Here is a 57,671-nt window from a genome sequence, read left to right on the forward strand (position 1 = left end):
CACTGAATGTGTCCATCCTCGCAGTATCCGGTTCTCAAGGTGCACGCCTTGCGGCTCATCCGGTCCCACCGGGCCGCGCGGCAAGGAGATATATTGCCAGACCGGAGGGGCCCCGGGGGCGGGAATCTGGGCCTCCACGGTTCCTACACAAATGAGGATGGGACCTTCTCTGTGAGAGACTAGAAAGAACAGGGCCGCGGCCCCCCTATTAGAGCGGCCCTTCGGTTTTCCAACGGTTAAGCTTCGGCCGCATTAATGGCTGTATACCCATTAGAAATGGGACATAGCAGCGTTAACGAGTTCAAAAACGATTAGTCCAATAAGAGCCGCTGCGGCAAACTTGATGGCATTCGCAAGCTGTGGATGCTCGTAAGCCCAGCCCGTCCTCGTCTCTTCGCTGTCCGCCTTCTTTCCGTCCAAGAAGTCGGATATCTCTTGATACGTCACCAAATCATTCTTCTTCTTGATATGTTCCGCTGCAAGCGCGCAGCACATTGCGCCAGCACCAAAGACGCCTGCCAACACCATCGTCGGAACGCACTGGACCATCCCCCACCCGTGGTTTTGTTGCCACATGAGCCAGGCCATAGAGACGGTAAACGCAAGAAGCCCAGCCAACATCCCCGCACCCAAGCGATAGAGCGTGCCCCTATCGCGTTCAACCCTTTCTCTAATTATTGAAATGTCGCCTTTAACAAGCTCGTCAATCGTTACATCCAGTTGTTCAGACAGCAGTAGGAGACTCTGGATGTCGGGGTACGTTTTACCGCGCTCCCAATTACTGATGGTCTGACGTGTTACAAAAATGCGCCTTGCAAGATCCTCCTGGGACAAACCAGCATCGAGTCGATACTGTTTAAGGTGTTTTGGCAGCTGCATGGCGTTCCCTTCGAATGCATCTCAACTCTTATTGGGCGGCTACACAACAGAAGCCGGCAAGCAAAGCGTAATCCCAAAATCAAACCCATACGGATGGCTGCGCGCAGATTAGAGTGTCAAAAATCTTTGACACATACGCTACCTGCTCTTTCTTGCAACTCGGACGCTATCGAATTGATCGGTTTGGCTACGTCCCAAATCGATCACATCCCTAATCAATCAAAAAGGGGCGCTTCCGGATTGGAAGCGCCCCTTTAAGATGCAAGAAGCAATTAAGCCTCGAGAGCCTTCTTGGCAATGGCAGCCAGCTCGTTGAAGGACTCGATGTCCTCGTAAGCCATCTGAGCCAGAACCTTGCGGTCGAGCTCGATGCCGGCAACCTTCAGGCCGTGCATGAACTGAGAGTAAGAGATGTCGTTCAGGCGAGCGGCAGCGTTGATGCGGGTGATCCAGAGAGAGCGGATTTCGCGCTTCTTGTTGCGGCGATCACGATACTGATACTGCAGGGAGTGCTGGACCTGCTCTTTAGCATGCTTGTAAGTACGCGAAGCGGCACCGTAGTAACCCTTCGCACGGTGCATAACGGTACGGCGCTTCTTCTTGGCGGCAACAGCGCGCTTAATACGTGCCATGTTCTATCAACTCCTAGACGGTAAAACGAAAAACGGGAACGCGAACTTAGGCGAGACGCGACTTGATGACCTTGCGGTCGGCAGCGGCGATCTCGGTCTCCTGACGGAAGCCGCGCTTACGCTTGGTGGACTTCTTGCTCAGGATGTGGCTCTTGAAAGCCTTGGCGCGCATAAGCTTGCCGGTGCCAGTCTTGCGGAAACGCTTCTTGGTGCCGCTGTGGGACTTCATCTTAGGCATGAAATACTCCTTAATCGGTTACAGAACACTAGTTACTTGGTATCGCTTGCCGCTTTATCCTCATCGAAGGCGCCCTTAATCGGGGCGAGCAGCATAAGCATGTTACGGCCTTCCATCTTAGGCTTGGACTCGACCGTAGCGTAAGGCTTGAGATCCTCGGCGAGACGCTCGAGAACGTTAAGACCCTGCTCCGGGTGAGCCATCTCACGGCCGCGGAACATGATGGTGATCTTAACGCGTGCGCCCTTCTTGAGGAAACGCAGAACGTGGCCCTTCTTGGTCTCGTAATCGCCAACGTCGATCTTGGGTCGGAACTTCATTTCCTTGACCTCGACCTTAGACTGGTTCTTACGAGCGGCCTTGGCCTTCATGGCCTGCTGGTACTTGAACTTACCGTAGTCCATGACCTTGCAGACCGGCGGCTCCGCGTTGGGAGCGATCTCGACCAGGTCGAGACCCTGATCGTCAGCGACGCGCTGGGCATCGCGGATGGCGAACAGGCCGAGCTGAGAGCCATCGACGCCAATCAAACGGCACGAAGATGCAGTGATCTCGTCGTTGATGCGGGTGTCATCAGACTTAGCTATTTTCCCTACCTCCATTCATAAAAAAATAACCCGGCGCTTCTTTGCAACCAGGTCGTACACATAGACATCCTCGATACGAGGAAGGGAATCTAAGTTGTATGACCAGTCAGCTGCTCATTGGCGCCAAAAGGTGGGAACCCTCGGGTTCCTCTTTAGGGCATTGCGGGAACAACGCCTTGCGAATAATAACACGTATAGTGCGCTATCACATTACGTACACGAAAAAGGGGGTCTTGACCCCCTTGAACGCTCAGTTGCATGTATGGTGCCCGAGGCGAGACTCGAACTCGCACGTTGTTGCCAACGGTGGATTTTGAGTCCACTGCGTCTGCCAATTCCGCCACTCGGGCACGTAATGCGTGAGTTAGTTTATCACAGCTTTCTGTTGATTAGTCCGAAAATGGAACTTCGAGCATTTCGATGAGTTCGACCGTGCGGAGCATCTCACGCTGACGGCATCCGCGACCGTCGACCGAAGCCTCACCCATCTGGTTATCGTAAGGGTCCTCGCGCATGCCGTCGAAAGAGGGCTCAAACTCTGCCTGGAATCGATTGTTGGCCACCATACGCCACGGGTCGAGATTGCCAAAGTAGTGATGGCGGCGCCACTCCTCCCCCATCCTGCGAGCAGAAGATCCAAATGACACGTCGGCGTTGAGCCAACCGGTCTGCGGCGTATAGAACTCTGCCCAGTCGTGCGGCCCCACCGAATCGGGCGCAACATACAGGCCGCTCTGCCAACGGGCAGGCACGCCCGCGATACGGCACATGGTGATGAACGTGAGCGCCATAACGCCGCAATCGCCACGGAGCGAATGCGCGCAGTCATCGGCAATAGATCCCAAAAGCAGGTACGGCGGCTGATAGCGATAGTCGATATGCTGCGTCAGGTAATCATAGATAGCACGGGCGCGATCGAGCGGATCCTCGAGTCCGTCAACAACACCGGCCGTCAGCTGCTGCAGATACGGCGTGAATGCAATGTGCGGACGGTCCTCGGAAATATCTTCGGGCAACGGCGCGTCCATACAGGGATGCGCTGGAAGTGCACCCCCATAGATATCGCGATAAGCGGCATCGATTTGATAGCGATAGGTCACCGAGAATGTGCGATCGGTCGAGGAGACCCACGAGGCAGTACGCGCCGAGGCGCTCGCAGGAGCAATGGCCCCCTCCGGCGTCATATCAAGTATCTCGACCTGGGACTGCTGGCGGCAGGCGGCGGCAACGGGAAGCCACGCGCGAACGGTCTCCCCCTCCAAAGCACCGGGGACAGACACGCATGCCTTAAGCGTAATGGTGCGAGACAGCCCGCCCTGCGACTCCATCTCCTCGAGCATCTGGTTGCGCAGCGCAATTCCATCCGCAGAATCGGGACGCAGACCCGGAACCTCCTTGGGATACACGCGCAAAGAATCAAGGAAGTTGTCAAGAACGAACAGCTCGCCATCGATAAAGCGCCAATCGATACGCTTGCGGTCAATCAGGTCGTCAAACTGCTCTTCGGTAAACTCAGGCCACTCCTCGCGGATCATCTCGATAGCCCGATCACGCGACACCGAAAAATGAAGCGGCGTCTCGATCATGCGATACCGCTCGGCGCGAACGCAGGCAGCCAGCGAAGGCTCAGGGTTCTGCTCCAAAAGGCGATCGCAGGCGGCAACAGCCTGCGTCAAATACCCGGCATCCTTAAGACGAAGAATCTCAGGCGGTAGCCCAATATCGAGATGGCGAAAATCATCACAGCAAACATCAACAGAGCAACCAACAGGACCCTCGTCAATAACCTTCCCATCCGAAGGCAGCACATCAATAACAGCCACACCAAACTCCAAGTCATTCGAACTCCTGGAGTCCATTGTAACGAGATAGAAAGAAAGCCCCAACAAGGGAGCCATCAACGCCGCTGAACGGTACCTATAAAAATGAATTCAGCCCAGTAACCCTGTAGCGAGTTAACAAAGGAGGCCCCGTTCACCCGGAGCTTTTCCCATTGCGCGACTTCTGGCGAAGCCAGTAGCCACCTTAATTCAGACTCGTAACCCTGCGGCGATAAACGAAGGAAGCCCCGTCCCCCGGAACTGTTTCCTTGGCGCGACTTCTGGCGAAGCCAGGTGAGCGCAAAGGAAACAGTGTAGGGGGACGGGGCTTCCGGCGGGAAGTTTAGCGACGCTTACGCCTTGTTGACGGAGCCAAACTCCTCCATGAGCTCCTTGGTGCGGGCAACGATGTTGTCGCGGCCAGGCTTGAGGAGCTTGCGGGGGTCAAAGCCCTTGCCCTGCTGATCCTTGCCAGCCTCGATGTACTCGCGAACGCCCTTGGCGAAGACGAGCTGCAGGTCGGTGTTGACGTTGATCTTGGAGATACCCAGGGAGATGGCCTTCTTGATCTGATCCTCGGGGATGCCGGTGCCACCGTGCAGGACGAGGGGCAGGTCGCCGGTCTGGGCCTTAATCTCGCCCAGACGCTCGAAGGAAAGGCCAGCCCAGTCGGCAGGGTACACGCCGTGGATGTTGCCGATACCGCAGGCGAGGAAGTCGACGCCCAGGTCAGCGATCTGCTTGCACTCAGCAGGATCAGCGAGCTCGCCGCTGGAGGTCACGCCGTCCTCGGTGCCGCCGATGCCGCCGACCTCGGCCTCGATGGACATGCCCTTGGAGTGGGCAAGCTCAACGAGCTCCTTGGTGCGGTCGAGGTTAAGCTGGAAGGTCTCCTCGTGAGAGCCGTCATACATGATGGACGTAAAGCCGGCCTCGATGCACTTGAAGCAGTCCTCGTAAGAACCGTGATCGAGGTGAAGGGCGACGGGAACGGTAACGCCCGTGGCCTCGACGGCAGCCTTGACCATGTCGGCGCAGACCTTGAAACCGCCCATCCACTTGGCGGCACCAGCGGTGCACTGAAGGATCAGCGGAGACTTGGCCTCCTCGGCGGCCTGGAGAATAGCCAGGGTCCACTCGAGGTTGTTGGTGTTGAAGGCACCGAGACCGTACTTGCCGGCCTCGGCCTTCTTGAGCATGTCTGCTGCGTTGACGAGCATAAAAGAAACCTCCTGTAAGGTTGCTCCGATAACGCCTGAGATTTTACCACGGCGCACCCGAGCATAAACGTTCGTTTGTTCACGAATATCGTCCAAACAGACTTTTTTTAACCGTTTGCCCTACGGAATCGACCCGTTGGGGAAAATAGCTTGACGTTTGGACGTTCCTCGTGCTTCGGAAGCTGACTATAAAGCTACACCTGCATGAAAGGGTTCTGCATGAGCTCGCGTGCCATGGTGGTCGAATCGCCATGACCGGTTAGGCAAACGGTATTGGGCGGGAGAAGCCGGGCGAGCTTGGAGAGCGAGCGCAGAATCGCCGCCTCGTCTCCTCCAGAAAGATCGGTACGGCCGTGCCCGCCGGGAAAGAGCGTGTCCCCCACGAAAGCAATATTTCCCTGCTCTGTTGCGGCGAATAGAACGATGCCCCCCGGCGTATGCCCAGGCACCTCGATAACCTGCAGACAAATGTCGCCTAGTTCAATGGTATCGCCCTCGGCAAGCAGCCGCGTCGGCTCGCCTGGATCGGGCGTCTCGATGCCCCACATCGCTCGCTGTTCCTCGATATTCGCATGCGGCACAGCTGCGTCCTTGCCGCACAGTTCGTACAGGGCGTCAGCGCCAACGGCGGCACGAACTCCAGCGACACCGCCAACATGGTCGGCATGACCATGCGTGCAGACGGAACCGAGCACTTGCACATCAGGGCGTTCGGCTCGGATATGCGCAACGAGGCTTTCGCCTTCCCAAGCGGGATCGATAATCAAGCATTCGCCACTCGAAATAACGGCGTAACTGTTGGTCTGGATGGGGCCGTTTACAAGCGCCTCAATCGAAGCCGTACCCCGAGGAGTTAAGTCCAAAGCCGCAGCGTCCATGCGTGCGCCCTCTTTCTATAAACGTCGAGGCACCAAACGATGCCTCGAACGTAGCCAATATCATTACTGTCGCGCGCTCGTTACGCCTATACGCGACGCTTGAGCTGAGCCCCACCCTCGCCAGGCATCAAACGGCGTGCGTCATAGACCGAGTCGACGCTGCTAATGGATGCCAGTAGCGGATCCAGGCCGCTCGCATCCGAAATCTCGACCATAAAGCGCAGGGTTGCAATACCCTCGCGGTTAGTCGAGGTGGCGGCGGAAAGAATATTGCCGCCTGCATCGCCAATGGCGATGGTGACGTCCTTGAGCAGGCCCATGCGGTCCAGGCACTCGACCACAATCTCGACCTGGAAAAGCGTATCGGCAGCACCATCCCACTCTACGTCAATCATGCGCTCGGGATGCTCCATGAGGCCCTTGACGTTGGGGCAGTTGGCGCGATGTACCGAGACGCCTCGGCCGCGCGTGATAAAGCCGACGATATCGTCGCCCGTTACCGGATTGCAGCAATGCGCTAGACGAACTAGCAGGCCGCTGTTGCTCTCGCCCTTGACGATAATGCCGTTACTTGCGCTCTTGCCACGCTTTTGCGGCTTGCGATTGGAGCCGCGGGCAGGCTGCTTGACGACCTCGGCGATGGCCTCGGCCTTGGTGAGCTGTTCCTCGGGTTTGGGGTCCAAGATTTGCTCGACTTTATTGCCCACGGCGCGTGGGGCGACTTTGCCCGCGCCAACGGCTGCGAACAGGTCCTCGAGCTGCTTGTAGTTAAACTGCTCCGCCACGGCATTGAGCGCACGCGTGGATCGCGGCGTAGAGATGCCGTACCCGCGCTTACGCAGGTCCTTGGCCAGTATATCGCGACCGGCCGCAGCGTCATCGTCTTTGGTCGCGGCGGCGAAGTAACGGCGAATCTTTGACTTGGCCGAAGGCGTCTTGACGATCTTGAGCCAATCGCGCGACGGCTTAGAACTCTTGTTGGTCAAAATCTCGACACGGTCACCCGTCTTGATTTCGTGCGTGAGCGGCGCCACCACACCGTTGATCTTGGCGCCGACGCAGTGGTTACCGACCTCGGTATGAACGGCGTAGGCAAAGTCGAGCGGTGTAGAGCCGGCACGAAGCGCCATGACCTCGCCCTTGGGCGTAAAGACAAAAATTTCCTGGTCGAACAAGTCGACCTTCAGCGAATGCAGGTATTCCTTGGCATCGGTGATCTCATCAGACGCAGCCCAATCGAGCGAATGTTTGAGCCAGTTAATCTGGTCGTCCAGACGCTGGGCATCATTGGTCTTAGACGCAGACGATCCGCCCGACTTCTTATAGAGCCAGTGGGCGGCAATGCCGTACTCTGCCTGCTCGTGCATCTCATAGGTTCGAATCTGAATCTCAAGCGGGCGGGCCGTGGGGCCGATAACCGTCGTATGGAGTGACTGGTAGTTATTGACCTTGGGCATGGCGATATAGTCTTTAAAGCGACCGGGCATGGGATGCCACAAGGTATGCACGGCACCAAGCGTGGAATAGCAATCGCGCACCGAATGAGTGATGACGCGCAGCGCCACCAGGTCGTAAATCTCGGAGAACTCCTTGCCCTTGCGCTTCATCTTTTGATAGATGGACCAATAGTGCTTGGAACGACCGTTGATCTGAAAGCCCTCAAGACCAATGCGATTGAGCTCATCAGTGAGCGTCTTGATGGTCTCGGCCAGATAACGCTCGCGAACCTCGCGCGACTCGGCCACCATGCGCGCGATGCGCTGGTAGGCATCGGGCTCCAAGTAGAAGAAGGACAGGTCCTCGAGCTCCCACTTGATTGAGCTCATGCCCAGGCGGTCGGCCAGAGGCGCGTATACGTCCATGGTCTCGCGCGCCTTAAACAGACGGCGGTCCTCGCGCAGGGCGGCAAGCGTGCGCATGTTATGCAGGCGGTCGGCGAGTTTGACGATGATGACGCGGATGTCCTTGGACATGGCGAGGAACATCTTACGCAGCGTGAGGGCCTGCTTCTCGTCCATGCTGTCTACTTCGATGTTGGTGAGCTTAGTCACGCCATCGACGAGCTCGGCCACCGTATCACCAAACAGGCCGGAAACATCGGTAAGCGAGGTCTCGGTATCCTCGACGGTATCGTGCAACAGCGCGGCGCACACCACATCGCAGTCCATCTTAAGATCGGCCAAAATGATGGCAACCTCGACGGGATGGTTAATGTACATCTCGCCCGAGCGCCGCTTTTGGTTGCAGTGCTTCTCGGCAGCAAAGCAGTAGGCCTGCTCCACCTTGGAGAAGTCGTCCTCGTTCATATATTTGAGGCACAGACGCTCCAGCTTGTCGTAGCTGTCCGCCATAATCTCGGGCGGCAGCTCATCGGCATGCTTATAGTGCTCCATCTCCGAAAACGGCTGGAGGGTGGAATCATGGGCGGTACGGGCTGCGGCATCCATCGAGGTCCCCTTCCCCTAGGCCCGCGGTACGATCGGGCGGTTAACTTTGGCTAGCATATCAGAAGCGCACGAATCGAGTGCCCAGCTCCGAAAAGCCGTGAACTCCATGCGCGAGCGCAAGCCCTCCAAATAGCGAATTGACCTGCTTAATTGCACGCGACCGGGGTTTTCCGCCATCGCGATGCGACGCGTATCGTCAAACCCCGAAACGCGGCAGAAACCGAGTTCTTCGAAGATTCCCAGGCCGCTTTCCACTGAGCGCTCGTCGACCGGCGTGCGGGCATCGATGGCAAGACACATCTGCGCAATGTCGATATCGCTCGCGCAGAATGAATCGTCCCCCGTCTTGCCACGGTTGGAGCGCCACATGGTCTGCAGCGCTCGATAGAGCGTGACAAGCTCATCGCGCTCGGGCGCGTAACAATCGAGCAGGCGCTCATTAATACGAGCGTCACGCGACGAATAGAGCAGGTGAATCATGGCGGGCTGTCCATCGCGGCCGGCACGACCACTCATCTGGTTAAACTCAATCGCACCAAACGGCATGTGGTAGAGCACGACATGACGGATATCGGGCAGGTTGACGCCCTCACCGAAGGCCGAAGTTGAAACGATGCAGCTGAGACTTCCGTCTCTAAAGGCTTCCTCGACACGGCGGCGATCGGAGCGCGCAAGCCCGGCGTTATAGAACGCAATATGAGTCGCGCAGTCGGGCACGCGTTTGCGCAACGTCTTGGCAAGCGCCACGGACTGGTCGCGCGAGTTCACGTAGATAACGGTCTTCTCCCCCGTCGCCACGATCGACACCAGGCGATTTTCGCGGCTCGCAAGGTCACGGTCGTCCTCGAGTTGTAGGTTCTCGCGAACGGTCTCGTCGACCACCGTCCTGGTAATCGGCAATACACGAGCAAGCTCCGCCACGACTGGGGCCGTCGCGGTAGCCGTTGCCGCCATGACAACGGGATCGCCCAGGGCTTTGAGAATATCGGGCATGTCGAGGTAGGCGCTCCGGTCGCCGCCTTTGGCAAGACCGGCATGGTGTGCCTCATCGATAACGACAAAGCCAATACGTCCAGAACGCGCAAAGCGATCGCGATGGATAGACAGGAACTCCGGCGTCGTGAGAACGATGCCGGTGCGGCCCGAAGCCAGGCCGGCAAACACGTCATCGCGCGCCGCCTCCACGGTCTCGCCGGTCAGCACGCCAACGCCAATGCCGAGCGCGGCCATCGTCGAGGAAAGGTGATAGGCCTGGTCGGCAACGAGTGCGCGCAGCGGATAGACAAAGATGCTCGCACGCCCGCGAAGGACTGCCTCGCGTGCGGCATGTACATGAAAAATCAGAGACTTGCCGCGACCCGTTCCCATAACGGCCAAAACGCTCTGGTGGTCGGCCAGGGCGTCAAGCGCCTCGACCTGTGCGCGGTGCGGCTGGTTCGATCCGATAAAGCTGTGAATGAGCGAGCGCGTGAGCTCGGTATAGGAAAGCTGAGCGAGCGTTTCGCGTTTACGCGACTCCAGGCGCAGGCCAGAATCCGCCGGTTGTACGCCGCGGCGAAGCTCACATGCCGGATCGTCAATATTGGGCGCCGTGGCATCGCGCACCAAGACATCTTTGATCATGAGTTTGGGCTTCACGCGCCCCTGCCAATGCTCGGCAACGGCCTCGAACACCAAGTCGACGGCGCTGTCGCAATTGATAAGCCTGTCGATCTGCGGCACACGAAACATGATGGCCGGCACACTTGCGGCGCCATCCGTCGCCACGAAACGCATATGCTCGCCGGTCTTACCCACCACGGCGCGGTCACACATCGTCACACCCTCGGCAGCCAGCAGCGGCACCTTATTACCCTGGCCAAACGGCTCAAGGCGGGAAATCTGCTCGATGGTCTCGATATTCAATTCGGAAAGGTCGACCGTGGCGGCAACCTCGTCGGTGTCCTCAAAGTCCTCGGCGGGAAGCTCGGACAACACGGCGGAAAGACGTCGACGAAACTCATCGAGCTTAGACGCCTCGATGGTCACGCCCACCGCACCGGCATGCCCGCCGCGGCGAATCAGCAGGTCGGAGCAGCGCTCGACGGCTTCGAACAGGTTGACTTTGCCCACCGAGCGGCCCGAGCCACGCGCTATACCGTCCTCGATAGAGAAAAGCAGCGCCGGCACGTGATATCGGTTGGTGAGGCGGCTCGCCACGATGCCCTTAACGCCCTCGTGCCAGCCTTCTCCGCCCACGACAATCGCGCGCCCGCCGTCATAGGTCTCCTCGACCTTTGCCATGGCATCGCGCGTGAGCTCCGCCTCGATCTCGCGACGCTGGCGGTTGATCTCCTCGAGCTCGGCCGCCAGCGCGCTTGCCTCGATAGGATCATGGGCAAGCAGCAGGTCGAGCGCCAGCTTGGGATCAGCCATGCGGCCGGCGGCGTTTAAGCGGGGAATGAGCGAGAACGACAGGCCGTCGGCCGTAATGGTAGAAAGGTCGGCCTTGGCGAGCGCTGCAAGCGCGATGTAGCCGGGACGAGCCGTCACGCGCATCTGCTGGATACCCTCGGCGACCAGAGCGCGATTCTCGGGCGTCAATGGCATCATGTCGGACACGGTGCCCAGCGCCGCGACCTCTATCAGCGAACGCCAATACGACGGCTTGCCCAAACGCTCGCCCAGGACCTGCACCAGCTTGAGCGCCACGCCAGCACCGGCGAGCTCGCGCGAGGGGCCCTTGTCCTCGAGTTTAGGGTCGGTCAGGGGCACGCCCTGCGGCACCTGATCGGAGGGCTCGTGATGGTCCGTGACCACCAAATCGATCCCCAGGCTCTCCAGATAGGAAACCTCTTCTTTGGCGGCAATGCCGTTATCGACGGTCACGATCAGCTGGGGACGAGCGAGCTCGTTAACGCGGTCGAGCGCCGCGCGCGAAAGACCATAACCCTCGTCAAAGCGGTGCGGGATAAACGGTGTGACATCGGCGCCAAACGTCCGCAGCGCCTCGGTCAACAGACAAGTCGACGTAATGCCGTCGACGTCAAAATCGCCGAAGACCGCAATGTGCTCGTTGTTGCGAATAGCACGCTCGACGCGGTCGGCAACGACCGACATGCCCGGGATAATGAGTGGGTCGGCCCAGTCGCGATCGAGCGAAGGCGTCAAAAATAGCTGTCCTTCCTCAATCGAGGCAATACCGTGCGCGACCATAATGCGCGCCACCAGTCCGGGAATACCCAGACCAGCCGAAAGCTCCTTTTCGAGCCCGGGGTTTTGCTGAGCGACCGCCCAGCGATGCGTCGTCTTAAGCGATGACATAGGCGCCCACCCCCGATAGGGGCAGGTCGCCGCGATACCTCTCACGGTTCATAGCGATGAGTCCTCTGTGTATGCCCGCTTCGGCAGGCAGATCTGTTGAACGGATTTATTATACCGTGCGGCACGGACGCAGAACCTCGCAGCGCGCCGCGGTTTCGGTAAACGATGACGGTAATAGCCTCGAAATAATCGAGCGTTTCAGCCGCACGGACGCATACGAGCGTCTAGCATATCCATACAAACGAGTTCGCGGATAAAGGGAGTCACGGGACATATGAAGCAATGGGCTGGACTGGGCAAGTTTCTCGCGGGGCATATGCAGATCATCGTTCCGATTTGCGTGGCGCTCGGCGTGCTCTTTCCCCAGCAGATCGGCGTGCTCAAGCCCATTGTTCCCGCCCTCTTCGCCTTTATGACGTTCCAAGGCGCGCTCAGTAACACCTTCCACCAGGTCGCTGAGGTGTTCCGCCGTCCCCTGCACCTGATTTTGGCACTGCTCGTCTCGGCGGTGCTCATTCCCATAGCAGCCTATGCCATAGGGTCACTCTTCTTTGGCTCCAACCCCAACCTTGTCTGCGGCATCGTGCTCGAGTACAGCGTACCCGTAGCAGTCACTGCCTTTATGTGGATTAGCATGTTCGGCGGCAACGGCCCGCTCGCGCTCACCATTATCCTGACGTCCTCGGTTATCTCGCCTGTGACGATTCCGCTCACGCTGAAGCTCTTGCTGGGTGCCACCGTCTCGATTGATGTGCCGAGCATGATGCAAGACATGGCCTTTATGATCGCCATCCCCGCCGTGCTCGGCATCGTCATTAACGAGCTCACGCGCGGATGGGGGCACGAAAAACTCTCCCCCGCGCTTTCGCCCGCCTGCAAGTTCATGATGATGGGTGTTATCGCGTCCAACTCCACCGCCATGAGCGAGTACGTGCTGCACATGAACGCAGTGCGCCTGGAAGTCGCCCTCTTTATTCTGGCGTTCGCCATCAGCGGCTTTGTCGTCGGTTTTCTGGTCGCCCGCGCGCTCCATCTGCCATATAACGAGACGACTACCATGTGCTTTACCTGCGGCATGCGTAACATCTCTTCGGGCGCCGTCATCGCCACGCAGTACTTTCCGAGCGAAGTCGTGTTTCCCGTCATGTGCGGAACGCTGTTTCAGCAGATACTCGCCTCGCTTATCGGACATCTCTTTGAGCGTCTGACCGGCGAGGAGCGCGCCGCCCAGCGCAAGCGGGTCGAGGCCGGCCGCGATGCCATGGCACGCTAGACTGTCCGCATTACGCGGGTGTTAGTCTTGCTATACGAGCGTTTCCAGATGCGCACGCAGGCGCTCAGCATCGATATCGAGCGTTGTCTCGGCATTGACCTGGGCCAAACGATAGCCGACAAAGTAGGGCGAAACCACCCAACGCGGCAGCGCCTTGGCAATGGTCCGACCGCCCAGGTGATAGAAGAACAAGTTGTACGACTCTGCGCGACCACCGTGGTGCTCGTTCAGGATATAGCGCAGAGCCACCTGGATCGCATCGGCGAAGAGATCTGCCTCGGCTTGGTCTCTTGTGTCATCGCTGGCGGCAATTCCCTGCGGGGCTGAAACGTTGACCTCAAAGAACCCCATGATCGGTTCGGTTGAGATGTTGGCCGCGATTCTCCCCTGTTGCCAGACATTGATGCCTTCGAAATTGGCGGAAGTCAACGAAGCATAGCCGTCTTCCTGCTCCAAACCCACAATCTGCATGTGCGGATGAACGAGACTACCGCCCGAGAGAGGACCCTTGTTCTTGTACATGAGCACGCTTCGATACTGCTGTGAATCGATCATCTGCTGCCAGCAATCCAGGGCAAACCTCATCACATGGTGGAGTTCATCTGGCTCATAGGTCGCCAGGTCGGCATCGTGATCGGCTGACTCGATCAGCACGGTTTGACGGGTGACGCGCAGGGTTTTGAACTTATTCTCGAGCCAGATGCAGTCGCCGTCGCGCCGGATGATATTGGCGAGTCCCTCGGTATCGCAAAAGGGGCACGCGGTGCCAGGGCGCCGGTTGTCGTCGGGCTTGCCGCTCGCCTGCTGAACGTCAAATACCAGCGCCACGGGTTACGCCTCCAGCGGCACGATCTTGGTGCCATGGAGCTCGGAGACGCCCAATGCCGCCGCCACGGTATCGCGGTTGGCCGTGGAAATGCCGCCGCCGGGAAGGATGGTCAGGCGGTCGCCCGCATACTCGACAAGACGCGATAGGTGCTCCAGATTGTCCTCGATCGGCGTTCCGGCAGCACCACCATGCGTCAGGATACGCGTGATGCCACAGTCGGCGAGCGTGTCGACAGCATCGATCTGAGTCTCGGGCGAGAGCTGGTCAAACGCCATGTGGAAGGTGATGTCAAGGGACTCGCGCTTGCACTCCTCGGTCGCGCAGCCCGCGGCCATCACGAGGGCGCCGAGTGTAAGTTCATCGAGCGCCCATCCGCCGGCACAAGGCTTGCAGCAGCCAAAGACCAAGCCGTCGGCGCCGGCGCTCACGGCAAGACCCAAGTCCATCTCCATCATGCGCAGCTCGTCCTGGTTGTAATGAAAGTCGCCACCACGCGGACGAATCATGCACATCACCTGTGCGTCATGCTCGTGAGCGTAGCTGACTGTAGCGCTGATAACGCCGGCGGAAGGCGTGGTGCCACCGACGGCGAGGTTGTCACACAGCTCAATGCGCCCCGCACCGGCCTCGATGGCCGCCGGCACTCGCTCAAAGTTCTCGGCACAAAACTCGTACAGCATAGATAGACCCCCAGATGACGCTTCTATTTCCACGCGGCATTGTCGCACGCCCCCATGAAGTTGCGGTGGAATAGGGACTGTTTTGGCCTCTGAGGCTCCCATTTAGTCCCTATTCCACCGCAACATAAAGGGGGCAGAACCAAAGTAACGCCGCAGGCAGAGGACGGACAGCGAGCGGGCACCAGAGCGAACAAATTGGCATGAAAAGAGGACGGCATAGACCTTCTGGTCATGCCGCCCTCTTTGAATGACAAGTTGTCGCTCTGGTGCCCGCGCAGCGTCGGCTGGTCCGCCGTTCGGCAGAACGGCGGAACCGCCTAACCGCCCAGATAGGCCTTACGCACGTTGTCGTCGTGCAGCAGCTCTTGGCCGGTGCCGGTCATGGTGATCTTGCCGGTCTCGAGCACGTAGCCGCGTGTGGCGATGGAAAGCGCCATCTGTGCGTTTTGCTCGACCAGGAGCACCGTGGTTCCGGCCTTATGCAGATCCTCGACGATCTGGAAGATCTGCTCAATCAGAATCGGTGCCAAGCCCATAGAGGGCTCATCGAGCATGAGCAGCTTAGGGTTACTCATAAGAGCGCGGCCCATGACGAGCATCTGCTGCTCGCCGCCCGAAAGGGTGCCGGCGACCTGGCGACGGCGCTCCTTCAGGCGCGGGAACTGCTCGTAGACGCGCTCAAGGCCCGGAGCAACCGTGGACTTTGGCTGCGTGTAGGCGCCCATCTCCAGGTTCTCCTCGACCGTCATCTGCAAGAAGGCGCGACGGCCCTCGGGGACCTGAGCCAAGCCCTTGCCCACCAGCTTGTCGGCAGGCGTATGGGTAATGTCCTCGCCCATAAACTTGATGGAGCCGGTCTTGGAACGCAGCAGGCCCGAGACGGTTTTAAGCGTCGTGGACTTGCCGGCACCGTTCGCACCGATCAGAGCCACGATCTCGCCCTCGTTGACGTTAAAGGAGATGTCCTTGATGGCGTGGATGGCGCCGTACCAGACATTGATGTTGTAGACGGAAAGCATCGGCTCTGCCATTTAGTTCTCCCCCTTATCCTGCTTGCCCAGATACGCCTCGATAACAGCGTCGTTGTTCTGGATTTCCTCGGCCGTGCCTTTGGCGATGACCTTACCAAAGTTGAGCACGCAGATACCCTCGCAAATATTCATGACGAGCGACATGTCGTGCTCGATAAGCATGATGGCGATACCAAAGGTGTCGCGAATCTTAACGATGTTCTCCATGAGTTCCGCGGTCTCGGACGGATTCATGCCGGCGGCAGGCTCGTCGAGCAGCAGCAGTTTGGGGTTGGTGGCAAGCGCGCGGACGATCTCCAGACGACGCTGAGCACCGTAAGGCAGCGATCCAGCCTGCTCGTTTGCCAGGTGCTCCATATCAAAGATGGACAGCAGCTCCATTGCACGCTCGTGGGCGGCCTTCTCGTGTTTCCAATACGTCGGCAGGCGCAGCACGCCCTCAAAGCCGGAGTAGCGCTCCTGGTTGTGCAGGCCGACCTTAACGTTATCCTCCACCGTCATGGTGTTGAACAGGCGAATGTTCTGGAAGGTACGGGCAATACCCATGCGGTTGACCTGATAGACCGACTTGCCCGAGGTGTCCTCGCCGTCGAGCAGGATGGTGCCGTGCGTGGGCTGGTACACCTTGGTGAGCAAGTTGAAGACCGTGGTCTTGCCAGCGCCGTTGGGACCAATGAGACCGGCAATCTCGGTCTTACCGATGGTCAGGCTAAAGTCGTCGACTGCCTTAAGGCCACCGAACTCAATGCCCAGGTGAATGCACTCGAGCGCCGGGCGCTCGCCCAGGTCGCGGTCGGGAACGATGGCGCCAGAAGGATAGGGGACCATCTTGCCCTTGTTGAACTCAAATTTACTGGGCATCGGCTGCCACCTCCTTCTTGGAAGCAAAACGGTCCTTGACGCGACCGAAGAACGCCTTGAGCTGCGGGTTGTTGGTAAAGATCATGACCAGGATCAGCACGATGGCGTAGATGAGCATGCGGTAGTCCGAGAACTGACGGAGCAGCTCGGGAAGCACCGTGAGCAACGCCGCCGCGATGACGGAGCCGCGCATATTGCCCAGACCACCCAGGACCACGAACACCAGGATGAGGATGGACGTGTTGAAGTCGAACTTGGTGGCGGAGAGCTGCGAGAAGTTACCGCCGAAGAGAGCTCCGGCAGCACCGGCGAGGGCAGCGGAAACCACGAAGGCGATCATGCGGTACTCGGTGACGGAGATGCCTACGGACTCGGCTGCAATCTTGTTATCGCGCACGGCCATAATGGCACGGCCGGTACGGCTGCGAACCAGGTTGAGCACGATCACGAGCGCGACCATAACCAGGATGGCGCCGGCAAGGAAGGTCGAATAGGTCGACACGCCCGATGCGCCCTGCGCGCCCTTGATGATGGCGGTGCCGTCCTCGAGCAGGTGCAGGTCGTCGATCGTGGAGTTACCCGTGATGTTAAAGATCACATGCAGGCCGCGGGAGTCGACACCCACAATGAGGCAGGTGACGATCTCTTTGATGATCTCGCCAAAGGCCAACGTCACGATAGCCAGGTAATCGCCGCTCAGGCGCAGGACCGGGATGCCAATCAGGAAGCCCAAGATGGCAGCGGCGATAGCGCCGACCACAATGCTGATGACAAGACGTATTGGATCGGAGGGAACGGCACTCTCGAGGGCGACAGCGGTGACGATGCCCGTGTAGGCACCGACACTCATAAAGCCCGCATGGCCCAGCGACAGGTCGCCCGCGATGCCGACGACGAGGTTAAGGGAAATGGCCATGACGATGTAGGCCGTAATGGGAACCAACTGACCGGCGATCATGCGCGGGATCATGTGGTTGGACTGCATAAAGAACACGATGGCAAATGCCACGATGCACATGGCGTACGTGACAAAGTCGTGACGCGTCTGCTTGTCTTTAAGAAACTTCATAACGCTCACCTACACCTTCTCGGGGACGTACTTGCCCAAGAGGCCGGCAGGCTTGACGAGCAGGACGATGATCAAAACACCAAAGACGATGGAGTTGGCAAGGCTCGTGGAAATGTAGGCCTGCGCCATCGCCTCGATGATGCCGATGAGAATGCCGCCGACAAAGGCACCGGGGATGGAGCCGATGCCGCCGAAAACGGCAGCGTCGAAGGCCTTAATGCCAGGCATGGCGCCCGTCGTGGGCTGCAGTACCGGCGAGTAGGAGCACAGCAGCACGCCGGCGATAGCGGCAAGGGCAGAGCCGATGGCAAACGTCATCGAGATGGTGCGGTTGACGTTGATGCCCATGAGCTGAGCGGCGGCCTTGTCCTCGGACACGGCGCGCATGGCCTTGCCCATCTTGGTCTTACCTGTAAAGAACATCAGACCGGCCATGATAACCAGGCAGGCGACGATGGTGACGAGCGAGACGGCGCTTACGTTGAACTTGGCCAAGAACTCCGGCACCGGGAAGGTGACGAGCGAAGTGAAGTTCTTGGGCGTGGCGCCCCACAGGAGCTGCGCGGCGTTCTGCAGGAAGTAGGACACGCCGATGGCCGTGATCAGAACGGCCAGCGGGCCCGCCTGACGCAGCGGCTTGTATGCCAGACCCTCGATGAGAACACCGAGAACCGTGCAGACCACACAGGAGAGAACTACAGATGCCCAGCCCGGGAGGCCGAGATACGACGTGGCGCAGAACGAGACATAGGCACCGACCATGATGACGTCGCCGTGAGCGAAGTTGAGCATCTTGGCGATACCGTAGACCATGGTGTAGCCCAACGCGATGATGGCGTAGACGCTACCCATGGACAGGCCGTTGACCAGGTATTGGATAAAGACCGTCATGTTCCACATCCCCCTTTCAAATAGGTTTCCAGTTGATGTATGAAACAGGGACGTTACATCGTCCCTAGATACCAAGCAAGCAGGGAAGGCCAAAACCTCCCCTGCTTGGGATCAAAACCGCTCTATGTAAGGCGGCCTATTAGGCCTGTACGTACTTGCCGTCGGTAATGACGTACGCCGTCGGGTCCTTCTGGACCTGGCCCTTGTCGTTCCAGGAGAGCTTGCCAGTCAGGCCGTCAACAGTAATGTTGCGCATAGCCTCGGGAAGCTTCTCGGCAACCTCGGTGGGGTCGGCGTCGACACCCAGGCCGGCCTCCTTGAGGGCCTCGACCACAGCATGCACGCCGTCGTAGGCGTCGGCGGCAAACTGGTCGGGGGTATCGCCGTACTTATCCTTGTAGGCGTTGACGAAGTCGGCGTTCTTCTCGTCGTCGGCGGAGAACGGGGTCATGAGCAGCAGACCCTCGGCAAGAGAGGTGTCGAAGCCCTCAACGCCCAGGATGCCATCCATGCCGTCGCAGCCCATCATCTTGACGTCGTAGCCCATGTCCTTGGCGTTCTTGAGCAGGACGGACGCCGGCGTGTAGTAGATCGGCGCAAAGATCATGGTGGCGCCTGCCTGCTTGGCCTTGGTCAGCTGGTTGGTAAAGCTCGTGGCGGAGTCGTCCTTAAAGGTCTCCTCGTCGACAATCTCAAGCTTAGACTTAGCGGCCTGGGCCTTAAAGGAATCTGCGATGCCCGAAGAATAGGCGTCGCCGGAGTTATAGAACAGCACGAACTTCTCGTTCGCATACTTCTGCGCCAGGAACTTGGCAGCGTTGACACCTTGGTTGGGGTCGGTAAAGCAAACCTGGAAGACGCAATCCTTGCCCTTGGTAACGTCCTCGGAGGAAGCGGACGGGGTGATCATGAACGTCTCGGGGTCGTTACCGCACTCTGCGGCAACGGCGACCGACGCACCCGTGGTGGTCGGACCGACGAGGGCCTGCATGCCCCAGTCGAGCAGGGTGTTGAAGGCGTTGACGGCCTTCTCGCCGTCGGCCTGGTCGTCCTCGGCCTTGCTGACAAGCGGCAGCTCCTTAGTCGAGAAATCCTTGCAGCCAAGCTCGACAGCCTGTGTAACGGACTTGCCGTAGGACGCGTTGGCTCCGGTCAGCGGGCCGATGGTGCCAATCTTAAACGAAGCGTCGCCCGACGCGGAACCGCTATCGCCGCCGTTAGAGGAGCAGCCAGCTAGAATAGACATCGCCCCCAGACCTGCTGCGCTCGCGATAACGCTCCTGCGATTCATAACAGGGTTCAATGACTTACCGGTGAGGCTCGACATGCGGCTCTCCTCTCAAATCTCGTCGGGTTTCGGTTACCCGACAGGCCATCCTTCGCCGTGTTCGGCGTTCGCAAAATAGTAGACGCTTTAGTTAGGAAAAGTGGCGATTATTTCAACTTTTCTTTGGATTTGTTCATTTATCCATATTTCTGCGTATTTCCATTGCTTTATGCATAAATGCCACTTTATTAAGTAAAAGTAATGTTTCCATTCTGTTTCAAGCGTACTTGCCCTGAATAAACAGCCTCACCGTTCGCGTTTTGTGCGCACCTAGGCGGCAATGTACTTGCCGTCCTGGATCACATAGGCCGTAGGTCGTATGTAGCGAGCGTGTTTCCAATGTTTCCGCAGCGTTTCGGGGGTGCCGTTTTGTGCGACTCCTGTTAACTGGCGAGCACGCGCCCTCGGTTCACGCTAGAATGCACTCAACCTTTAAGCGGTTAATCCATCCATAAGATGCACGAAGGAGCTATCTATGAGCGAACCCCTGCGCACCGTGAACGTCGGCCTCATCGGTCTGGGAACCGTCGGCGGCGGCGTGGCCCGTCTGATCAAGAGCCACCACGATGAGTACCTGGCAGCCTACGGCATCGACCTTAAGCTGACCCGCGCCTGCGCGCTTGCTTGGGAGCAAGCCGAGTCGGCAGGCATTGAGCGCGAGGCCTTTACGAGTGACTGGCACGACGTCGTCACCGACCCCGCCGTCGACATCGTCGTCGAGCTGATCGGCGGCGAGCATCCCGCAACCGAGATCTTTACCACTGCCTTTGAGCACGGCAAGCACGTCGTCTCTGCCAACAAGGCCCTGCTGGGCCGTCACGTCGAGACGCTTGCCGAGAAGGCGCGTGCGTGCGGCGTGCAGATTAAGTGCGAGGCCAGTTGCGGCGGCGGCATCCCCATCGTGAGCACGCTTGAGCACGACCTGGTGGGCAACAAGATCCTGACCATCGCCGGCATCCTCAACGGCACCACCAACTATATCCTGTCGCGCATGGACGCCGAGGGCGCCGATTACGCCGACGTGCTCGCCGACGCGCAGGCCAAGGGCTATGCCGAGGCCGACCCGTCCGCCGACGTCGACGGCTTCGACGCCGCCAGCAAGACGGCCATCCTCGCCTCCATCGGCTTTGGCACCCGCGTTACCACCGATGATGTGTACCAGCAGGGTATCCGCACCATCGGCGCCGAGGACATCGCCCAGGCCCGCGAGCTCGGCTACACCATTAAGCTGCTCGGCATCGCCCGCAACACCGACGCCGGCGTCGACGTCCGCGTGCATCCCACGCTGATCCCCGCCGACCACATGCTTGCCAAGGTCAACGGCGCCATGAACGCTGTTTACGTAGTGGGCGACGCCGTGGGCGAGACCATGTTCTACGGTGCCGGCGCAGGCTCCTTCCCCACCGCGAGCGCCGTCGTGGGCGATATCCTGTCGCTCTCCGAGCAGATCAGCCGGGGCGTGGCTCCGCTGCCCGAGATTGAGCCCTATGGTCACAACCTCGCCTTTAAGCCCATGGACGAGCTCCAGACCAAGTACTATGTGCGCCTGAAGGTCGCCGACCGCGTGGGCGCCCTGTCCGAGACGGTCGACATCTTTGCCAAGCACAACATTTCGATCTCGCTCATCAACCAAGTCGAGGACGGCAAGTCGGGTGTCAGCGATGCCTGCTCGGTCATCTTCCTGACGCACCGCGCGCTCGAGAAGAATGTCCAGGCTGCCGCCGCCGAGCTTGCCAGCGTCGACTGCGTGGCCGAGGTCGCCAACGTCCTGCGCATCGAGGACGTTGAGGCTTGGACCGAAGGCGTCATGGCGAACTAGTTCGGTTTACACCCCACAACGCATTTGCTCGAAGGGCTCCCGTCTAGTCTTGGACGGGAGCCCTTTCATTTGCACGCTCGGGGTGCATTGACACGATCCGCGTTTGAGCAATTTGACCGTTCGGTGTCAACCAGGGGTACCGCTTACCGATAAGCAGGCATGTTTGTTTTTGTCTGCCGCTATCCTGTGCTGCGTACGTCCACCCCCGAAGAATGGAGGCACCATGTTGCTCGAGGGCAAGAAAGCAATCATCACCGGAGGCACGCGCGGTATCGGCTATGCCATCGCCTGCCGTTTTATCGAGGAGGGCGCCGCCGTCACCGTCTTTGGCTCGCGTCAGGAGACCGCCGATGCGGCCGTTGAGAAGCTGACAGCCGTCTATCCCGACGCCAAGGTCTGGGGTCGCTCCTGCGACCTCACCTCACTCGAAGCCGTGACCGAGGCCTTTACCCAGGCTGCAGCCGATATGGGCGGTCTCGATACGGTCGTCAACAACGCCGGAATCTCCCAGCGCTCACCCCTTTTGGACTATACAGCCGAGGAGTTCGCCAAAGTTATGGACCTCAACGTCGTCGCCGTCTTTAACGGTCACCAGGCTGCCGCCAAGATCATGACCGAGGCCGGCCACGGCGGCACCATCACTACCACAAGCTCGATGGTCGCCAAGTACGGCCAGCCCTCTGGCGTCGGCTACCCCACGTCTAAGTTTGCCGTCAACGGCATGGTCCAGTCGCTCTCGCGCGAGCTCGCCCCCATGGGCATTCGCGTCAACGCCGTTGCCCCAGGCGTAACCAAGACCGATATGGTCGCCAACCTGCCCGAAGAGGTCATCAAGCCCATCATCGCCACTATTCCGCTCGGTCGCATGGGCGAGCCCGAGGACGTTGCCAACGCCTTCGTTTTCCTTGCGAGCGACATGTCCTCCTATGTCACGGGCGCCATCCTCCCCGTCGACGGGGCAGCCCGCTCCTAAAGGTCGAAAGTTTCGGCTTCGGACCTCAACAGAGTTCAACGCAAAAGGCGCGCTGTCCGCATCAACCGCAGGCAGCGCGCCTTCTATTATTTGGACGGAACCCGTATCCCGACATTCCTTGCTACTTGCCGTCGTCGTCCTGGGCTTCATCGCGCGCGTAGAGCTCCAGCATGCGGCGGCGGTATTCGTGTACGGCGAGCTTGGCGCGCTCAAGGCGGCGGCGCTCACGCGGAGTCAGCTCGGACGGGTCGATCTCATCACCATAGGTCTTATCGGCAAGAAGACGCGCCGCGTCCACGATGCGGGCATCGATGTGGCCGCTCGCCGCCTCGGCGGAAAGACGCTCGGCAATCGTATCGAGCGTAGGCAGGCCCTCGAATACGCGACCATGGCCATGCGAGGTCAGCAGCTCGTGCTCGCGTGCGAGCAGGCTCGCCAAATCGTGATGGGCGCGCAGGATGTCAAGTGCATCGGATGGATGCTCGGCAACCTCCGCCACGGCGGCGACCGGCGCGGCGTCGACCACGCGGTAGAAGAGCTGCGCGAGCAATGGCATCAAGAACACCGTGATGGCACCGGCGGCAACCATGACCGACGCAATATCTTGCGACAGCGCGCCCGCGTTGACGGCCACGCTCGTTACGGCAACGATGATCGGCAGCGCCGTGGTGCAGTAGAGCGCCACGGTAATGCGGCCATACGCCGACACATCGCGCGTCACGGGACAAATGCTCATAGAGACAAGGATCGGCACCGCGCGAATGATCAGCAGCGCCAAGATAAAGCCCACGAGCAGCCCGGGGCGCGACACCACGGCCGTCAGGTCGATCTTAGCGCCCGACACGGTAAAGAACACCGGGATCAAAAAGCCGTAGGCCAGGCCGTCGAGCTTGGTCTCAAGCGTATGGTTGCCCTCGGGGATGATATAGCGCAGGACAAAGCCGGCGGCAAAAGAACCCAACACGATGTCGAGATCAAAGACAGCCGAGAACGCCACGAGCGTGACCAGGATGAGCACCGTCAGGCGCACGAAGGTCTGCGACGTGGTATCGGCGCGTTCCTCGACAAACGCAAAGAAGCGGCTGCCGACGCGCTTGGAGCGGCTCGGGACCACGGCCAGCAACACACAGACCACCGCAAACAAGCCAAGGATTACGAGCGTTTGGATGCCGGTGCGGGCAGACAGCAGCACCGACATGGCGAGCACGGGGCCGAGCTCACCCCAGGTGCCATACGCGAGAATCGAGTCGCCCACGCGCGTGCCGGTGAGCGAGCGCTCACGCATGATAGGCACGAGCGTGCCGAGCGCCGTCGAAGTGAGGGCAAGCGTCACGGCGATACCGTCGAAATGACTGACCGAGAACCACGGGGTAAAGCGCACGGCAAGCCAGGCGATACCAAACGTGACGACCCACGTCGCCAAGCCGTAGCGCCCCTCGACGCCCGTGATGCTCTTGGGGTCGATCTCAAAGCCGGCAAGCAGGAACAAAAAGGCCAGGCCCAGCTCGGACACAAGCGAGACCTCGGCATCTACATGGATGACGCCGAGCATATGGGGTCCCAGCACCGCGCCGAGCACGAGCAAAAAGACCGTCTCGGGAACGGGTTTTCCAGGAATCGCCGAGGCGATGAAGGGGCTTGCAAAGGCCACGAGTGCGATGATGGCGAGCGAAACGAATGCCATGTGATGCCTTTCTCTTGTTTGCGCTTCACTGTAGCACCCTCGCCGTCCTCACCGCGCCGCGAGCTGTCGTATCATAGTGAGGTTTACAAACATGTGGCTCAAGGCGACCGCGAGGCTTGCCCCGCAAACCGACCGCTGCCGCATACCGTACCGTACGCCCAACCGATCAGGAAGGCAGGAACCAATGGTCTCTCGTATCTACGTGGAGAAGAAACCCGGGTTCGACGTCGAGGCTCAGCAGCTCAAGGGCGAGCTGACCGAAATTCTCGGCATCAAGGGCATCGAGGCCCTGAGGATCATCAACCGCTACGACGTCGAGGGCATCGACGAGGAGCTTTTCCGCTCCTGCGTGCCGACCGTCTTTAGCGAGCCCCAGGTCGATGTGACCTACGACGAGCTCCCCGCAAGCGATGGCGCCGTCTTTGCCGTCGAATTCCTGCCTGGCCAGTTTGACCAGCGCGCCGACTCCGCCAGCGAGTGCGTGCAGCTCATCAGCCAGGGCGAGCGCCCCGCCGTGCGCTCCGCCAAGGTCTATATGATCTCGGGCGCTCTGGACGAAGCCGCCATCAAGGCCATCAAGCACTACGTGGTGAACCCCGTCGAGGCGCGCATCGCCTCGCTCGACTTGCCCGAGACGCTGTACATGGAGACCCCCGAGCCCCAGCCCGTCGAAGTGCTCGACGGCTTCCGCGAGCTCGATGAGGCCGGCCTTGCCGTCTTCATCGCCGATCGCGGTCTTGCTATGGACGAGGCGGACATCGCCTTCTGCCAGCAGTACTTCCGCGATGAGAACCGCGACCCCACCATCACCGAGATCCGCGTGATCGACACCTACTGGTCCGACCACTGCCGCCACACCACCTTCGGCACCGTCCTAGATGACGTGACGATCGACGACGCCGTGGTGCAGCAGGCCTTCGACCGCTACATGGAGATGCGCCACGAGCTCGGTCGCGACGCCAAGCCCGTCTGCCTCATGGACATGGGCACCATCGGCGCCAAGTACCTCAAGAAGACCGGCGTCATGACCGATGTCGACGAATCCGAGGAGATCAACGCCTGCACCGTCAAGGTGAAGGTCGATGTCGACGGCGAGGACCAGGACTGGCTGTTCCTCTTTAAGAACGAGACCCATAACCACCCGACCGAGATCGAGCCCTTCGGCGGTGCCGCCACCTGCGTGGGCGGCGCCATCCGCGACCCGCTCTCGGGCCGCAGCTATGTGTACCAGGCCATGCGTGTCACCGGCGCCGGCGACCCCACCGTCCCGGTTTCCGAGACGCTCGAGGGCAAGTTGCCGCAGCGCAAGCTCGTAACCACCGCTGCCGCCGGCTACTCCAGCTACGGCAACCAGATTGGCCTTGCCACCGGCCAGGTCAACGAGCTCTATCACCCCGGTTACGTGGCCAAGCGCATGGAGGTCGGCGCCGTCGTGGGCGCCACCCCGGCAAACCACGTTCGTCGCGAGTGCCCCGCCCCCACCGACAAGATCATCCTGCTGGGTGGCCGCACCGGCCGTGACGGCATCGGTGGCGCCACCGGCTCCTCCAAGACCCAGAACACCGAGTCCATCGAGACCTCGGGTGCCGAAGTCCAGAAGGGCAACGCCCCGGTCGAGCGCAAACTGCAGCGTCTGTTCCGCCGCGGCGATGCCTGCCGTCTGATCAAGCGCTGCAACGACTTTGGCGCCGGCGGCGTCTCGGTCGCCGTGGGCGAGCTTGCCGACGGCCTGTATGTCGACCTTGATACCGTGACCAAGAAGTACGACGGCTTGGACGGCACCGAGCTCGCCATTTCCGAGTCCCAGGAGCGCATGGCCTGCGCCGTCGCCGACGGTGACGTCGAGGAGTTCATGGGCTACGCCGCCGAGGAGAACCTGGAGGCAACCGTCATCGCCGAGGTTACCGCCGAGCCGCGCATGCGCATGGCCTGGAACGGCGTCGCCATCGTCGATCTGTCCCGCGAGTTCCTCAATTCCAACGGTGCGCCCAAGCACCAGGTCGCCCACGTCTGCGCCCGCAGCGTGTGGCAGCCCAGCTGGGCCGGCACCACGCTTGCCGAGCGCATGACCTCGCTCGTCACCGACCTTAACGTCGCCTCCAACAAGGGTCTTTCCGAGCGCTTTGACTCCACCATCGGCGCCGCGACCGTGCTCATGCCCTTTGGCGGCAAGACGCAGCTCACCCCAAGCTCGGCCATGGTCGCCAAGTTCCCCGTGGACGGCGAGACCACCACGGCGAGCGCTATGGCATGGGGCTTCAACCCCTATCTGATGGAGGCCGACCAGTTTGCGGGCGCCTACCTGTCCGTGGTCGAGTCCATCGCCAAGCTCGTGGCCGCCGGCTTTGAGCACAAGCGCGCCTATCTCTCCTTCCAGGAGTACTTTGAGCGTCTGCGCACCGAGGCCGAGCGTTGGGGCAAGCCCATGGCAGCCGTCCTGGGCGCCCTTATGGCCCAGGTCGACCTGGGTGCCGGCGCCATCGGCGGCAAGGATTCCATGAGTGGCTCGTTTGAAGACGAAGCCGGCGAGCTCAACGTTCCGCCGACCCTGATCAGCTTCGCTGTCGCCGTTGGCAAGGCGGACCGCGCTGTCTCCCCCGAGTTCAAGGGTCTCACGCATCGCGTCGTCCGTGTCGCCCCCGCCACCTATGGCGAGGACTACCGCCCCGATGCCCAGCAGCTGCTCGCCGCATTTGACGCCGTCGAGGCGCTCACCGCCACCGGCGACGCCCTGGCCGTCTCCACGCCCGGCTACGGCTGCGGCGCCGAGAGCCTCTTTAAGATGTGCGTCGGTAACCAGATCGGTATCGAGCTTGCCGAGGATGTAGACGTGGAGAGCCTCTTCACCCCGCTTTACGGCAGCTTTATCGTCGAGCTCGCCGAGGATGCCGAGCTGCCCGAGATCGCCGACGGCGTTGTCGTCGAGCCCCTGGGCACCACCGTCGAGGGCTATGTCATCGACACCGGCTCCGAGGTCATCGAGCTCGCCGAGCTCCAGGAGGCCTGGGAGAGCGGCATCGAGGGCGTCTTTGCCTACCGCAGCGCCGGCGAGACTGCCAAGGTCGAGACCATCGACTTCCGTGCCAAGGATATCCACGTGTACAGCGGCGCCAAGATCGCCCGCCCGCGCGTGGTAATCCCCGTGTTCCCCGGCAACAACTGCGAGTACGATAGCGCCCGCGCTTTCCGCGCCGCCGGCGCCGAGGCCGACACCTTCGTGATCAACAACCTCACGCCCGAGGCCGTCGCCGAAAGCACCCACGAGCTTGCCCGCCGCATCCGTGCAAGCCAGATCGTCATGATCCCCGGCGGCTTCTCGGGCGGCGACGAGCCCGATGGCTCCGCCAAGTTCATCACGGCGTTCTTCCGCGCTCCCGAGGTCACCGAGGCAGTCCGCGACCTGCTCAAGGCCCGCGACGGCCTGATGCTGGGCATCTGCAACGGCTTCCAGGCCCTGATCAAGCTCGGTCTGGTGCCCTACGGCGACATCGTCGACGCCACGCCCGATGCGCCCACGCTGACGTTCAACACCATCGGTCGCCATCAGAGCCGTCTGGTGCGCACCCGCATCTCGTCCAACCTGTCCCCGTGGCTATCGCAGTGCAGCCTGGACGACCCCTACACCGTCGCCATCAGCCACGGCGAGGGCCGCTTTGTCGCCAGCGACGAGGTGCTCGCCCAGCTCATCGCCAACGGCCAGGTCGCCACGCAGTACGTGGGCGAGGACGGCAAGCCCAGCATGGACCTTTCCGTCAACCCCAACGGCTCCGCACTCGCCATCGAGGGCATCACGAGCCCCGACGGCCGCGTCCTGGGCAAGATGGGCCATGCCGAGCGTCGTGGCGACAACCTGTACCGCAACGTGCCCGAGCATGTCCCCGGCGATAAGTTCATGCCGATCTTTGAGAGCGGCGTGGCCTACTTCGCTTAATGCGTCCCATCGGGTACAATCCCCTCGGGTAACAACACCCGCCACCGGCACACCCGGTGGCGGGTTCTTTTTTGCTTCGCGCATACAGGAAGGACATCATGGAAAGCCGCAAGCCGTATCTCGCCACCCTACCCGGGCTCATCCTGGGCTGCCTCGTCTGCTGTGCGCTCTGGGGGTCGGCTTTCCCCTGCATCAAGATCGGTTACGGGCTCTTTGGCATCCCCGCGCACGATAGCGCCTCACAGCTGCTCTTTGCGGGCTTGCGCTTCACGCTTGCCGGCGCCCTGGTTATCGTTGGGATGAGTGCGGCCCAACGCCGCCCCCTCATTCCGCAGGCTCGTGACATCAAGCCCATCTTTGTCTTGTCACTCTTCCAGACTATCGGGCAGTACTTCTTTTTCTACCTAGGACTCTCGCGCGCCAGCGCCATGTCGAGTTCCATCATCGAGGCCAGCGCCAACTTCCTCGCAATTCTCTTTGCCGCCTTGGCATTTCACACCGAGAGGCTCAATACGCCCAAGGTGCTTGGCTGTGTGCTGGGCTTTGCAGGCGTCGCGCTCGTCAACCTTTCGGGCGCGGATGGCACCTTTGGCTTTACGCTCGACGGCGAGGGATTTATCTTGGCTTCCACTGTTGCGGGCGCCCTGTCGACCTGCCTCATTGGCATCTTCTCGCGCGAGCATGACGGCGTCTTGCTCGCCGGCTGGCAGTTTTTAGTCGGTGGCGTGGTCCTTACCGCAATCGGGTTTTTGATGGGCGGCACGTTTTCCCCCACCGAAATCGCCCCCGCCATCGCGCTCATCATTTATATGGCGCTCATTTCCGCCGTCGCGTACTCGCTGTGGTCCCGCCTGCTCGCCGTCAACCCCGTCAGCCGCGTTTCGGTCTTTGGCTTTATGAACCCGGTCTTTGGCGTGCTGTTGAGCGCACTGCTGCTCGGCGAGGGCGCTGGCACGAGCCCCGTTACCGTACTTGTTGCCCTGCTGTTGGTCTGCGGCGGCATCATCATCGTCAACAAACCCAAAAAAGCCTAGCGAACCGCCCTTATTTAGTAGAGGAGATTCACATGCTTTAGCTTAATGGAGTACATCGGTGAGCTGAGGGCCGCAACGCACGCCAGCGTTCGCCCTTTTTTTCTAGCGTATCTGGACGCCGGCTTTCTTCTTCTCGCGCTTTACGCGGTAAAGCTCCGCGTCGGCAGCGCGAAGCAAGTCTTGCCAGGTATCGACGCCATCACCAACCCGTGCGTAGCCGATGGACATCCGCAACAGATACGGGACCTCGGCGCGCGCGAGCTCGTCGCTGATTGCCGCGCACAGACACATGATGTCCTGCTCCGCCGTCGCCTTTTGAAGCACCACAAACTCATCGCCGCCATAACGTGCGATAAAGCCACCAGACGCCGAGCAGACCTCTTTGAGCGTAGCAGATATGACCTGGAGGGCATGATCGCCCTCAACATGTCCATACCGGTCGTTAATCTGCTTAAAGCCGTCAGCGTCCATCATAAGCAGATATACATCTTCGGCCTGATCCACATTTGAAAAGAGCGACAGCATATAGGTCTCAAAACGGTTGCGATTGTTGAGGCCAGTCAACGGGTCGGTCGAGATCAGCTGCTCCTGGTAGATGATGTAGAGCAGCAGGATGCTCAGCGTTATACCGACACAAAGGCCCGGTACCGAAAACAAAACCTGGAAGGTACCGCCCACCAGAGCGGGAACCGCAAAAAAGGCGAGGGTGCGATAAATGGCCTTCTTTTGCAGACTTTCGACTTTTCGAGTCTGAATAAAGGCATGCAAAGACGTATATATGATGTAGCAGTAGCTAACGATAGGCTGAATCATATAAAGCGCTCCGCGACGATATACGCCCTGTGCATCGATATAGAACATAGTGTGCGTCCAGTAGCTGGTAAATGCCAGCACGACCACCAATACGGTTGGCAACGTCACGAGCGCCACCCTATAGCGCGCGGTCAAAAGGCGTGAGCCCTGCACTGTCTCGGAATAGAAAAACCAAATGAGGCACGCGATGGCGAACAGCGAAAACGAGACCGCGTTGGAAATCCAGTTGGCCGTGATGCCTACAGGAGTGCTCACGCCGTCCGAGAGCGTCCAGATCATATCGAAGAAAATGTAGGCTGCAGACGTGTAGCCCAGCATGCTAAACAGAAGCTGCTGGGTGCTCGAGAACAAGGAGCGGCGGCTTCGTGCGGCAAGCCCGATAAGAACAATCATGCATAGCAGGAATATCTCAATTTTGAGTGCCTTAACCACTAGACGCCATCCATTCAATATTCAAGTGGTCAGAATCGCCCGATTCTGGTCTGGGCAACAAACACCCCCTACCCGCAGGGGTAAGGGGAATCATAGCAGAGCGCCCGAACGTCACTGCAAAACAGTCATCGTTCGGGCGCTCAAACGGCGCGAATTGCACTCCGGCATCATTGATGGGTAGCGATTGCTATTCGCCATCGATGTCGGTCGCGACGGCCTCCTCGATGGCCTCGACACCGGCAGGCGACAGATCCTCCTTGCCCTGGCAAAACTTCTTGTCGACCCAGCCGGTCAGAATCGGGGCCATGATTGCCGTGATGATGACGGCGGTGGCGATCTGCGCATACGCGGTGGGCGCAAGCTCGGCATAGCGCGGAGCGACCTCGGCGAGGGCGACCGGCGTGGTCATAGCCGTGCCGGCGATAGTGGAGCAGGCAACGGCCGCCTTGCCGTTACCACCGCACAGGCGCTCGAAGGCAAAGGTAATGGGACCGACGATAAAGAGCGTGATGAGGCCCAGCAGGATGCCCGAAATGCCGCCGGTGATAAAGCTCGAAAGACTCATGGACGCACCGAGCTGAAAACCGATAACGGCAATCGCAGGATTGGCGCCGGGAACCAGCAGGTTCTTGATGAACGGGAACAAGTTGCCCAGAACCATGCCGATAACAAGCGGCAGGATGGATCCGATGATGGTGCCGACGGGGATGTTGGCGAGACCCGAGACACCGAGGATGATCATCGTGACGGCGGGGCCGGCCGTAAAGAACAGGATACCGACGGCGCCTTGCTCGGACTCGTCGCCGAACTCGCCCATGATGCCGGTGTAGAGCGCCATGTTGCAAAACGTAATGCCGCCGATGATAGACACGGAGCTCAGACCTAGGAAGTTGTCGTTAAAGAAATATGCCACACCCAAGCCAAGGGCAGCCGCAACAACAAGCTTAGGAATCAGCACAACGATGCCGGTCTTGATGGCGCCCGGCGTGGACTTAAAGCTGATGCCGGCACCCACAAACAGCAGGATCGCGGCAACGATGGTGTTGGAACCACCGCGGCAGGCGGCGGTAAAGAAGCCGCCGATCTCAAAGACCTGCGGGCAGAAGGTATTGAGCAAAAGGCCAACGATCATCGGGTAGATCATGATGTCACCCGGGATACGCGGGACTTTGAATTTCTTTTGCTCGTTGGCGGTCGCTTCCTGTGCCATGAAACCCCCATTTCCGCTGACGCAGAACAAAAGCCCACGTCATACTTTGCTACAGTAAAGTTTGACCATGGTACCAGAAGAAGCAGACCGGCTCGGTGAGAAATTCGATACGTGTGCCGGGACGCTAAACGTGCTCCGCTCTTATATGAAGCTTAAAACGATATAGAACACGATGCCCGAGACGCAGCACCACAACATCGACTTTGTCTTGATTGCCACCGCCACGACGCCGGCGGCCGCAATCCAGGGAATCAAGCCCTGCCACAAGCCGGCGTCGAAAGCGCCAGGGCTTATCAAATCGTTGGCGACCAGCGCCGCAAAGGCGGCAGGCGGAATATAACCCAAGGCCTCGGTAACGCGGGGCGACAGCGTTCTCCCGCGCAAGGCAAACGCCGGGGCAATGCGGAAAAACGCGATGGCCGCCCATGACGACAGCCATAGAACCAGAAACTCATTAACGGGCATCGCGAGCGCCCCTTCCCTCGGCGAGGACATCGCACGCGAGTGCCGTGACAACGCCGACGAGCACACTTGCCGGCACGGCGATATTCGTCCACCCCAAGAACTTGCATATGGCGACGGACACCGCAGCCAAACCGGCAGCTACGACATTGCCGCGCGACAGTCGCTGCGAAAAGAGTAGGCAGATAAAGAGCGATGTGCAGACAAAACCCGCAATAGCGGTGGGAACATCAACAGCGGCGCCGACGATGGCGCCCGTCGTACACGAAACGCCCCATGTTGCGATGAGGATCACGTTGAGCACAAAGGACTCGAGCGGACCCCAATCCTCCCCTTTAACCAACTTGGCAAGCGAAATGCCGTATGCCTCCTCGGTAAGTGTCGCGGCAACAGCCAGCGTCTGACGCTTCGAAGCACCCCTCAAATGCGGTGCGATCGATGCCGAGTAAAGCGCAAAGCGCGAGGAGATTGCGGCCACACTTGCGACAATCGATGCCGCAGGCACACCTGCCAGCCACAGGTTGCAGACCATAAACTGCCCGCTGCCCGTCACGAACGTGCTGCTCAGGGCAAAAACCATCCAGGGTTCCATTCCCGTCTGCGCCATAATCATTCCGCACGGCGCGGCTATCGCAACATAGGTAAGCATCACCGGCCAGACGGTTTTAACGATTTTGAGCACCATAACGTTCCTCGTCCCGACAAGATTTCCGAGCCGCATTCAACGACGCGGCAGAACCATCGCCCGATGGCAACCGAGTTCACCTACAATTGCCACCGGATCGAAAGACACAGAAAGACACAACTTTTTAGGAAGTCATTATGACAGCTATCGATCGAACGCGGGCTGCCGCGGCCTTCAAAACCTACACCGATGCCTACGATGCCGCCAATCCGCGTATCGCGCTCAAAATCGAGCATACGTACCACGTTGCCGAGGCATGCGATGCCGTGGCACGCGAACAGGGCTGGTCACCTCAGGACATTGACCTAGCGTGGCTTTGCGGCCTGCTGCACGATATGGGTCGCTTTGAGCAGCTGCGACGCTGGGACACGTTTAAGGATGCCGAGAGCATGAGCCATGCGGCGTTGGGCGTCGAGGTTCTCTTTGGCGAAAACCCTGCAGACGCGCCCGCGACAACAAGTATCCGCGACTTTATCGACGATCCGGTAGAAGACGAGTTGATTCGCGCAAGCATTGCCTATCACAGCGATTTCCGTCTACCCGCGCAGCTCGACGAGCGCACGCGGCGCTTCTGCGATATTGTGCGCGATGGCGACAAGGTCGACATTATGCGCACCATCGCCGACAGCACCGTCGACACCATCCTCAAAGTGGATGAGGACGTGTTTCTTGCCAGCCACTTCTCGGCACCGACGCTGGCTGCCTTTGACGAGCACCGCTGCGTCACGCGCGATGAGCGCGATGAGCCCGCGGACTACTTGGTGGGGCTTATCTGCTTTATGTTTGAGCTCGTCTATCCGGCAAGCCGCGCGCTGACGCGCAAGCAGGGCGATATCTACCGCCTGCTCGACGCACCTTTTGGTATCGTGCGGCCCTTTACCGACCCCGCCACGCAAGCGACCTGGGAACGCCTAAAGAAAGAGATGCGAGTCTGGCTGGCCAGCGCCTAGCGCTCGAGCTGGGCCAGAAGCTCCTCGACAACTTCGACGGCGTCACCGACAACTTTGTACTGCGCAGCGCCGAAGATGGGGGCATCCGGGTCCTCGTTGACAGCGATGATGCACTCCGCGCCGCCGATGCCGGCAAGATGCTGGATAGCGCCCGAAACGCCGATACTCACAAGGAGCTTGGGCGAAACCGACACGCCGGTCTGGCCAATCTGGTGGCGATACTCCAACCAGCCTGCCTCCACAACGGGACGCGTGCAACCAAGCTCGGCACCCAAGGCATCGGCGAGTTTTCGCATCAGGGGCAGATTCTTCTTGGAGCCGATGCCGCGGCCCACCACGACCAGGCGCTCGGCATCGGCAATTGATGCCTGCTGCCCCCACTCCTCGGCGGGAATCGAGATCTCGACACGGGCCTTAACATCATTCGCAAGCGATACCTGGGTAATCGTGCCAGAGCGGCTGTAGTCAAACTTGGGTGCCCCAAAGATGCCGGGGCGCACCGTTGCCATCTGCGGCCGATGATTGGGGCAGATAATGGTGGCCATCAAGTTGCCGCCAAACGCCGGGCGGGTCTGCTGCAGTAGACCCGTCTCCGTATCCATCGAAAGCACCGTACAGTCGGCCGTAAGGCCCGTCTGCAAGCGTACGGCCACACCGGGCGCCAGCTCACGACCAAAGGCGGTCGCGCCGTACAGAATGGCCTCGGGTCTGCGCTCGGCCACCAAATCGCAGATGAGACGAGCATAGATCTCCGCATCGTTTTGGCGCAGTCGCTCGTCGCGGCAGACCACGACCTCGTCGGCACCGGCGCAGACCAGATGTTCCAGGTCCTCAAGCGAGCCCTCGGGGCCCATGCCGGCCAATGCCACCAGACGGCAACCGCGAGCATCGGCAAGCTCGCGCCCCTTACCCATGAGCTCGTAGGCCACCGGAGCCACGACATCGTGATCGTCGGTCTGAACGAATACCCATATGTCTCGATACGCATCGAGGTCAACCGCGCCGGCGGCCTCGTCGCGCTCGATCGAAATGGCATTGACGGGGCAGGCGTCGACGCACCCGCCGCACAAGATACAGCCGTCGGTCACATGGGCGCAGCGGTTGGGGCGCTCGCCCTCCATCACAATGCCACCCGAGGCACAGGCGCGAACGCAGCGGCCACAGCCAACGCACGCCTCGCTATCGATTATCAGTCCGCTCATCTATGCCATCCCCTCGATAATCTTGGCAATCTTTGCCGCCTGCTCGACCGGCGTGCCCTCGATGGCCTCGCACGTTTGGTCGCGGTCGGGCACAAATGAGCGCACGACCTGCGTCGGCGATCCGGTAAGGCCGCAACGCGAAGGGTCAGCATGTACATCGGCAGCACAGACCACCCGCACATCCGCATCTTCGGCCGCGCGAATGCCGGCGATGCTCGGCATGCGCAGCTGGCCGATCTCCTTGGCGGTCGTCATCGCGCACGGCATCTCCAGATAGACCGTCTCCTCGCCGGCATCGCAACCGTGAACGAGCGAAAGCGCACCGCACGTCGTAAAACCTGCGCTCTGCACGCAGCTCACATCGGTCACGCAGGGAATCTCGAAGGCGCCGGCCAGCTCGGGGCCAATCTGGGCGGTATCGCCATCTACCGCCATCTTGCCGCAGATGAGCAGGTCGAAGTCCTCGTCGAGCGCCTCGATACCGCATTTGAGGGCATAGGTGGTCGCCAACGTGTCCGCGCCCGCAAAGGCGCGATCGGTCAGCAGCAGCGCATCATCGGCGCCGCGGGCAATGCAGTCGCGCAGCAGCGATTCGGTTGCAGGGATACCCATCGACACCACCGTCACGCGCACATCCATGCCAAAGCCGATAAAGTCGTCCTTGAGCGCCAGCGCGCATTCGAGGGCACTTGCATCGAAGGGATTAATGACCGCCTGCTTGCCATCACGCACGATGGTATTGGTTTTGGGGTCCATCTTGACCTCGGTGCTTCCCGGTACCGCCTTGACGCACACCACCATATGGAAATCGCTCATCTTCACGCGCCCCCTTTCTGGACGAGTTCATCCAAGAGCTTCTCCGAAAATAGGTTGCCACGACCCAGCTGCCCGGCAGGATCGAGCTGCAGCTTGAGTCGAGCCGATTCGACCATGGCCTCGTGGCCGTACATCGTCTCCAAAAAGCCCGCTTTGATCTTGCCGACGCCGTGCTCGGCAGAGACGGCGCCGCCCATAGCCGTTACCTCCGCAGCCCACCGGGCAAACAGCTCACCACCGCGACGGTAGTCCTGCGCATCGCGCGGCAGGATATTCACATGCAGATGGTTGTTGCCGATATGTCCCCAGGCGGCAGACTCAAGCCCGCTTTCGGCCAGCGTGCGGCGATAGAAGGCAACGACATCGGCCAGGCGCGCGTTGGGTACCGACATATCCGACCCCAGTTTGGTAATGGTGGGGTCGGTGCGGCGACGCTCATCGATGAGCATGTTGACACTCTCGGGGACGGCGTGGCGGAAGAACCGCTGGCATTCGCGATCGACCTCGGTGCGCGCAACCCAGGTCGCGTCATCGCGGCCGCCCGCAAGCTCCAAAACCCATCCCAGGTGGTACAGCTCCTCAGTCGCTTGAGCCTCGTCGTCGCAGTCGAGTTCCACGTAAATACAGACCTTTGCCTCATCGTCGAGTGCCGGCAGCGAGGCAAACGCGGTCGACTGCTCGCGCTGGCGGCGAAGGATATCCAAGGCGCCGGCATCGAAATACTCAATAGCGGCGGCATGGGACAGCACGGGGCGCACGGAATCGGTAAAGGACACTGCCTTGTCCTCGCTGTCGAAAAAGCAGCTCACGCCCCATACGACCGAAGGTGCCGCCTGCAGGGCGATCTCGAGCTCGGTAATGACCCCGAGTGTGCCGCATGCACCGATAAAAAGATCGATGGCGTCCATGTCGTCCGAAACGAAATAACCCGACGCGTTTTTGGTCTTGGGCATGGTATAGCCGGGAAGATCCAGCTCAAGCGCGCGGCCCCCTGCCGTCACGAGCGACAAGTGGCGTGCGTCAGCGTGTGCCCGACCTCGATGAAGCTCGAGCAGGTCGCCGTCCGGCAGTGCCACGTGAAGCCCCGTAACGTGCGGGCGCATGGGGCCATAGGCATAGCTGCGGGCACCGGAGGCATTGCACGCCGCCATGCCACCCAGGCAGGCAGATGCCTCGGTGGGATCGGTGGGAAAGAACTGCTCGGGAGCTGTCTGGAACTCCTCATAGGCCTCAAGCGGTGCCTGATCCCAGCCAGCGGTCGGCAATGCCTTCTTGCCCAGCTGCTTGCGTAACTCAGAAAGCACGACGCCCGGCTCCACGCGCAGCAGAAAACGGCCTTGCTCGTCGCGGCGAAGACCCAGGTAGCGATTCATACGAGAAGTGTTGAGGATGTGGCCGCCGTGGGGCACGGCACCGGCAGCCAGACCGGTCCGAGCACCCTGGACCGTTATCGGAACATGCTCGGCATGGAGCTTTCGCAGAATGGCGCGGACTTCGTCCTCCGTTGTCGGAAACGAGATGCTCGACGCCTCGCCCGATGTGCGAGATTCATCGCGACCATATTCTTCGAACTCGTCGCCGAAGGGTTTGATGGCTGCAGACACGCGAACTCCCCCTTTAGTTAACTACAGTGTTTGCAGGGAGATGTTACCGCATCGTTTCGTCGACGTGACTGAGACCGTCTCCATAATTGGCGAATTTTACGTTTGCGCAATTCGGCGAGCGGCAGCGTTTTCTCGGCAGGCGCTCTATTTAACGCGCTCCTTTCCATCGCTGCCACGCATGCAATTGGCGCCCGAAAAAAGTTGAGATAGTTTTTACCCTCTCTCACCTGCGGCGATGTAAACCCGTCAAGCATTTGGTCAGAAATTGGTCAAGTTACGGCTGATACGGTCGGCATCGACAGCCAAAGCCAATGGAAGGTTTGGCCCAAAAACAGGGAGGTTCCCATGGCATATTACTGGCCCCAGTACGGCGTCGCCATCGAAGTTGGCGACGACCCGTATCTTCTGCCCTTCGACGAGGAGGCATTTCCCGATGCGGCTGTCTATCACGTCACCACCGACGTGATTTGCGATCCCGAATCGTTTTCGGCACTCGCTCACCACATCGCCCACATCCACGACATCAAACTCGACCCAAACTTCGACGAGCTCATCTACTCGCGACGCCTCATGCTCCACATGCTCTTTGGTGCCGATCCGTCCACGTTCGCGCGCGTCTATACCACTAAGGATGCCGCATGAGCGCAAGGAAGCAGTCGAGCCCCCTAGGGTCAAAACATCGAAAAAGGCTCGGCGTTGTCTGCCTGGCCATCGCCTGCGCCCTTATCGCCGTCGGCCTTTACGCCTGGCAGTCAAAGCCTGTCGCCGAGACAGGTGCCTCGGTCACAGCGGCGGAGGGTAAGTCGCGCCAGGAAATCCAGGACGAGCTCGATGCCATCGTCCGCGACAACATGATGACGATCTCGGTCGCACCGGTCGCCCAGCTACAAAAAGGCGGCAAGCTGCGCGTCAACGTGCAAAACGTCCAGGATAACAAGTTTCCCCAGCGTTTCCGCGTGATCCAAAACGACGAGACCATCTATGAATCGGGCGTGGTCGAGACCGGCAAGACCGTTGAGACCTGCCCCGCAGGCGACATCAAAGAAGGTGAGGCGTATATCGAGATTCAAGCGCTCGACGCCAAGACCTACGACGCCCATGGCAATCCCACGCGCATCAAGGTGCGGGTTGCGCAGCCCGAAGACTAGATCTGCCACCCGTTGCGAAAACGCGCACCCACGCCGCTTTCGTCTGACCATCACGGAAACGGTCCGTGACGAATAGAAAGGAACGATTATGGACATCACCGGGAACTTGAGCGGGACCAGGGCGCTCGTCGTGGGCGTGGGGCTGATGCTTGCACTTTCAATGGGTGCCGCGCCGACCCCCGCCCTGGCGGAGGGACGCACTGGAACCACCAACGTGACTATCAGGACCCAAATCGACAACATCAAGTTCAAAGCCCCGACCGTCATCCCATTTGTCGCCAAGGCCGATGGCACGCTTCAGGGCCCTTCCGAGAATACAACCACCATCGACAATCTTTCGGCCTATGGCATCCACGTTGCCAACATGAAGATCGGCGCCAAGAACTCCTGGAGCATCGTCGCCGACGCCAAGACGGGAACCGCCCAGAACTCCATCGATTTTAAGGTTGGTCCGGACAAGGCACTCCAAGACGCTCACGCCGCGACGCAGGAAGCGGGCCTCGACCTTTCCAAAAATGCATCCTTCGACATGGGCTACCAGGGCATCGCCAATGGTACGGACAAGATTAAGCTCAAGACGAGCGGCAATGTCGCCCGCGTCACGCGAGACATCTTCCATGTGACTGGCGAGGGCGACCAGGTCGCAAGCATTACGTGGACGGTCGAGCCCGGTGCGCACACGGCCTAAGGCGATTGTCCTTGCCGTCATCATCGGCGTTGTAACGTTTGCCCCAATCGCCGCCTTTGCCCAACAAGAGCAAGCGCAGGCTGCCACGCAAGTGACTGTCGATCTATCGGAGCTCGAACGCAGTGGCCAACATGAGCCCCTCGCGCAAACGGGCGACACGCAACAGCTCCTGGCAGCAGGAATCGCCGCGGCAGGCGCAAGCGCCATCGGCCTTGGCCTGCGCATCAAACGCAGCCAGTAGCCGCGAAAATCGAGACCGTCCAGAACAGGTAAGGAGAACCCATGGCATCAAAGAACCTTTTGCCCGTTGCCGCGCTCTGCAGTGCGCTTGCCACCGGCATGTCCGTCGCCGCTCTAGCGACACCCGCCGTGGGCGTCCCCTTACCTGCCGTCAACTGTCTCGCCACAAACCAGATGAGCACCATCGCGCGCCAACGCTTCTCGCTTGCGCAGGCAAGCATTTCGACCTCGGGGTGCCTCCGTCGCTGCACGAACAGCTCGATAGTCGTGGATACCGAGCGCTCAAGCACAGCGGACGGTCCCCTAACGGGATGCGTTATCTGCACATGGCGCGCAGCTGCAACTGATGCCGATGGCGATTTCTGCGACGTGGAGCTGCGCTTCGACATCACCCTGTCCGATGACTCGGCGGACGGGGCAACGGTCGCCTTCGACAGCACATTTTTCGAAGACGGAGGAGGTGTATGCCTGGGCTGCGTCCCCTCGAGCGCCGATGGCACGCAGCCCGCCATCTCATTCACCGCATCGCTGAAAATGACCAAGGTGGGCACCGACGCCACAGCGAATGGCGAGATCGCCCTGATGTTCTACGCGAGCGACACAGAAAGCCAGGAGATTCGGGGCAAACAGCGGACCGGATCGCTCAGCCTGACGCGAGGGACAGATCCCGGTCCTGTCGATATCAGTACCAAAACGCAAGATGTGCATCACGTCCTTGTCGATCCGGCGCTCCTCGAGATGGAATGGAGCGGAGTAGGAGCGGTCGGACTCGCCCCCTCGACAGGTGACATCGCAAGCGACTCCAGCGAGAGCAGCGGTGAAATAGCGCCTGGGGACAATGGCGCACCAGGCGGCATAACACCGCCATCGAGCGGTCCTTCAGCCACTTTCAGCGAGCCAAGCGAAACGGCCGCCGCAGTGGGCGGCACGCAAGCTGGCGAAAACTTGGGGTGTCCCATGCCGGCAGACATCGACGAGGGCAATTGTTGCATGATGGTCGCGCTCGACCGCACGGAAACCGTCGACGCCGCGAGCATTGAGGTCACCGTTGCCGATAAGCCCGTCCGCAAAGCGGCCATTATCGCATTCCCTAAAACCGTCGAAGTTGTTTTTCTGCCATCGGGCGAGGTCGTAGCCCCCACCTTGCTCACCTTGCTTGGGGCAAAGGGCACGGCCAACCAAATCGACAACCTCACGGTCGTCGACCCTGCGACCACCGCAAAACTGCACCTGTATGCCGTAACCTCGGATGGAGGCAAAACCGAGGAATTCGACGGTGAGAACCTCCTGAATAACCGGATACTCCATAAAATGGAAGACGTCTCGTATCAAATTGAGCTCGAGGGATTTGACCGAGCTCGAGATGCCGATATCATCGCCGCGGCCATTGAGTCCCCGCAGCGACTCATGACGCTGTGCTTCGATTACAGCCCCTATGTCGTGATGGGAGGCTGAGGCTTGGGCACCAAATGCCGTCGTTAATACCACTTATATAACGTATAGGATGAGGCATGACGCACCCTGCAGCCCATTCTGCTACGATTGCCAGGTTGGCATCAATATGGGAGGGTTCATGCCGGGTTTGGGAACGGTCATCAACGTCGCGCTTTTGATCGCGGGCGGTCTGCTGGGCCTCATGGGCGGGCGCTTCATTACGCCCCGCATCCAAGACACGCTCATGAAGGCGTCGGGGTTGTGCGTTCTGTTTATCGGCCTGGGCGGCACCATGCAAAAGATGCTCGTCATTGACGGGAAAACGCTGGCGACCACCGGCACCACCATGCTTATCGTCTCATTTGCCCTTGGCTCGCTCATCGGCGAGGCCATAAACCTGGAAGCCGGCATCGAAAATCTGGGCGAATGGCTCAAGCGCAAAACCGGCAGCGAAGGCGACAACGAGTTCACCAATGCCTTTGTCTCGACATCGCTGACCGTCTGCATCGGTGCCATGGCTATCGTGGGATCAATCCAAGACGGCCTGCTCGGCGACTGGTCCACGCTTGCCCTCAAGGGCGCGTTGGACTGCATCATCGTCTGCACCATGACGGCTTCGCTCGGCCGCGGCTGCATCTTCTCCGCCCTGCCCGTTGCCGTATTCCAGGGAACGATTACGCTGTTTGCCGGCGCGCTCTCCCCCATCATGACCGCCGCCGCCCTCGACAGTCTATCGCTCGTGGGCTCTATACTCATCTTCTGCGTCGGCGTCAACCTCATCCGTCCTCAGACCTTCCGCACGGCCAATATGCTCCCCTCCGTTGTCATAGCCGTCATCTACGCCCTCCTGTTCTAAATCTATCTACGTAGCGGTATCTCGAACACCTGTTTGATGCTGTGCTATGATATGAGGTCACCGAAGCTGCGTTAGGAGAGGAGAAACGGTGGCCGACCAGGACATCAAGATGCTCATCGAGCGCATTATGGCCGAGGCCCGGACCCATCAGTCTGCTCGCTTCTCAAACGAAGTCTATGCTGACGAGCCGATTCTCAAAACCGGTCGTCAGATGCAGAACTTCCTTCCCGACCAGTACCGCAAAATGCGTGAGATATCGCGTTGGCAAGAAGACCCCAAGGGTGGCGCGGGACGTTGGCTTTCGGAAGCCGAGCTTTTCTACCGCCAAGGCCTGCTGATGGCCGACTTTGAGGACGACTGTCCCTACAACGGCACATTCAAGTCGTACTTTCCCACCTATAACGCCATGAGCGATCGGCAGCTGCGCGGCTATTTTACCTGGCGCACCCAAGTGCGCCGCGGAACCGTCGAGGAAACGTCTACGTCCTTTGCCTTTCTGTATCTCTATGAGCTGATCTGCGGCATTGGCGTAGATGACCCACTCGATGGTTTTAACAAAATCAAGGCCTTTTGGGATGCCTATCGCGCCTTTGAACCCGGCATCGACCGGTTCGCACGCGTGTGGCTGCAGGACTACGCCGTGTTCCACGGACTCGACCCCAAGCTGCTTCGCGACTCTAAAACCGTCATGTTCGATAACGCCCTTATCGAGCTGCGGCGTGCGGCGCGAGACCTTGCGCCCGCGCCAACGCCGTCAGACCTGGCGCCTGCGCGTCGCAAGACCTCCGAGCCTACGCTCCCCCTTCCGCCCGACGAGGCGCGCGAGGAGCGACTCATGGCCGCCATCAACGCCCTCTCCACGTATAACCTCAATAACTCACGGCTCGATCGCAGTCACCATCGCGACCTACGCCACGTGGCATGCGCCGTGTATGTCCGTATGGCGCGCTACTATGACACGCACCGAAAGAGCGGTATCGTGGCGAGCTTGTTTGGGGAGGAGACGGCCATGCCCTATACCATGTTTGCCTCGGCTGTGTTCTTTGCGCCTAATCGCCACGAGGATTGCGAATACCGTCTGGACCCCATCCATATTTACCGTTGTCAAAACGGCTTTTGGGAATGCATGCGAATTCACGGCAGCAGGCAAAAAAGCAGCAAGCTCGGTGAGATGATGCGCGCCTGCGACCAACGGCTGCGCCTGGCCCTAGACCCCACCCACCCCCTAAAGGAGGAGAAGGTCCCCAAATATCTGGCCAAGATCATCGATGACGAGATCGTGGCATGGCTTTCGTGGGACGCCGCGCACCAGCCCGTCAAGATCGATATCGATTTGAGTCAGCTGGGGCACATTCGGAGCGCCGCCGCGCAAACGCGTGAGGCACTTTTGATCGATGAGGAGCGCGAGGACGATGTGTCTGTGGAAGCCGAGGTGACGATTATCGAGCAACCGAACATCCAGTCCGCACCCGGCATGACTGCCGAACCTGGCGAGATGACCATACGGCAAGACGAACCCGACGAGCCGGCTGTCTCCACCGAAGAGTTTGGCGTCGTGGCACCGCTCCTCGTGTCTGTGCCCGCACCCGTAACGCCCGCGCCCACTGACGCCGCGACCGAACTCGCGCCCGCCGCAAATGCCTATCTGCGCGCGCTGCTCGAGCAAAACGCAGCGCAAGCGACATCGGCAGTGGAGAGGTCGGGGCAGAGCGAGGACATGCTCGTCGATACCATCAACGAGGCGCTCTTTGACCTGGTGGGCGACACCGTAATTGAATTTGGCGCGGCAGGACCGCACATTATCGAGGACTACGAAGCAGACGTGAGAGGATACCTAGACCATGAGTGATACCGCACCCGCAGCACCCCGCGTGCCCAAGCGCGTCGCTGCCGTCATTCTCAACTCGCTCAAGGGCGGCGTGGTCCCGCGCATCGGCCTTCCCTACATCACCGTAGGGCGCGAGGTCGAGATCCGCGCCCTGCTCACCGACCTGAGTCTCATCGCCGACGGCGGCGCGAGCTTCCGCTTTCTAGTCGGTCGTTACGGCGCCGGCAAGAGCTTTTTACTCCAGACCATCCGCACGCACGCCATGGGTGAGGGTTTCGTCGTCGCCGATGCCGACCTATCCCCCGAGCGCCGCCTGCAGGGCGGGCAGGGACAGGGCCTTGCCACCTACCGTGAGCTCATCCGCAACATATCGACCAAGACGCGCCCCGAGGGCGGTGCGCTCAACCTTATCCTGGATCGCTGGGTCGCCTCGTGTGCCGATGCCGATGAGTCTGCCGTCAATGCCCAACTGGCCCCGCTCGAGGAAATGGTCCACGGCTTCGACTTCGCCCGCATGCTCCGCCGCTACCGCGCGGCCGTATCCGAGGGCGACGAAGAAGCTATGAGCCGCGTGACCAAATGGATTCGCGGCGAATACCGCACCAAGAGCGAGGCACGCGCCGAGCTGGGCTCCTCGACCATCATCAGCGATGACGACTGGTACGACTACGTTAAGCTCATTGCGCGCTTTTTGGTCTGCAGCGGCTACAAGGGCATGCTGGTGCTCATCGACGAGCTCGTGAATCTGTATAAGATTCCCAACGCCATCACACGCCAATACAACTACGAGAAGATCCTGACCATGTACAACGACACGCTCCAGGGCAAGGCGCAGTACCTGGGCATGATCATGGGCGGCACGCCAACCTCCATCGAAGACCGACGCCGCGGCGTGTTCTCCTACGAGGCCCTACGCAGCCGACTCGCTCAGGGCCGCTTTGCACGCGAGGACCTTAAGGACATGCTCGCGCCCATCATCCGCCTGCAGCCACTCACCTATGAGGAGCTGCTGGTGCTCATCGAAAAACTCATGCAGATCCATGCCGGCTACTTTGGCTGGACGCCCACGCTTACCGAGAACGACTTGGTAGACTTTCTCAAGATTGAGTTCGGCCGCGTGGGAGCCGATACGCATTTGACGCCGCGTGAGGTCATCCGTGACTTTATCGAGCTGCTCGATATCCTGTGTCAGAACCCCGATGCAAATGTGGCCGAGCTGCTGCAAAGCGTCGGCGGCGACGCGCTGGCACCGGCAGCCGCAACAGGCGACACCGGCACCGCAGACGGCGACCGCAACTTCGCCGAATTCACCATCTAACCTGCCAAAAAGGGACAGGTCTATTTTGGCAGCTTTTATCTGGGCAAACGCTGAGGCAGTGATGCGGCAAGCCACTGCTCACCGCGTTAAGAGGTTCGTATTTGAGAGGAGGCCCCGTGAACGCCTTTGACCGCTACGCCCCGTTTATCCAAGACTTCATCTACTCCCACGATTGGGAGAGTCTGCGCTCTATCCAGGTTGCAGCGGCAGACGCCATCTTTAACACGCAAGATAATGTGCTCCTGACGGCATCCACAGCTTCCGGCAAAACCGAGGCAGCCTTCTTTCCCATCCTGACCGAGTTTTGGGAGAACCCGCCCGCGAGCGTGGGCGCCCTCTACATCGGCCCCCTCAAAGCGCTCATCAATGATCAGTTCGTCCGCCTCAACGACCTCTGCGAAGAGGCCGATATCCCTATCTGGCACTGGCATGGCGATGTCTCGCAGTCGCACAAGGCTAAGCTCATCAAAAAACCGAGCGGCATCTTGCAGATTACGCCCGAGTCACTCGAAGCGCTCTTAATCCATAAGCACATGGCGATCCCGCGCATGTTTTGCGACCTGCGCTACGTGGTCATCGATGAGGTCCACTCGCTCATGCGCGGCGACCGTGGCGGGCAAACGCTCTGCCTTATCGAGCGACTCTCGCGCATGGCCGGCGTGCAGCCTCGCCGCATTGGCCTTTCGGCTACCATCGGCGACCCCGAGCGCACGGGCGCTTTTCTCTCACAGGGAACGGGGCGCAACTGTGTTATCCCCCGCTTTGAAGAACCGCGCCGCGTGTGGCGTATCTCCATGGAGCACTTCTACAACTCGGGCCCCCAGGCGCAGCAGCGGGGATTCATGGGCACAGGTCCTCAAGAGGCCGAAGTGCTTGCGTGCGAGCGCATCGAGGCGGCGGCATCCGCGGCACTGCCCGCCGGCGCCCAAGACATGCGTCACAGCGGACAGCCAACACAAGAGGAGCGCCGTCAACGTCGTGAGCGGGCACGGGGCAAGGCCGCTCCCAAGGACCGCCAAGCTTCCTCGGCCCCCGAGGGCGAAGTCGACATCCCCAAAGCACCCGAACAGGCATTACTCAACCCCACCGACACAGCACCAGACAACGCCGACCCCGGCATGGGCTATATCTTCGAACACACCCGCGGCCGCAAGTGCCTGGTCTTTGCCAACTCGCGCGAGGAGGCGGAGGCCGTATGCTCCATGCTACGTAGCTACTGCGAGAGCCGACACGAGCCCGACCGTTTTCTCATCCACCACGGCAATCTTTCGGCATCGCTGCGCGAGACGGCAGAAGAGCTCATGCGCGACGAGGAACAGGCACAGACGACCGTCACCACCTCTACGCTGGAGCTCGGTATCGATATCGGCCGCCTGGAGCGTGCGTTTCAGATCGATGCACCATTTACCGTCAGTTCCTTTTTGCAGCGAATGGGCCGCACGGGACGACGCGATCTTCCGCCCGAGATGTGGTTTGTCATGCGCGAGGAAGAGCCCGAGCCGCGCACGATGATGCCCGAGACCATTCCGTGGAAGCTCCTGCAGGGCATTGCGCTCGTACAACTCTATCGCGAGGAGAAGTGGGTCGAGCCGCCCGAGCTCGATCGACTCCCCTACAGTCTGCTCTATCACCAGACCATGTCGACGCTTGCCAGCACCGGAGAGCTCACGCCGGCAGAGCTTGCCCAGCGCGTGCTCACGCTCAGCTATTTCCATCGCATCTCGGCCGATGACTATCGCGTACTGCTGCGTCACCTCATTAAGATCGACCATATCCAAGTCACCGAGGGTGGCGGGCTCATCGTGGGTCTCGCGGGCGAGCGCATCATCAACAACTTTAAGTTCTACGCCGTGTTCCAGGAAAACGAGGAGTTTACCGTTCGCAGCGAATCGGCCGAGCTGGGCACGATTGTCAACCCGCCACCACCTGGCGAGCGCATCGCCATCGCCGGACACTGCTGGATTGTCGAGGAAGTGGACTGGAAGCGTCACACCGTCTTTGCCACGCAGGTCAAGGGCCGGGTGCCGGCCTACTTTGGCGACTGTCCCGGTGACATCAATACACACGTACTCGAGCGCATGCGCAAGGCGCTCAACGAACACGCCGCGTATCCGTACCTTATGGGTAACGCACGGGCCCGCCTTGCGCAGGCTCGTCATACGGCCGAGATTTCGGGCGCGGAAACTAAACCGCTCATTAACCTGGGCGGCGATACCTGGGTGCTCTTCCCCTGGCTGGGCAGCTACGCCTTTTTGGCCCTCGAGCGCATGCTCAAGATTAAATGTGCCGCGGAGTTGGGCCTTCGCGGACTCGACCCATCACGCCCGTACTTTATGCAGTTTAAGATGAAGGCCGACGAGGAGACGTTCTTTGAGGTGCTCGCCGCCGAGGCCGAGAAGGACTTCGATCCCATCGAGCTCGTCTATCCCGACGAGGTGCCTTATTTTGACCGCTACGACGAGTTTGTTCCCGAAGAGCTCGTGCGCAAGGGCTTTGCCGAAGGCGTGCTCGACATAGAGGGCATGAAGCAGCGTGTCCGCAGCTGGAGCGACCACGCCTAAGACCCGTCTTTTTGGGACGGAGAGACTTACTTGTCGTGAAGGACGGTGCCGAGGAAGTCGGCGTCGAAGGGCACGGCTTCGGCAAAGGCATAATCGCCGTCACTGGCGACGAGCAGGTAGTTTTCCTCGCCGCCGAACTCCGCGTCGCCGCATGGGACCACCCAGGCGTGGGCGAATACCTCGAGTGCCGCGGCAACGCAATCGCGCAGGAACGTCACGCCGCTCCCCCTGTTCGCACTCACGATATTGGCAACATAGATGCCCCCGGGGTTCAGGCTGCCTCGCACCAAACGCAATGCCTCAACCGTCGCCAGCTCGCGTACGGGCTCGACACCGCCAAAGCAATCGCTCACGACCACGTCGTAGCGACGATGACCCACGCTCGTCACGCCCAGATACGAGCGAGCCTCAGCGGTAATCACTCGCAGGCGATCGCCCACCGTGCGCTCCAGCTCGTCCAGGTAGAACCAACGGCGCGCCAGGCGCGTAATCTCGGCATCGTACTCAATGACGTCCATGCGCAAGCTCTCGTGCGACATCAGTGCAAACTTGGGATAGGCAAACCCGCCGCCGCCCAGCATGAGCATACGGTCGATACCATGCCCGTAAGCATCACGCATTGCGTCCTCAGCCTCAAACACGTCGTCAAACGCGCGATAGTACGCAAAGACGGGCTCCGCCCAACGCTCGCCAACGTAGCTTGCGCTTTGGTAAACGCCGCCTTGCACCAATACACGGACTTCGTCGCCTCCCTCATCGTGCACGCGTTTCACACGCGCCAACCCATGGCGGGTTCGCGCAACCTGCAGACAGGCAGCACGGACAGCGACAGCGGCCGCGCCAAGCGCCGCGGCCCCCAGAGCAACGCCGGCAACGACGCCGGCAGAAACACTCGGCTTGTTCATCTAGAGCTCCTTTTGCAGATAAAGGCCATGGTCATAAAATCCAAGATGACGATAGTACTCACGTGTGCCAATCGCGCTAATCACGTTGATACGCGCATAACCCGCATCCCGGGCAATCTCGCACGCACGTTCTACGAGCAAACGCCCTAACCCGTGATGCTGCGCCGCCTGGCCTTGATCGCCCACGCGCGCCGCCATGCCATACACGTGAACCTCGCGAATCATCGCCTCGTCCGACACCGTCGGCAACTCGTCCGCATGCGCGGCAACAAACGCGCGGTCGGGCAGCGACAGGCGCAAAAAGCCCGCGATTTTGCCCTGCGGTGTCACCCACTGCAAAAAGCGCTCGTGCGTCACCGGCGTCTCGTACGCCACTTCCTCGTCAAGGGTCAACTCGTCCAGGTCGACGCCCGCCGTGCTGATCTCGCGATAGCGAATCTCACGCACCGTCGCACCGTCACCCCAAGCAGCCAAGCGGTTCTCAACGAGCTGGCGCAGGTTGGGTTTCTTGTTGCCCACCATGATGTCATCGGAGCTAAAGTCGCGGATCATGCGGCTGATGCGGCAGAACGCCGGCGTCACCACGATGTCGTCGGCCAACACATCGAGCAGCTCGTCCTCGGTATAGGGGCGCCACTCGCCACGCTCGTAACAGCCCACCAGACGCGAGCCCTCGATGAGCGCGCACGGGTAGACCTTGACCTCGTCGGGCATAAAGGCGCCCTCGGTCATAAAGCGCTCGTAGTCGCACTTGTCCCCATCAGGCGTGGCGCCCAGCAAGTTGAGCATAAAGTGCGCGTGGATCTTAAAGCCAAACAGGCGCGCGAGCGAAAACGCCCGCTCGATCTGCGCCACCGAAATGCGGCGCTCGTTGATATCGAGTAGATGCTGGTCAAGACTCTGAATACCCATCTGAATCTTGGTGCAACCCAGGCGGCGGATGAGCGTGAGGGCCTGCGGCGTTACGGCATCGGGGCGCGTCTCGATAACGAGCCCCACCACGCGATGCTTCGCCGTCTCGTTGATGCGCTGCTGACGCTCAAGCTCCTCCATCGTTGCCGTCTGCCACTCGGCAGCCTCGCCCCATGGCGTACCGGGGCCGTACAGACGGCGCACTGCGCGGTTATAGCCACCAACGACAGCATCCACACGCCCCTGCTCGTCGGCAACGCCGGCAGCAAGCTCAGCCTCGTCTGTCGCAATGCCGGCAGCCCGATAGCGCTCGCGGCGCTCTGTTACCACCGGCGGCAGGGCATCGGCGGGAGCGTCATCGAGCAGGCGCCCTGCCTCGGCACGGCTGATGCCCGGACGCGCCAACATGGGGTTTGCCGCCACGCCGGCGACGGCATCGTCATTGAGCGCACGGAAAAGCTCCGACATAAACCACGTTTGATACCCTTGCGGATAGTCGCTCCAGGTGCCACCGAGCACGATGAGCTCTATCTTGTCGGTCGCATGCCCCATCTGCGAAAGCGCGGTCAGACGAGCGCTCACCTGCAGATACGGGTCAAAGCAGTTTTGCTCCGCACGGGCGCACGCCGGCTCGGCGTGCAGATAGCTTTTAGGCATGCGCAGGTCATTGGGGCAAAACAGGCAATCGCCCGAGCATGGCCAGGGCTTGGTAATGACGGTAATGGTCGCCACGCCCGAAGCCGTGCGACGAGGCTTCATACGCAGCACCTGCAGCAGTCGACGTTCCAGCTCGGTATCGACATTCCACGCAGCCCAACGAGCCGGCTCCTCACGTTTAACCCGCTGGTAGAACGGCAGCAGACGGCGCTTGGCCAAATCGCGTTTGTCGGCACCCTCACGGCGCGCCTCGGCATGTATCAGTTTGACGAGCGCCTTGTCGTCCACGGTCTCGCCGCGACGCAGGGCCTCAAGTATGTTCAAGATAATCTGTTCCATGCCCCCATTGTAAAGGCAAAGGCGCCGGAGCCCGTCACGGCTCCGGCGCCTCCATCAAACAGCGCAGCTATGGTTTATAAGTCTTCGATAACCGCCCGTCACTCTGAATCAAATGACATGTCGCCCGAACCAACCTCAAAACGATACGTGGCGGACTTATCGCCATTATCGAATTCAAGATTCAAAATGGTCTCGCCGTCGTAGTCAAGCGGAAGGAAATCGCTCTCGAAGTCGCCGCTGCCCAAGGTGAGGCTCGCCTTAAAGCCCGTAGAGTTCGGAACCGTCATCTCCACATCACCCGAGCCCACACTCACGTCCATCGACTTCGCGGGCGCCTGGTAGAGATCGAACGTCATGTCGCCCGAACCGACCTCGGCATTCAGGGTGTCGGTCACGGTGCCCGTAAACTCAACGTCTCCCGAATTCAACGTTATAACCAGATCATGGCACGCAATGTCCGCGACCGCCAGGTCGCCCGACCCTACATTCGCCGTAATGCCCACCAGGTTATCCGCAACATCTCGCGGCAGCTCAATGGTAATTGTGCGGTCAATCGCGCGCTTATCATCGTAGTCGAACTGACTGATCTTGAGCGTAGAGCCCTTGACCTCAGCAAGGTTCCGGGTAGCCGCATCAGAAGCAGACGTTCCCTTCGCAACGCGACCGCTTTCGATAACACGCACCGGGCCGCCAGAGACACATTTAACCTCGACCGTCCCCGACGTCACGTCCAAGTCGAGCGATTGGAACGCGTCGGCATCAAACGTTTCGCTCGAAAGCTGCTGAGGCCGAGCGGAATAGTTACCGCTATCCAAGAGATCATCGTCGTCAAACATATCGTCAAAATCAGACAAATCTCCAGATAGAATACCGGTCGTACGCACCATATCGGAATGAGCCAATAGCTGCGAAGCACCAAAGACAAGCCCGATGATAAGCACAAACGCTCCGATGCCAACACCCAAGCGTACCTTGGATTCATGCGAAAGCTTCATCATTCATCACCCTCTTTGGCAATCGGCTCAGCGGTGGCCGCGGCAGCCATGTCAGCGTCAACCGAAGCGGAAACGTTCTTCCCCTTAGTCATAGCGACCGCCGGTGCCGGACCAACCTGAATATCCCCGCGCGCCCAATCACCATCGAGCGCACGCGCCACCCAGTGATAGATGGGAATCGTAAAGAAGATCAGTGCGGCAAAGGGGCCGGCGCCAAACAGGAACATCAGCAAAAAGAACAGCAGCCAGCACACAGCCCAATACGGGAACGACTGGAACGGACCTTTCACCGGAGTCACGCTGGTCGCACCGGCACCCGTCACCTGAGCCGTCGCCGCATTGGCAGCCTGCGCGCTCCAACTCGCCGCCTGCGCCGCCTTGGCCGCGGCATCACTCGCCTGTGTTGCCGCCTCGGTGGCGCGCGCCGCTGCCTCATGGGTGCGGGCACGCTCCGCGGCCTCGGCCTCGCGCTGACGGGCGCGGTCCTCGTTCTCAAATTCGATATCGTCCTCGATCTCGTCACTCGGATTGAGGAGCTCGTCCAAACTCACGCCATAGAGTTTTGCGAGCGAGATCAGGTTCTCGGTATCGGGCGAGCTCTCCGCACGCTCCCATTTACTGACCGCCTGGCGCGACAGTCCCAGCTTTCGCGCCAACCCTTCTTGGCTAAAACCCTTGCTGCGACGAAGGTCGGCGAGCCGCTGCGCAGTTTCTACATTCATGGTTCCTCCTATGTGATGCCAGCCGTGCCGCCGGACCGTTTTTGTTCTTAAGGCGCCTTGCACAGTTAAAAATCTATCCGCCACCGCCAAAAGCATGCCACCTATTCTAGTGAGATTTTTGACAACCGGCGGTTGCGGGTGCATATGAGCTGCGGAAATGTGTCCAAACAAAGCAATGACCCGTAGCTTGGTTGTCCCCGTTGCGGCGTTAACGGTAGTATGGTCGTACTGTTTATTCCGCACCGCCAACGGAGGGAGTCCCGCGCCGTGAACCGCGATTTCGCCTCATCGCTCATCCAGCTCAACAACACGTTCTATCGCGAGCACTCCGCCTCCTTTTCCGATACGCGTCAGGCCCCGTGGCCCGGCTGGGTGCGCACCATGGACATTGCGCTCGAACAGCTCGACGTCGCCACGATCGAGCATCCCGTCCGCGTCTTCGACCTTGCCTGCGGCAACATGCGCTTCGAGAACTTTGCCGCCGGCGGCACGCTGGCTGCCAAAGGCGTGGACGGCACGAGCCCCTCGGCAGACGCCAGCTGCCCCTTCGAGTTCTATGGTGTCGACTCGTGCCAGGACCTGGCCATCGATGCACGCGGCCACGCCCTGCGCATTCCCAACCTGCACTTCCAGGAACTCGACGTACTCGACGCCCTTATGAAGCTCAACCCCGCCGAGACACCCGACGTGCTTTTCGACGCCCCGCTCGCCGACATCTCGGTCTGCTTTGGCTTTATGCACCATGTGCCGTCGTGCGAGTACCGTGTACGCGTACTTGATGCCTTGGTGCGCCAAACGCGCCCGGGTGGCATCATCGCCATCAGTTTTTGGGAGTTTATGAACGACGAGCGCATGGCGCGCAAGGCCGTTCGCGCCGAAGCCCGCGCCGAGCTCACCCCGCCGTTTGAGGGTTACGATTCCGCGCAGTTTGAAGCCGGCGACCACCTCATTGGCTGGCAAAACGACCGTCACGCCTACCGTTATTGCCACCACTTTGATGATCAGCAGATCACCGACCTGGTGCGCGGCGTCCGTACGTTCTACAAGAGCGGCGAGGTCCCCGTGCGCGAGCTTGAGCGTTTCCATGCCGACGGTCGCAGCGGCGAGCTCAACCGCTATGTGATTCTTAAGCGCCTGTAGGCATTGACGACTCGTCGCCGAGCCGCACCGCAACTTTCGGGCACATTGCGCCCACCCTTTTTCAACCCATTGACGGAACGTGCAGCTATGCGTTCCATACTTATGACCAAGGAGCCTCATGGGAGCCGTCCACGTTCGCACGCCTAAGAACTTTGTGCTCGAGGAGCGCCTGGAGCGCTACGCCGATGCGATTGAGACGAACCCCGAGGCCTATGCCGGAGATTGGCGCAAGGCCTGTGCGCCAGCTGGCAGCAAGCCCTTCGAACACCTTCACCTTGATCTTGGCTGTGGCAAGGGAACGTACCTTGTAGAGCGCGCGGCCCACGAGCCAAACACCCTCTTTATCGGCATGGACCAGGAGCCCATCTGCATCGCCTATGCCGCACAGAAAATCTGCGAGCAGGAGCTATCCAACGCACTCGTCCTGCCCCGAGGCGCCGCATCGCTGCCGCAGCTGTTTGCCGCAGGCGAGCTCAATGCCATCACCATTAACTTTCCCACGCCGCAGCCCAAGGCCAAGTACGCCAAAAAACGACTCGTCCATGTCGACCATCTAATGCTCTATCGCTCGCTCTTTGCAGCCGACGCCACCGTCACGCTGCGCACCGACAGCAAGCCATTGCGCGACTACGCCCTGGGGCAGTTTGCCGCGGCCGGCTACGACACGCTTTGGGTAAGTGACGACGTACGCCGCGACCATCCCGAGCATCCCGAGACCGAATATGAATGCCGCACGCGCGAGATGGGCGCCGTCGTCTATGGCATTTGCGCCACACCCGGTGCGCAGCCAACCGACGAACAGCTCACGGCGGGCCGCATGCAGGAGCAAAGCCTTGCCTGCTACCTGCCCGATAACCTCGATGAGCTCACCTACGTGCCTCTCGGCATGGAAGAGGCCGTCGAGAACTTTAGAAACCGTGCCCGGAAAGGCAAGAAGCGCCTGCCTCAGGAACGCTAGCACCGCACGCCCATTTCCTGCATTTTCTCGCGCGCTGCCGCTCCGCGCCGCCGCTACGCCATAATAGTTGGCGGACAATCGCGAGAGAAAGCAAACACATGGCACAGACCACGACAGATACCGCCGCCAGCACCGTCTCCGGCGCCGGCGCCGCCAGCTCATTCTCGGGCGGCACGGGAACCGAAGCCGAGTTTGGCTCGCTCGGCGCGCTCTCCCCCACCTGGTGGGAGCCCGAGGATGGCAGTGAGCCCGAGCCATGGCTCACGCCCGACCAGGCCTTCGAGCGTTTCTTTGAATGGACGAGCGATCGCGGTATTGAACTGTGGGATCACCAAGAAGAGGCCCTCATGGACCTGGCAGCCGGCGATCACGTCATCTTAGGCACACCGACCGGATCGGGTAAATCGCTCGTCGCGCTGGGTATGCTCTTTATGGGCATGGCGCAGGGTAAGCGTTGTTATTACACGGCCCCCATCAAGGCCCTGGTCAGCGAAAAGTTCTTCGACCTTGTGCAGGTGCTCGGCCGCGATAACGTCGGCATGATCACCGGCGACACGCATATCAACACCAAGGCACCCGTCATCTGCTGCACGGCCGAAATCCTTGCTAACGATGCGCTGCGCGAGGGTGAGGACGCCGATGCGGGCTGCGTGGCCATGGATGAGTTCCACTACTTTGCCGACCCCGACCGCGGTTGGGCCTGGCAGGTGCCGCTGCTCACCCTGCCCCACACGCAGTTTATGCTCATGAGCGCCACGCTCGGCGATGTCACTGCCATCGCCGCCTCACTCGAGGAGCACACCGGCGCTGCTTGCGACTTGGTTGTCGACGCCCCGCGTCCTGTTCCGCTGAGCTACGACTATGTGACGACCTCCCTCGAGGGCACCGTCGAGCTCGCCATGCGCCGTGGCGAGGCCCCGCTCTATATCGTGCACTTTAGCCAGGATGCCGCCCTTGCGACGGCGCAGTCGCTCGCCAATTTTGGCATCGCCAGCAAGGCGCAGCGCGAGGCCATTAAGGAAGCTGCCAAAGGCACGAGCTTCTCCACGGCCTTTGGCAAGATTCTTAAGCGCTTGCTCGGATGCGGCGTCGGCGTGCACCATGCTGGCATGTTGCCGCGCTATCGTCTGCTGGTCGAGCGCTTGGCACAACAGGGCCTGTTGCCCGTCATCTGCGGCACCGATACGCTCGGCGTCGGCATCAACGTACCCATCCACACCGTGGTACTCACCGCGCTCACCAAGTTCGACGGCTACAAGATGCGTCGTCTGCGCGCCCGCGAGTTTCATCAGATTGCCGGTCGCGCCGGCCGCTCGGGCTTCGATACCGAGGGCATGGTGATTGCCGAGGCACCCGAGCACGAGATCGAGAATGCCAAGCTTACGGCCAAAGCGGGCGACGACCCCAAAAAACTCCGTAAGATTAAAAAGAAGAAGGCACCCGAGGGCTTTGTCACCTGGAATAAGCAGACCTTTGAGCGCCTGATCGAGACGCAGCCAGAAACGCTCAAGCCGCGCCTGCGCATCACGCACTCCATGGTGATTAGCGTGGTCGAGCAGGGCGGCGATGCGCGAGCCCGCGTGCACGACCTCATCGAGACAAGCCTGCAAACGCCCGAGGAAAAGGCCAAGCTCGAGGTTCGCGCCGACGAAATCTTCGCCACGCTCATCGATTCCGGCGTCGTCGTGCGCGCCGAGGTGCCGCCCGCACCCGATGCCCCGGCTGACGCCGCACCAGACATCGACTATGCGCTGACGGTCGATCTGCCCGAGGACTTCGCGCTCGATCAGCCGCTCTCGCCGTTCTTGCTTGCCGCGTTGGAGCTGCTCGATCCCGAGAGCGAGACCTATACCATGGACTTAATCTCAATGGTCGAGGCAACGCTCGAGGATCCCAAGCAGGTGCTGCGCGCACAGGAGCGCGCAGCACGCGATCGCGCTATGGCCGAGATGAAGGCCGACGGCATCGAATATGAGGAGCGTCTGGAGCGCATTCAAGACGTCACGTACGAAAAGCCGCTCGAGAATTTGCTCGACGCCGCTTTTGACAAGTACTGCCAGGAAGTACCCTGGGCAAACGACTATCAGCTCTCTCCCAAGAGCGTTCTGCGCGATATGCTGGAAAGCGCGAGCGATTTTAAGGGCTACATTCAAAAGCTCGGCATCGCCCGCTCCGAGGGTATTTTGCTGCGCTACCTGGCAGAGGCCTACCGTTCGCTCGACCGCACCGTACCCATCGAGAAGCGCGACGAGCGCCTGCGCGACATTATCTCGTGGCTGGGCTTTGTGGTGCGCTCGGTGGACTCGAGCCTGGTGGACGAGTGGGAGAACGCCGGCAACCCCGCTGCACTCGACGCCGCACCGCCACAGGGCATCGACGAGGTCGTTGCGGACCGTCGCGGCTGCACGCTGTTGGTGCGCAACGCACTCTTCCGCCGCGTGACCCTTGCCGCCCGCGAGCATGTTCGCGACCTGGGCGAGCTCGACGACGACTGGGGCATGAGCGAAATTCGCTGGCAAAAAGCACTCGACGCTTACCACGAGCAGCACGAGGAAATCCTCACCGACGGAGATGCCCGCAGCGCCGCGATGTTTTCCATCGACGAGTCCGATGAGAAGACCGCGCACGTATGGCATGTGCACCAGATCTTTGCCGACGAGGATGGCGACCACGACTTTGGCATCATGGGCGATGTCGATCTGGACGCCACGCAAGACGGTGGCGAGGTCATCTTCAAGAACTACCGTGTCGGCTTTATCGAAGATTTGATCGAGGACTAGTCGTACATACTGGAACGAAATGAAACGGGGCCGTTGGCAATATCGCCAGCGGCCCGCTTTTGCACTATACGCTATGCCTTACTCGGCATCCTCGACCTCATACGAATCCGCCTCGGCGGGCTCATCGTTTGTCTCTGGCGCAGCCCCGCGTGCCTCGTCAAACGCTGCCTTCATGGTCTTGTTACCCCACGTGAGCTTGCGAATGGTAAGATCGTCGGCTTTCTTGTTGGCCAGGCGCAGATTGTTCTCGGAGGACAGCAACGCTTCCTTGGTTTTCTGCAGATGACTAATCGTCTTGTCAATCTCATCGATCGCCGTTTGGAACTTGCGGCTCGCGATCTCGTAGTTGCGACCGAAATCGTTCTTGAACTTTTCCATCTTGGCTTCGAAGTTCGTGACGTCGATATTCTGCTGTTTGTACTCCGCTAGCTCCTGCTTATAGCGCAGCGAACCCATGGCGGCGTTGCGAAGAAGTGTAATCATGGGAATGAAAAACTGTGGGCGAATCACGTACATCTTCTCGTAGCGATAGCTCACGTCGACTATCCCTGCGTTATAGAGCTCGCTCTCGGGCTCGAGTAGCGTGCAGAGCACCGCGTACTCACAGCCT

Annotated in this window: 47 protein-coding genes and 1 tRNA gene (1 of these 48 running past the window's edge); 18 read left to right on the plus strand and 30 right to left on the minus strand. The window is 60.2% G+C overall.

Going from position 1 to position 57,671, the window contains the following annotated elements; all coding sequences use genetic code 11:
* Positions 1-270: 270 nt before the first annotated feature.
* The 10 genes from DW823_RS06560 to recJ form a co-directional block, all read right to left on the minus strand.
* A complete protein-coding gene (locus DW823_RS06560; protein ID WP_118081240.1) occupies positions 271-879 on the minus strand; it encodes a helix-turn-helix transcriptional regulator in 609 nt (202 codons plus the stop codon).
* A 272-nt stretch (positions 880-1,151) separates the two neighbouring features.
* Entirely contained in the window at positions 1,152-1,511 is a 360-nt protein-coding gene (rplT, locus tag DW823_RS06565) for a 50S ribosomal protein L20 (RefSeq protein ID WP_022094123.1), read from the minus strand.
* Between the two features lie 46 nt (positions 1,512-1,557).
* Positions 1,558-1,749 carry a 50S ribosomal protein L35 gene (rpmI, locus tag DW823_RS06570; RefSeq protein WP_006234422.1) on the minus strand — a complete coding sequence of 64 codons (192 nt, stop codon included), beginning with the start codon at positions 1,747-1,749 and terminating at the stop codon, positions 1,558-1,560.
* Positions 1,750-1,781: 32 nt separating this feature from the next.
* Positions 1,782-2,351: a translation initiation factor IF-3 gene (gene infC, locus DW823_RS06575; RefSeq protein WP_006234423.1), complete on the minus strand. Its 570-nt coding sequence runs from the start codon at positions 2,349-2,351 to the stop codon at positions 1,782-1,784.
* Between the two features lie 248 nt (positions 2,352-2,599).
* Positions 2,600-2,686, minus strand: a tRNA-Leu gene (locus DW823_RS06580).
* A gap of 39 nt (positions 2,687-2,725) precedes the next feature.
* On the minus strand, positions 2,726-4,159 hold the full coding sequence (locus DW823_RS06585) for a transglutaminase-like domain-containing protein (RefSeq protein WP_118081437.1): 1,434 nt from the start codon (positions 4,157-4,159) through the stop codon (positions 2,726-2,728).
* Positions 4,160-4,509: 350 nt separating this feature from the next.
* Positions 4,510-5,376 (minus strand): class II fructose-1,6-bisphosphate aldolase, encoded by an 867-nt coding sequence (fba, locus tag DW823_RS06590; RefSeq protein WP_035137086.1) that lies wholly within the window; start codon positions 5,374-5,376, stop codon positions 4,510-4,512.
* Between the two features lie 194 nt (positions 5,377-5,570).
* A complete protein-coding gene (locus DW823_RS06595; protein ID WP_118081241.1) occupies positions 5,571-6,254 on the minus strand; it encodes an MBL fold metallo-hydrolase in 684 nt (227 codons plus the stop codon).
* A gap of 86 nt (positions 6,255-6,340) precedes the next feature.
* Positions 6,341-8,701, minus strand: coding sequence for a bifunctional (p)ppGpp synthetase/guanosine-3',5'-bis(diphosphate) 3'-pyrophosphohydrolase (locus DW823_RS06600; RefSeq protein WP_118081242.1), 2,361 nt, complete (start codon positions 8,699-8,701; stop codon positions 6,341-6,343).
* Positions 8,702-8,716: 15 nt separating this feature from the next.
* Positions 8,717-12,004, minus strand: coding sequence for a single-stranded-DNA-specific exonuclease RecJ (gene recJ, locus DW823_RS06605; RefSeq protein ID WP_118081244.1), 3,288 nt, complete (start codon positions 12,002-12,004; stop codon positions 8,717-8,719).
* A 274-nt stretch (positions 12,005-12,278) separates the two neighbouring features.
* Here recJ and DW823_RS06610 point away from each other — a divergent pair, with 274 nt between their 5' ends.
* Complete coding sequence (locus DW823_RS06610; protein ID WP_118081247.1) at positions 12,279-13,277, plus strand: bile acid:sodium symporter family protein; 999 nt, start codon at positions 12,279-12,281, stop codon at positions 13,275-13,277.
* A 30-nt stretch (positions 13,278-13,307) separates the two neighbouring features.
* On the opposite strand, the gene DW823_RS06615 is transcribed toward DW823_RS06610, so the two are convergent.
* From DW823_RS06615 to DW823_RS06645, 7 genes are all read right to left on the minus strand, one after another.
* Entirely contained in the window at positions 13,308-14,105 is a 798-nt protein-coding gene (locus DW823_RS06615) for a DUF4931 domain-containing protein (RefSeq protein WP_118081249.1), read from the minus strand.
* A 3-nt stretch (positions 14,106-14,108) separates the two neighbouring features.
* The gene (locus DW823_RS06620) at positions 14,109-14,786 is read right to left on the minus strand and encodes a copper homeostasis protein CutC (RefSeq protein ID WP_118081251.1); all 678 of its coding nucleotides are present in this window, start codon (positions 14,784-14,786) and stop codon (positions 14,109-14,111) included.
* A gap of 317 nt (positions 14,787-15,103) precedes the next feature.
* On the minus strand, positions 15,104-15,805 hold the full coding sequence (locus tag DW823_RS06625) for an ABC transporter ATP-binding protein (protein ID WP_035137222.1): 702 nt from the start codon (positions 15,803-15,805) through the stop codon (positions 15,104-15,106).
* A 12-nt stretch (positions 15,806-15,817) separates the two neighbouring features.
* On the minus strand, positions 15,818-16,678 hold the full coding sequence (locus tag DW823_RS06630) for an ABC transporter ATP-binding protein (RefSeq protein WP_055287178.1): 861 nt from the start codon (positions 16,676-16,678) through the stop codon (positions 15,818-15,820).
* Entirely contained in the window at positions 16,668-17,747 is a 1,080-nt protein-coding gene (locus DW823_RS06635; RefSeq protein WP_117635469.1) for a branched-chain amino acid ABC transporter permease, read from the minus strand. Before DW823_RS06635 ends, DW823_RS06630 begins: the two co-directional genes overlap by 11 nt.
* Positions 17,748-17,756: 9 nt before the next feature.
* Entirely contained in the window at positions 17,757-18,638 is an 882-nt protein-coding gene (locus DW823_RS06640; protein WP_040358647.1) for a branched-chain amino acid ABC transporter permease, read from the minus strand.
* Positions 18,639-18,777: 139 nt separating this feature from the next.
* Entirely contained in the window at positions 18,778-19,965 is a 1,188-nt protein-coding gene (locus DW823_RS06645) for an ABC transporter substrate-binding protein (protein ID WP_117821258.1), read from the minus strand.
* Positions 19,966-20,440: 475 nt separating this feature from the next.
* Here DW823_RS06645 and DW823_RS06650 point away from each other — a divergent pair, with 475 nt between their 5' ends.
* Together DW823_RS06650 and DW823_RS06655 are read left to right on the plus strand one after the other, a co-directional pair.
* Positions 20,441-21,784 (plus strand): homoserine dehydrogenase, encoded by a 1,344-nt coding sequence (locus tag DW823_RS06650; RefSeq protein WP_118081253.1) that lies wholly within the window; start codon positions 20,441-20,443, stop codon positions 21,782-21,784.
* A gap of 223 nt (positions 21,785-22,007) precedes the next feature.
* The gene (locus DW823_RS06655) at positions 22,008-22,757 is read left to right on the plus strand and encodes an SDR family NAD(P)-dependent oxidoreductase (RefSeq protein ID WP_118081255.1); all 750 of its coding nucleotides are present in this window, start codon (positions 22,008-22,010) and stop codon (positions 22,755-22,757) included.
* 121 nt (positions 22,758-22,878) lie between these two features.
* Here the strand turns inward: DW823_RS06655 and DW823_RS06660 are convergent, their stop codons facing one another.
* Entirely contained in the window at positions 22,879-24,441 is a 1,563-nt protein-coding gene (locus DW823_RS06660) for a cation:proton antiporter (protein ID WP_118081257.1), read from the minus strand.
* A 184-nt stretch (positions 24,442-24,625) separates the two neighbouring features.
* On the opposite strand from DW823_RS06660, the gene DW823_RS06665 reads away from it, so the two are divergent.
* On the plus strand, positions 24,626-28,372 hold the full coding sequence (locus tag DW823_RS06665; protein ID WP_118081259.1) for a phosphoribosylformylglycinamidine synthase: 3,747 nt from the start codon (positions 24,626-24,628) through the stop codon (positions 28,370-28,372).
* A gap of 98 nt (positions 28,373-28,470) precedes the next feature.
* On the plus strand, positions 28,471-29,406 hold the full coding sequence (locus DW823_RS06670; protein ID WP_055250645.1) for a DMT family transporter: 936 nt from the start codon (positions 28,471-28,473) through the stop codon (positions 29,404-29,406).
* A gap of 102 nt (positions 29,407-29,508) precedes the next feature.
* Here DW823_RS06670 and DW823_RS06675 read toward each other — a convergent pair whose 3' ends face one another.
* From DW823_RS06675 to DW823_RS06690, 4 genes are all read right to left on the minus strand, one after another.
* Entirely contained in the window at positions 29,509-30,612 is a 1,104-nt protein-coding gene (locus DW823_RS06675) for a GGDEF domain-containing protein (protein ID WP_147350669.1), read from the minus strand.
* A gap of 226 nt (positions 30,613-30,838) precedes the next feature.
* Positions 30,839-31,861 (minus strand): 2-keto-3-deoxygluconate permease, encoded by a 1,023-nt coding sequence (locus DW823_RS06680; RefSeq protein ID WP_118081263.1) that lies wholly within the window; start codon positions 31,859-31,861, stop codon positions 30,839-30,841.
* Between the two features lie 141 nt (positions 31,862-32,002).
* Positions 32,003-32,326 carry an AzlD domain-containing protein gene (locus DW823_RS06685; RefSeq protein ID WP_117716470.1) on the minus strand — a complete coding sequence of 108 codons (324 nt, stop codon included), beginning with the start codon at positions 32,324-32,326 and terminating at the stop codon, positions 32,003-32,005.
* A complete protein-coding gene (locus DW823_RS06690) occupies positions 32,316-33,008 on the minus strand; it encodes an AzlC family ABC transporter permease (protein WP_158567286.1) in 693 nt (230 codons plus the stop codon). Before DW823_RS06690 ends, DW823_RS06685 begins: the two co-directional genes overlap by 11 nt.
* A gap of 137 nt (positions 33,009-33,145) precedes the next feature.
* On the opposite strand from DW823_RS06690, the gene DW823_RS06695 reads away from it, so the two are divergent.
* Entirely contained in the window at positions 33,146-33,958 is an 813-nt protein-coding gene (locus tag DW823_RS06695; protein ID WP_118081267.1) for an HD domain-containing protein, read from the plus strand.
* Here DW823_RS06695 and DW823_RS06700 read toward each other — a convergent pair.
* Genes DW823_RS06700 through DW823_RS06710 form a run of 3 tightly spaced genes read right to left on the minus strand, consistent with a single transcriptional unit; the run spans position 33,955 to position 37,580 of the window.
* Positions 33,955-35,160 (minus strand): electron transfer flavoprotein subunit alpha, encoded by a 1,206-nt coding sequence (locus tag DW823_RS06700; protein WP_118081269.1) that lies wholly within the window; start codon positions 35,158-35,160, stop codon positions 33,955-33,957. The two genes, DW823_RS06695 and DW823_RS06700, sit on opposite strands and share 4 nt — an antisense overlap.
* Positions 35,161-35,976: an electron transfer flavoprotein subunit beta/FixA family protein gene (locus DW823_RS06705; RefSeq protein WP_118081271.1), complete on the minus strand. Its 816-nt coding sequence runs from the start codon at positions 35,974-35,976 to the stop codon at positions 35,161-35,163.
* A gap of 2 nt (positions 35,977-35,978) precedes the next feature.
* A complete protein-coding gene (locus DW823_RS06710) occupies positions 35,979-37,580 on the minus strand; it encodes an FAD-binding oxidoreductase (RefSeq protein ID WP_118081273.1) in 1,602 nt (533 codons plus the stop codon).
* A gap of 345 nt (positions 37,581-37,925) precedes the next feature.
* Between DW823_RS06710 and DW823_RS06715 the strand changes: the two genes are divergently transcribed.
* The 9 genes from DW823_RS06715 (at position 37,926) to DW823_RS06755 (ending at position 47,653) form a co-directional block, all read left to right on the plus strand.
* Positions 37,926-38,222 (plus strand): hypothetical protein, encoded by a 297-nt coding sequence (locus tag DW823_RS06715; RefSeq protein ID WP_118081275.1) that lies wholly within the window; start codon positions 37,926-37,928, stop codon positions 38,220-38,222.
* Positions 38,219-38,728, plus strand: a complete 510-nt coding sequence (locus tag DW823_RS06720; RefSeq protein WP_118081277.1) for a hypothetical protein — start codon at positions 38,219-38,221, stop codon at positions 38,726-38,728. Before DW823_RS06715 ends, DW823_RS06720 begins: the two co-directional genes overlap by 4 nt.
* Positions 38,729-38,816: 88 nt before the next feature.
* A complete protein-coding gene (locus tag DW823_RS06725; protein WP_118081279.1) occupies positions 38,817-39,416 on the plus strand; it encodes a hypothetical protein in 600 nt (199 codons plus the stop codon).
* Complete coding sequence (locus DW823_RS06730; RefSeq protein ID WP_158567287.1) at positions 39,400-39,657, plus strand: LPXTG cell wall anchor domain-containing protein; 258 nt, start codon at positions 39,400-39,402, stop codon at positions 39,655-39,657. The genes DW823_RS06725 and DW823_RS06730 overlap by 17 nt, the downstream gene beginning before the upstream one ends.
* A gap of 41 nt (positions 39,658-39,698) precedes the next feature.
* Positions 39,699-41,111, plus strand: a complete 1,413-nt coding sequence (locus tag DW823_RS06735; protein WP_118081283.1) for a hypothetical protein — start codon at positions 39,699-39,701, stop codon at positions 41,109-41,111.
* A 118-nt stretch (positions 41,112-41,229) separates the two neighbouring features.
* Positions 41,230-41,946 carry a DUF554 domain-containing protein gene (locus DW823_RS06740; RefSeq protein WP_199574386.1) on the plus strand — a complete coding sequence of 239 codons (717 nt, stop codon included), beginning with the start codon at positions 41,230-41,232 and terminating at the stop codon, positions 41,944-41,946.
* Between the two features lie 88 nt (positions 41,947-42,034).
* Positions 42,035-43,795 carry a TerB N-terminal domain-containing protein gene (locus DW823_RS06745; protein ID WP_233543032.1) on the plus strand — a complete coding sequence of 587 codons (1,761 nt, stop codon included), beginning with the start codon at positions 42,035-42,037 and terminating at the stop codon, positions 43,793-43,795.
* Complete coding sequence (locus DW823_RS06750) at positions 43,788-45,092, plus strand: ATP-binding protein (protein ID WP_118081285.1); 1,305 nt, start codon at positions 43,788-43,790, stop codon at positions 45,090-45,092. The genes DW823_RS06745 and DW823_RS06750 overlap by 8 nt, the downstream gene beginning before the upstream one ends.
* A 116-nt stretch (positions 45,093-45,208) precedes the next feature.
* A complete protein-coding gene (locus tag DW823_RS06755; protein ID WP_118081287.1) occupies positions 45,209-47,653 on the plus strand; it encodes a DEAD/DEAH box helicase in 2,445 nt (814 codons plus the stop codon).
* A 26-nt stretch (positions 47,654-47,679) separates the two neighbouring features.
* Here the strand turns inward: DW823_RS06755 and DW823_RS06760 are convergent, their stop codons facing one another.
* The 4 genes from DW823_RS06760 to DW823_RS06775 form a co-directional block, all read right to left on the minus strand.
* Positions 47,680-48,558, minus strand: a complete 879-nt coding sequence (locus tag DW823_RS06760) for a spermidine synthase (RefSeq protein WP_118081289.1) — start codon at positions 48,556-48,558, stop codon at positions 47,680-47,682.
* The gene (locus DW823_RS06765; protein WP_118081291.1) at positions 48,559-50,466 is read right to left on the minus strand and encodes an elongator complex protein 3; all 1,908 of its coding nucleotides are present in this window, start codon (positions 50,464-50,466) and stop codon (positions 48,559-48,561) included.
* 98 nt (positions 50,467-50,564) lie between these two features.
* Entirely contained in the window at positions 50,565-51,461 is an 897-nt protein-coding gene (locus DW823_RS06770) for a DUF4097 family beta strand repeat-containing protein (RefSeq protein WP_158567288.1), read from the minus strand.
* Complete coding sequence (locus tag DW823_RS06775) at positions 51,461-52,183, minus strand: helix-turn-helix domain-containing protein (RefSeq protein ID WP_118081295.1); 723 nt, start codon at positions 52,181-52,183, stop codon at positions 51,461-51,463. Before DW823_RS06775 ends, DW823_RS06770 begins: the two co-directional genes overlap by 1 nt.
* A gap of 267 nt (positions 52,184-52,450) precedes the next feature.
* Here DW823_RS06775 and DW823_RS06780 point away from each other — a divergent pair, with 267 nt between their 5' ends.
* The 3 genes from DW823_RS06780 (at position 52,451) to DW823_RS06790 (ending at position 57,061) form a co-directional block, all read left to right on the plus strand.
* Complete coding sequence (locus tag DW823_RS06780) at positions 52,451-53,323, plus strand: hypothetical protein (protein ID WP_117758783.1); 873 nt, start codon at positions 52,451-52,453, stop codon at positions 53,321-53,323.
* Between the two features lie 118 nt (positions 53,324-53,441).
* Entirely contained in the window at positions 53,442-54,281 is an 840-nt protein-coding gene (locus tag DW823_RS06785) for a tRNA (guanosine(46)-N(7))-methyltransferase TrmB (RefSeq protein ID WP_118081297.1), read from the plus strand.
* Positions 54,282-54,379: 98 nt separating this feature from the next.
* Positions 54,380-57,061: an RNA helicase gene (locus DW823_RS06790; RefSeq protein WP_118081299.1), complete on the plus strand. Its 2,682-nt coding sequence runs from the start codon at positions 54,380-54,382 to the stop codon at positions 57,059-57,061.
* A 78-nt stretch (positions 57,062-57,139) separates the two neighbouring features.
* Here DW823_RS06790 and DW823_RS06795 read toward each other — a convergent pair whose 3' ends face one another.
* Positions 57,140-57,671: the 3' end of a DUF2130 domain-containing protein gene (locus tag DW823_RS06795; protein WP_118081301.1), read on the minus strand. Its footprint extends 1,226 nt past the window's final position; the window shows 532 of its 1,758 coding nt (coding positions 1,227-1,758); its start codon lies beyond the right edge, outside the window — the gene reads right to left on this strand; it ends in the stop codon at positions 57,140-57,142.

It is taken from the genome of Collinsella sp. AM34-10, from assembly GCF_003469185.1.
Classification (GTDB): Bacteria; Actinomycetota; Coriobacteriia; order Coriobacteriales; family Coriobacteriaceae; genus Collinsella.

Bases quoted from the DNA above. Each gene is read 5' to 3' on its own strand.
- DW823_RS06705 (WP_118081271.1), bottom strand. From the start codon at position 35,976: ATGAGCGATTTCCATATGGTGGTGTGCGTCAAGGCGGTACCGGGAAGC.
- fba (WP_035137086.1), bottom strand. From the start codon at position 5,376: ATGCTCGTCAACGCAGCAGACATGCTCAAGAAGGCCGAGGCCGGCAAG.
- recJ (WP_118081244.1), bottom strand. From the start codon at position 12,004: ATGTCATCGCTTAAGACGACGCATCGCTGGGCGGTCGCTCAGCAAAAC.
- DW823_RS06640 (WP_040358647.1), bottom strand. From the start codon at position 18,638: ATGACGGTCTTTATCCAATACCTGGTCAACGGCCTGTCCATGGGTAGC.
- DW823_RS06560 (WP_118081240.1), bottom strand. From the start codon at position 879: ATGCAGCTGCCAAAACACCTTAAACAGTATCGACTCGATGCTGGTTTG.
- DW823_RS06680 (WP_118081263.1), bottom strand. From the start codon at position 31,861: ATGGCACAGGAAGCGACCGCCAACGAGCAAAAGAAATTCAAAGTCCCG.
- DW823_RS06785 (WP_118081297.1), top strand. From the start codon at position 53,442: ATGGGAGCCGTCCACGTTCGCACGCCTAAGAACTTTGTGCTCGAGGAG.
- DW823_RS06650 (WP_118081253.1), top strand. From the start codon at position 20,441: ATGAGCGAACCCCTGCGCACCGTGAACGTCGGCCTCATCGGTCTGGGA.
- DW823_RS06665 (WP_118081259.1), top strand. From the start codon at position 24,626: ATGGTCTCTCGTATCTACGTGGAGAAGAAACCCGGGTTCGACGTCGAG.
- DW823_RS06725 (WP_118081279.1), top strand. From the start codon at position 38,817: ATGGACATCACCGGGAACTTGAGCGGGACCAGGGCGCTCGTCGTGGGC.
- DW823_RS06770 (WP_158567288.1), bottom strand. From the start codon at position 51,461: ATGAAGCTTTCGCATGAATCCAAGGTACGCTTGGGTGTTGGCATCGGA.
- DW823_RS06620 (WP_118081251.1), bottom strand. From the start codon at position 14,786: ATGCTGTACGAGTTTTGTGCCGAGAACTTTGAGCGAGTGCCGGCGGCC.
- DW823_RS06600 (WP_118081242.1), bottom strand. From the start codon at position 8,701: ATGGATGCCGCAGCCCGTACCGCCCATGATTCCACCCTCCAGCCGTTT.
- DW823_RS06660 (WP_118081257.1), bottom strand. From the start codon at position 24,441: ATGGCATTCGTTTCGCTCGCCATCATCGCACTCGTGGCCTTTGCAAGC.
- DW823_RS06775 (WP_118081295.1), bottom strand. From the start codon at position 52,183: ATGAATGTAGAAACTGCGCAGCGGCTCGCCGACCTTCGTCGCAGCAAG.
- DW823_RS06645 (WP_117821258.1), bottom strand. From the start codon at position 19,965: ATGTCGAGCCTCACCGGTAAGTCATTGAACCCTGTTATGAATCGCAGG.
- DW823_RS06735 (WP_118081283.1), top strand. From the start codon at position 39,699: ATGGCATCAAAGAACCTTTTGCCCGTTGCCGCGCTCTGCAGTGCGCTT.
- DW823_RS06675 (WP_147350669.1), bottom strand. From the start codon at position 30,612: ATGATTGTTCTTATCGGGCTTGCCGCACGAAGCCGCCGCTCCTTGTTC.
- DW823_RS06685 (WP_117716470.1), bottom strand. From the start codon at position 32,326: ATGCCCGTTAATGAGTTTCTGGTTCTATGGCTGTCGTCATGGGCGGCC.
- DW823_RS06610 (WP_118081247.1), top strand. From the start codon at position 12,279: ATGAAGCAATGGGCTGGACTGGGCAAGTTTCTCGCGGGGCATATGCAG.
- DW823_RS06655 (WP_118081255.1), top strand. From the start codon at position 22,008: ATGTTGCTCGAGGGCAAGAAAGCAATCATCACCGGAGGCACGCGCGGT.
- DW823_RS06750 (WP_118081285.1), top strand. From the start codon at position 43,788: ATGAGTGATACCGCACCCGCAGCACCCCGCGTGCCCAAGCGCGTCGCT.
- DW823_RS06625 (WP_035137222.1), bottom strand. From the start codon at position 15,805: ATGCTTTCCGTCTACAACATCAATGTCTGGTACGGCGCCATCCACGCC.
- DW823_RS06695 (WP_118081267.1), top strand. From the start codon at position 33,146: ATGACAGCTATCGATCGAACGCGGGCTGCCGCGGCCTTCAAAACCTAC.
- DW823_RS06700 (WP_118081269.1), bottom strand. From the start codon at position 35,160: ATGAGCGGACTGATAATCGATAGCGAGGCGTGCGTTGGCTGTGGCCGC.
- DW823_RS06595 (WP_118081241.1), bottom strand. From the start codon at position 6,254: ATGGACGCTGCGGCTTTGGACTTAACTCCTCGGGGTACGGCTTCGATT.
- DW823_RS06790 (WP_118081299.1), top strand. From the start codon at position 54,380: ATGGCACAGACCACGACAGATACCGCCGCCAGCACCGTCTCCGGCGCC.
- DW823_RS06765 (WP_118081291.1), bottom strand. From the start codon at position 50,466: ATGGAACAGATTATCTTGAACATACTTGAGGCCCTGCGTCGCGGCGAG.
- infC (WP_006234423.1), bottom strand. From the start codon at position 2,351: ATGGAGGTAGGGAAAATAGCTAAGTCTGATGACACCCGCATCAACGAC.
- rpmI (WP_006234422.1), bottom strand. From the start codon at position 1,749: ATGCCTAAGATGAAGTCCCACAGCGGCACCAAGAAGCGTTTCCGCAAG.
- DW823_RS06740 (WP_199574386.1), top strand. From the start codon at position 41,230: ATGCCGGGTTTGGGAACGGTCATCAACGTCGCGCTTTTGATCGCGGGC.
- DW823_RS06670 (WP_055250645.1), top strand. From the start codon at position 28,471: ATGGAAAGCCGCAAGCCGTATCTCGCCACCCTACCCGGGCTCATCCTG.
- DW823_RS06690 (WP_158567286.1), bottom strand. From the start codon at position 33,008: ATGGTGCTCAAAATCGTTAAAACCGTCTGGCCGGTGATGCTTACCTAT.
- DW823_RS06720 (WP_118081277.1), top strand. From the start codon at position 38,219: ATGAGCGCAAGGAAGCAGTCGAGCCCCCTAGGGTCAAAACATCGAAAA.
- DW823_RS06635 (WP_117635469.1), bottom strand. From the start codon at position 17,747: ATGAAGTTTCTTAAAGACAAGCAGACGCGTCACGACTTTGTCACGTAC.
- rplT (WP_022094123.1), bottom strand. From the start codon at position 1,511: ATGGCACGTATTAAGCGCGCTGTTGCCGCCAAGAAGAAGCGCCGTACC.
- DW823_RS06630 (WP_055287178.1), bottom strand. From the start codon at position 16,678: ATGCCCAGTAAATTTGAGTTCAACAAGGGCAAGATGGTCCCCTATCCT.
- DW823_RS06760 (WP_118081289.1), bottom strand. From the start codon at position 48,558: ATGAACAAGCCGAGTGTTTCTGCCGGCGTCGTTGCCGGCGTTGCTCTG.
- DW823_RS06715 (WP_118081275.1), top strand. From the start codon at position 37,926: ATGGCATATTACTGGCCCCAGTACGGCGTCGCCATCGAAGTTGGCGAC.